We start from the raw sequence: 54,005 nt of genomic DNA, 5'->3' as shown, positions 1-54,005 counted from the left end.
GCGTTTTACCGGCGGGCGAACAGCTAGGGCTCGTCTGCACCGGCGCAAGGGCTTCCCGGCCACGCGCTGTACACTGCCGGAGTCTTCCAGAGACTTCACTCCCCCCCGGCCAGGATCGTAGATACGCCGCCCAGCGGCGCCACCCAGCACGATCCGTCGTTACTTTTACAGGAACATGGCCGATGTCACCCCTTCCCAGCCTGAGCGCCCTTGATGCGCTCGCCAAAGCCGACGGCATCGAAGTCAAGCGCCAGGAGGCCTTGCTCAAAACCGGCGCGCTGCAGACGGCCATCCTGACGAGTGAAAATTTTTCCATCATCGCGACCGATGAAAAAGGCATCATCCAGCTCTTCAACGTCGGCGCCGAGCGCATGCTGGGCTATATGGCCGCCGAGGTCGTCAACAAGATCAATCCCAGCGACATCCACGACCCGCAGGAAGTGATGGCCCGGGCGCAGGCGCTGAGCCTGGAGCTCGCCACCACCATCACGCCGGGCTTTGAAGCGCTGGCTTTCAAGGCCTCGCGCGGCATTGAAGACATTTACGAGCTGACCTATATCTGCAAGGACGGCAGCCGCTTTCCGGCCATCGTGTCCATCACCGCCTTGCGCGACGACTTCGGCACCATCATCGGCTACCTGCTGATCGGCACCGACAACTCGGTGCGCAAGCAGGTCGAAGTGGCCTTGAAGGAGGCGATGGCGGTGGCCGAAAAAGCCAACCTGGCCAAGTCGGATTTCCTGTCCAGCATGAGCCACGAGCTGCGCACGCCGCTCAGCGCCATCCTCGGCTTTGCGCAGCTGATCGAATCCGGCACGCCGCAGCCCACGCCCTCGCAAAAACGCAGCGTCGACCAGATCCTGCAGGCCGGCTGGTATTTGCTGGAGCTGATCAACGAAATCCTGGACCTGGCGCTGATCGAGTCCGGCAAGCTGTCGCTGTCGCTGGAACCTGTGTCGCTGGCTGAAGTCATGCTCGAATGCGAAACCCTGGTTGAATCGCAGGCCGGCAAGCGCGGCATCCGCGTGACCTTTCCGACATTTCCCCTGCCCTGCTTCGTCAAGGCTGACCGCACGCGGCTCAAGCAGGTGCTGGTCAACCTGCTGTCCAACGCGATCAAGTACAACACCAGCGACGGGGCGGTGACGCTCAAGTGCGTGGACATCCCGCTCCAGCGCATCCGCATCTGCGTGGAAGACACCGGCGAAGGCCTGGACCCGGCCAAGATCGCCCAGCTCTTCCAGCCCTTCAACCGCCTGGGCCAGGAGGCCAATACCGAACAAGGCACCGGCATCGGCCTGGTCATGACCAAGCGGCTGATCGAGTTGATGGGCGGCGCCATCGGCGTGGAGAGCACCGTCGGCCAGGGCAGCGTGTTCTGGATCGAGATGGACATCACCGAAGAGCGCGAGCTGCATCCGGACCAGGCGCCCCTGCCGCTTGCCCTGCAAAGCCAGGTGCCGGCAGCGCCCTACGCCCACACCCTGTTGTATGTGGAAGACAACCCGGCCAACCTGATGCTGGTGGAAGACCTCATCGCGCGCCGCTCCGACATACGGCTGCTGTCCGCCCGCGACGGTATCAGCGGCATCGCGATGGCCAAGGTCGAGCAGCCCGACGTCATCCTGATGGACATCAACCTGCCAGGCATCAGCGGCATCAAGGCCGTGCAGGTTCTGCGCGCGGACCCGCTGACGGCGCATATTCCGGTGGTGGCACTCAGCGCCAACGCCATGCCGCGCGACATTGAAAAAGGCATGGAGGCCGGATTCTTCCACTACCTGACCAAGCCCATCAAGATCCAGGCGTTCATGGAGACATTGGACCTGGCGCTGAAGTTTTCCAAAACGCGGCCCAGGCCGGCCCCCTTTCCGGAGAAGACCGCATGAACACCGAATTCGACATCCTGAACGGCAGCATCCTGATCGTGGACGACCAGCCCGTCAATGTGCAGTTGCTTGAGCAGTTGCTGGCGGGCGCCGGCTACACCCAGGTCAGTTCCACCACCAACCCGCTCGAAGTGGCCGCGCTGCACGCGGAGCATCGCTACGACCTGATCCTGCTCGACCTGAAAATGCCCGGCATGGACGGCTTCCAGGTGATGGAGGCGCTGAAGGAAGACAAGCAGGACAAATACCTCTCGGTCATCGTGCTGACCGCGGAGCCGGCCCACAAGCTGCGCGCCTTGCAGGCCGGTGCCAAGGATTTCATCAGCAAGCCGTTTGACCTGGTCGAAGTCAAGACGCGCATCCACAACGCGCTGGAAGTGCGCCTGCTGTATAAAAAACTGGAGAACTACAGCAAGCTGCTGGAGCACGCCATGCAGCAGAGCGCGGCGGAAGCCGACGAAGCGCGAAAGCGCTGAAACGCCAGGCCGCCGCAGGCCCGGGCAAGGGCAACGAAGCGATGGCCTCGCACGGCACCCTCCTGCCGTGCCTGCTGTATTCCTACATGGGAATGGGAAGCTTCCGACAAGGCGGCCAGGCCCGCCTTTCTAGCCTGGGGCTTGTCCGGAGATTTTTCATGGCAAACCCGCACGTTCCAGCGCTTCCCCCTCCTTTCATGTATTCCGGCCGCCGACAGCAGGAGCCTGCCGCATGACGGATTTCGCGCTGCCCTACTTCGACCGCGCCCAGGCCGGGCGCCTGCTGGCCGGCGCCCTGGCCCCTTATCGCGGACACCCCAACCTGCTGGTACTGGCCCTGCCGCGCGGCGGTGTGGCCGTGGGGCGCGAGGTGGCCCGCGAACTCGGCGCGCCGCTGGACATCTTCGTGGTGCGCAAACTCGGTTATCCGGGGCATGAGGAATACGCCATCGGGGCTATCGCCAGCGGCGGCGTGCGGGTGATGAACCCGCTGCCGGGCGCGGCGCCCCAGCCGCAGGCCATGGCAGCCTTGATTGCCCGGGAGGAAGCGGAACTGGTGCGGCGTGAGCAGCTGTACCGCCGGCAGCGGCCCGCTATCTCCATCATGGGCCGTACCGTCATCGTGGTGGACGACGGGCTGGCCACCGGCGCCACCCTGCAGGCGGCCGTGCTGGCGATCCGGCAGCAGCACCCGCACGCCCTAGTGGTGGCCGTGCCGGTCGGCTCCGTGCAGGGATGCCGCAGCCTGGAGGAGCAGGTTACGGACGTCGTCTGCCCGGCCCGGCCCGAAGATTTCGGCGCCGTGAGCCAGTGGTACCGGCACTTCCCCCAAGCCACGGATGAGGAAGTGCACAAGTTGCTGGACGATGCGCGCCGGGAACACGCGCTGTACGCCGCCTCCTGAGCAAGCAGCCCCGAACCGCATTCAATGAAAGTCGCGGCTGGAGGTCCCCAGCCGCCCCAGCAGCGGCGTGAGGTCTTCCAGCCGGTGCGCCACCAGGTTGCGCACCGCGCCATAACCTTTGGCGGTGCCGCTTTCCTCGCTGCGCTGCCACACGCCATAGACCGCCAGCAGGCGCGAATGCAGCAGTTCGGCGCGCTGGGCTTCGCGCAGGGATTTCCAGACGATCACGTTGACCGGGCCGGTTTCGTCTTCCAGCGTGACGAAGACGGTGCCCTTGGCGGTTTGCGGCTGCTGGCGCACGGTGACGATGCCGCAGCCGGCCACTTCTTCGCCGTCGGGCAAGGCATTGAGTTCGCTGGCGCTCAGCAGGCCCTTGCGCGCCAGCCTCTCGCGCAACAGCGCGACCGGGTGGCGCCGCAGTGTGAGGCCGGTGGCCTGGTAGTCGAACAGGATGTTCTCGCCTTCGGGCGTGTCGGGCAGGGCCAGCGGGGTTTCATGCGTGGGCACGGACTTGAGCAGGCGCGGCGCCGGCTTGATGGCCGAGGCATCCCACACCTGCTGGCGCCTGTGGCCCGACAGGCGCAGCAAGGCATCGGCGGCGGCCAGCGCGTTGATTTCGAGCGTGCCCAGCCCGGCGCGCGACACCAGGTCTTCGGTCGAGCAGAAAGGCGCTTGCGCCCGCGCCGCCACCAGGCGGGTCACGGCGTCTTCGCGCAGGCCGGACACCAGGCGCAGGCCCAGGCGCACCGCCGGCTGGGCCCCTCTGGGCAACACACCGCCCGGCTCCAGCGTGCAGTCCCAGTGGCTGTGCATCACGTCGATGGGGCGCACTTCCACTTGATGGCGAATGGCATCCTGCACCAGCTGGGACGGCGTGTAAAACCCCATGGGCTGTGAATTGACCATGGCCGCCAGGAAACAGGCCGGTTCATGGCATTTGAACCAGCAGCTCACATAGACCAGCTTGGCGAAGCTGGCGGCGTGGCTTTCGGGAAAACCGTAGTCGCCGAAGCCGAGGATCTGGCTGAAGATGCGCTCGGCGAATTCAGGGCTGTAGCCGTTCTTGACCATGGCCTGCACCAGGCGGCCGTGAAAGCGCTCCACCCCGCCCTTGCGCTTCCAGGCGGCCATGGAGCGGCGCAGGTCGTCGGCCTCGCCCGGCGTGAAGTCGGCCGCGATCATCGCGATCTGCATGACCTGCTCCTGGAAAATCGGGATGCCCAGCGTGCGCTCCAGGGCCGGGTTGAGCGCCGGGTATTCGGGAACGATTTTTTCGCCCCGCCTGAGGGCTTCGCGGTTCTTCAGGTAGGGATGGACCATGCCGCCCTGGATGGGGCCGGGCCGCACGATGGCGACCTCGACGACCAGGTCGTAGTAGCTGCGCGGTTGCAGCCGCGGCAACATGGACATCTGCGCGCGGCTCTCGATCTGGAACACGCCCACCGTGTCGGCCTCGCAGATCATGTCGTAGGTTTTCTCGTCCGGCTTGACCTGGTGCATCTCGATCCGGGTGCCGCGCGTCTGGTTCACCAGTGCCAGGCAGCGCCGTATGGCCGACAGCATGCCCAGCGCCAGCACGTCGACCTTGAGCAGGCCCATGGCCTCCAGGTCGTCCTTGTCCCACTGGATGATGCGGCGGTCCACCATGGAGGCCGGCTGCACCGGCACCAGCCGCGTGAGCTTGCCCTGCGTGAGCACAAAACCGCCCACATGCTGGCTCAGGTGGCGCGGAAAGCCGATCAGCTGCGCCGACAGGTCCAGCCACTGCAGCACTGGCCCTTCCCTGCCCGCCAGGCCGGCCTGGCGGATTTTTTCTTCCAGCACCTCGCTGCCGTCAAACCAGAAATGCTCTTTGGCGAACTGGTCTATCAGCTCGGGCTCCATCGCCAGCGCCTTGCCGACGTCGCGGATCGCGCTGCGCGGACGGTAGCTGATGATGGTGGCGGCGATGGCGGCGCGGTCGTGGCCGTACTTGCCGTAGATGTACTGGATGACCTCTTCGCGCCGCTCATGCTCGAAGTCCACGTCGATGTCGGGCGGCTCGCGGCGTTCGCGGCTGATGAAACGCTCGAACAGCAGCTTGCTTTCCGCCGGGTTGATGGCCGTGACGCCCAGGCAAAAGCACACCGCCGAATTGGCTGCCGAGCCGCGGCCCTGGCACAGGATTCCCTCTTGCCTTGCAAAGCGCACGATGTCATGCACGGTGATGAAGAACATCTCGTATTCGAGCTCTTCGATCAGCGCCAGTTCGAAGCCCAGCTGCCGGCGGATCTTGTGGGGGATGCCGCGCGGATAGCGTGTATGGGCCCCTTGCCAGGTCAGCCGCCTGAGCCAGCGCGCCGGCGTCTCGGCCGGCGGCACCATGTCGTCCCGGGGGTAGCGGTACAGGTCGCGGATCTCGTCAAGATTGAACCGGCAACGCGCCGCCACCTCCAGCGTGGCGCGTAGCAGCGCGGCCGGGTAAATGCCGGCCAGCCGCATGCGCGGGCGCAGATGCGCCTCGGCATTGGCCTGCAGCGCAAAGCCGCATTCATGCACCGGCCGGCCCAGCTTGATGGCCGTCATCACGTCGTGCAGCGGCTTGCGCGAGCGCTTGTGCATCAGCACGTTGCCGGCCGCCACCAGGCGTATGCCGGTGCGCGCCGCTACCTGCTGCAGTTGCTCGAGGCGCAGCGCGTCGTCCAGGCCCTGCTGCAGTTCCACGGCCAGCCAGGCGCCTTGGCCGAACAGCCCTACAGCCCAGGCCGCGTGCGCGCCAAGCGCCTCCCCCTCGATGGCATCGGGCAAAGGCGACAGCAAGATTTCACAATCGCCCAGGCGCGAAAAATCGGTTTCGCCGAGTGCGACACGGTAACTGCCTTTCTCGATCTCGTCGCCGGCGCGGCGCGCCTCCGTGATGAACTCGCAGAGGTTGCCCCAGCCCGCCGCGTTGCGGGGCAGTACCACCAGCCTGAAGGCATAAGCCGCCTGCACCAGGAATTCCGCCCCCGGCAGCAGTTTGAGCCCGTGCGCCCGGGCCGCCTCATGCGCCTTCACGACACCGGCGACCGAGCATTCGTCGGTGACGGCCAGCGCCTGGTAGCCCAGTTCGGAGGCCCGCTCGGCCAGTTCCTCGGCATGCGAGGCGCCGCGCTGGAAGCTGAAGTTGCTCAGCGCATGCAGCTCGGCGTAATCGGGCAGTGCGTGGACGGACATGCGTGCGGCCTCAGGCAAAAAAACCGTGCAGGTACCAGGCACGCTGCCGCGCGGCTTCGGGCGTGGCGCCCAGGCGCTCGCTGTAAACCCAGAGCAGGCCGCCCTGCTCGCTGCGGTAGATGAAGTAGTCGCGCAGCGCCCACGGTTTTTCAGACAAACCGGCGTCGCGCGCGGCCTCGCTGTCGGCCAGCAGCCATTCGGCGGCCTCCAGCCGCTGCGGCCCGGCCAGGCGGCGCAGCCGGCCCTGGTAGACCGGGTTATTGCCGGCGGTGGCCAGCTTGATCGGCTCAGGCAGCAGCCAGGCCGGGTACAGGGCTTCGGTTCTGGTCTCGGGGGACACGCCCGCCTTGGAGCGCTTGCGGCCGGGCCGCACAGGATTCAGCTGTGCGCTGATCGATGCCATCACGCCCCGGGCCGGCACCCAGCGCTGCATCAGTTCGGGCCGGTGGTCGGCGCAAGGCTGCCAGGCCTGCACCCGCGCATCGCCCAGGCGGGCGCTCAGGCGCTCGACCAGTTCCACCGCGCTGTCGCCCTGCTTGCGCGCCTCCATCAGCAGGCTGCCGGTGGCGGCGGCCGAGTCGGCCAGCAGCTCGGTGGTCAGCGATTGCAGGCTCAGGCTGTGCACCGGCGCCGGCAGTTTTTGCTGCGCCAGGTGTTCGGAGATAAGGCGCGCCACATGGCGCAGGTCTTGCGCGGGCTGGGCCGTGCGCACTTCGAGTTGGCCGGTGGGCGGCACGTCTCGGCGCTTGTCCAGGTGCCAGGTGATTTTGAGGGCGCAAATCCCGCTCTGGCGGCCCAGCAGCCAGGCATGCAGCTGCACCAGCAGCCGCTCCACACCGGCCATCAGCGCGGGGGCGTGGGTGACCAGCGCATTGAGCTCGAGTTTTTCCTCGAAGTGCCCGGGCAGTACCAGCCATTCATAGTCGTCGGGCGCGCTGCCGCGGGCGCGGTCCAGCGCCTGCAGCAACTCCGCGCCGAAGCGCCGCGCCACGCCGTCGCGCGGCAGGCGCAGCAGGTCGTCCCAGGTGCGGCAGCCTATGCGCTCGAGCACACCCAGGTGCGGGCGGGCGGCCGTCAGCGTGTGCATGGGCAACTCGGCCACACGCTTTTTCACGGCGGCGGCGCCCTCCTCCTGCAAGCGCAAACGGCCCAGCGCGATCAGCGAAGTCGCGCCCTGCGCGCGTTGCACCTCGGCCTGCAGCCCGTTCTCATCAAAGAAGACGGCCAGGCGTTGCGCCAGCAACTGCATCAGCCGCGCCAGACCGCCAAAGAGGCGCAGGCTGCCCGTCACGTCCATCAGCACCGCCTCGTCGACCAGCGCCACGCGCGGCGTCAGGCCCAGCGCCAGGCTGGCCGCCGCCCGCTGCACGGCGGCGGCGTCCAGCACTGGCCGGCCCGCGGCACCCGGCTCAGTGATGGTCGAGATGTGCAATGCGATCCAGCAGCGCATGGATGGGACTCCGGGGTGAACTGAGGGGAAGCGACACCAGCGAAGGCAGCAACAGAGGCGCCGGAACACCGGCTTCCTCGCGCTGGCGCCGCGCCCTTTCGCGGCTGGCCGCCAGCAGCGCGGCGAGCCGGGCCGGTCGGGTGTCCAACAGCAGCGGCGCGGCGAGCGGCGGGCCGCGCCGCTTGAACACATCAACCCGCAGCATGCCCGCCTCGCCGGCCACGCCCTCCACCCGAAAACGCAGCGGCGCGGGCGAGGATTCGTGCTGCGCCCGCAAGGGCCGGAAGACAAACAGCAGCTTGTGGTGCGCATGCGCCGCGATCTGCAGACGCCGCAAGTGCGCGCTGCGCGCGTCGGGCAGCCAGGCCAGCACGCAGTGCACATCGGCACATTGCAGGGCTTCGCGCGTAGCCCACAGCAGCGAAGGCGCATCGCCGGGCTTGCCCTGGATACTCAGCAGGCGCCGCATGTCCAGGGCGCGCGCGCCGAGCGCCGGGCCGAAAGGCAGCCAGGGCGCACCCACCAGCACCGCCAATTCGCGGGCCCGGGACTGCAAGGCCGCCAGGGCCGGCGCCACCAGGCCCCATTCATGCACGCCGGCCTGGGGCTGCAGCAGTTCGATCAAGGCCCCCTGCGGCCAGCCGCCGCCGGGCAGCACGGCGTCCAGCGCAGCATATCCCGTGGCGACGGTTTGCACACTCGCGCCGCCGAGTTCGCCGGCACGCCATACATGGGCGTTGGCGAAGTCCGGCAAGGCGCGGGCTGCGGGGGTTGGCGAAGGCATGGCGAGAGGGTCAAACCTGGGTAAATACTGTATTTATGTACAGTATATCGATTCGACTCCCGGCCACAAGATTTACCCTCCAAAAGGGTCGCCTAAAGGAGTCCTTGAGCAATTTGCCAGGCCAAACGCATGTCCGGAACCGGCGAGCTTTGAACCCCGGCCAGACCTACGCTTGGAATACCGGTACTTGCTACCTCACATTCCAGGAAATTTTTGATGAACAGATTGCACAACAAGCGCGCGCTGGTGACAGGCGGCACCTCGGGCATAGGCCTTGAAACGGCCAGACAGTTTCTAGCGGAAGGCGCGCGGGTCATGGTGACCGGGTCCAGCGACGAATCATTGGCCGAGGCACGCCGGCAGCTCGGCGGCGACGCCCTCTTCTCGAAAACCGACGCGGGCGATCTTCAGATGCAGGTCAAACTGGCCCAGCAGGTGCGAGACGCGTTCGGGCAGCTCGACGTGGCCTTCATCAACGCGGGCATCGGAGTTTTCATGCCGCTTGAAGCCTGGGACGAGGCGGCGTTTGACCGCTCCATGGCCGTCAACTTCAAAGGGCCCTTCTTTTTGCTGCAGGCCTTGCTGGGCACTTTTGCAAACCCGGCCTCGGTCATCCTCAACGGCTCGGTGAATGCGCACCTGGGCATGCCGGCCTCCAGCGTCTACTCGGCGACCAAGGCCGGTTTGGTTTCGCTGGCCAAAACGCTGTCCGGCGAACTGATTGCCCGCGGCATACGGCTTAACACCGTCAGCCCGGGCACCGTGACGACTCCCATCTACGGCAAGCTGGGCCTGCCGGCCGACGCGCTGCAGCAGATGAAGGACGGCTTGACGGCCGTGATCCCGCTGCACCGCTTCGGCTCACCGGTGGAGATCGCCAAGGCCGTGGTGTTCCTGGCCTCCGATGAATCGACCTATGCCGTCGGCAGCGAGTTCATCCTGGACGGCGGGCTGACCATCGCCTGATTCACCCTCCCGTGTCTCCTCAAGGTGTGCAGCGCATCCCGGGAACCACGTCCGTAATGCCCTGTAATGGCTTTACCGCTCCCGCGGCCCTAAATTGGCTTCACCCTCTTGGCAACTTGAGGGAAACTTTTTGCCAACAACCAGCGTCAATATCGTGGGCGGAACAGATCAGGAAAATGTGACGGCAGTGACCGTGGGGGCGCTACGCTGGGGAGTCAACGGCGTTCCATTCGGCAAGGTTCAGGTGGTCCCTGAGGGCTACCAGACCTTGACGGTCTACAAGACCACCCAACCGCTGCAGATATCCATCACGGTTCAGGTGCGTGATCCCGGCAACAACACCTTGAACGTGACCGTGAGCCAGGACAATATCAGCGTCGTGGATGCCTGACTTCGAATGCGGGAAGCCAGGCTCAATCGCAGGACTTGCGCCAGCCAGGCTTGTCGCGAGCAGCCGGACTTAGCGCTTGCGCAGCAGGCGGGCCACCAGCAACAGCCCTACAAGCGCAATCACCACAAAACAGACAAAGGACCAGTTGGCAATCGAGCCGCCCAGAAAGGTCCAGTCGATCTTGGTGCAGTCGCCGCTGCCCTTGAAGATCATGGGAATGGCGCGCTTGAGCGGGAAGGTCTCGATCATTCCGTAAAAATCGCGGCCGCAAGAGGCGATCTCCGGCGGGTACCACTGCAAAAAGCTCTGGCGCGCCGCGACAAATGCGCCGAAACCGGCCAGCAGCACCATCAGGCCCGAACCGGCCACCAGGAAGCCGCGACTTTTGGCGATGGCGGTCACGGCCGCCACCACCGCCACCAGCACCAGCGCGTAACGCTGCACGATGCACATGGGGCAAGGCTCCAGCCCGACGACGTGCTGCAGGTAAAGGCCAAAAGCCAGCATGGCCACACAGGCCGCGGCGACCAGCACCAGCAGGCGGCGCGGCATGGCGTCGAAATAGGTCAAAAACATCAGGGGATCCCTCTTTTTCTGGGTGGATTATGAATGGTCCAGGGGTTCGGGCGTTCGGTGGCCGATAAGTTCCCTTGCAGCATCCATGCGGGGCAAAATCTTCGCCGCCTCTTCAGCATCATTTGCCAGCACTTGTCCTACAGCAGGGGCGCCCCGGCGGGCGTAGATTTTCAGGACCGCAAACTCCCGGAGATCCATCATGATGGTGCAAAACGCCCTTGCCAGCGTCGCCGTCCGCAACCTGGCCACGTCCCTGCCCTGGTACGAAAAACTGCTGGACGCCAAAGCCAGCCGCCCCATGCCCGAAGTCGGCGAATGGCAGTTCCAGCGCGGCGGCGGCCTGCAGGTCTATGAACTGCCCGAGCGCGCCGGCGAAGGCTCGCTGACCCTGGCCGTCAACGACCTTGAGCCGGAAATCGAACACCTGGAAAAGCTGGGCATAGACACCAGCCAGAAAAGCTCCAGCGACAAGGTCCGCACGGTGATGATCACCGACCCCGACGGCAACCACATCGCGATCGCCGAGGCGCTGATGCCCGGCGTGATCCGCTGAAAACCTGCAAGCACCGGAAAGGACGGAACGATGGAAATACACCGCGGACGACTCATAGACCATGTACACCTGCGCGCCCACGACCTGGCGGCCAGCAAGCGCTTTTACCGCGCCGTACTCAAGTCACTGAACAAGGAAGGCGCCATCCAGGAAGCCGATGACCATTTCTCGGCCGACGAACTGTGGATGGACCAGGCCGACGGCTCGACCTCGCACGTTCACCTGGCCTTCCGGGCCAAGGACCATGCGGAGGTCAAAGCCTTTTACGAAGCCGCCCTGGCGGCTGGCGGTACCGACAACGGCGCGCCGGGCGAACGCAAATACCACCCGGGCTACTATGCGGCCTTTGTGCTGGACCCGGACGGCAACAACATCGAGGCGGTTTACCATGGGCCCTTCGTCGCTTCGGCCGAATCCGTGGTCATCAAGCCGGCCGAACAGCCATAGGAACAGCAATAGGAAACGAACCCGCCATGTGCCGCAACATCAAGACCTTGTTCAACTTCGAACCGCCGGCCACGGAGCTGGAAATCCGTGACGCTTCGCTGCAGTTTGTCAGAAAGCTCAGCGGGTTCAACGTGCCGTCCAAGGCCAACGAGGCCGCGTTTGAACGCGCGGTGGAAGAAGTTGCGGCCTCGGCGCGGGTCCTGATCCGCTCGCTGGTGACCAACGCCGAGCCGCGCAATCGGGAAGTCGAGGCCGAACGGGCGCGGGCCAGGTCGGCGATCAGGTTTGGCGCGAGCCAGTAGCCCGGCCCCCCTCCAAGCCGACCTCGCCTGACCGAAAGCGTTTGACGACATCAAAAGGCTGAGCTTGGCTTGCATCAGCCAAGGCGCGCAACACCCTGGTTGAAATCCCCGCCAGGCGCACCAAGGCAGCCCAGCCCTTGCAGCGTTTCTTCCACGGCAATATCTAGCGGCGTGTGCGGCTCCGCACCGAGCGTCGCCACCAGGGAGGCGTTGTCCATGCGTACCGGCGTGTTCCAGAGGTAGCGCATCCGGCGCAGCTCGCGCAGAGTTTCAACAAAGGGCGCGGCCAGCGTCACCGCCCACCAGGGAAAGGATCTGATGGACGGCCGAGGGCCACCGCGCCGTGCGACGACACGGCAGATCGCATCAACCAGCTGGCGGCCGTCGGCGTCCCACTGGCCGTTCATATGGAATGTTGCAAATGCAGGCAGAACGTCACGCCGTGCCAGCAAGGCAACCATGGTACGCGCCACATCCGGCAAATAGGCCCATTGGTGACCGACGCCAGGTTTGCCAGGCAGCTTCACACTGCGCACCGGAGCGCCGGGCCGAATCAGGCCTTGCGAGAACCAGCTGTTACCGGCACCCGGCCCGAAAAAATCCCCCGCGCGCACGATGATCACCCGGCAGCGGCTCTGGCCACTGCCGCTGGTCGCGTCCTTGAGCCGCTGCTCGAGCTGCACGCGAATCGCACCTTTGGCAGTTTGCGGGTGCTGCGGTGAATCCTCCCGGAGGCTGGGAAATGCGTCCGGTCCGTAGTTGTAGACCGTGCCGGGCAGCACGACCGTCGCGCCCTGCGCCCGGGCGGCCGCAATCGTGTTGTCCAGCATGGGCAGCACCAGCTCGCCCCAGCGACGGTAGCCGGGCGGATTGACCGCGTGGACTATCACGCCGCAGCCTTGTGCCGCAGCCATGACATCACCGGGATTCATCGCATCGCCACGAAGCCAGGTGATGCCGCCGCGTTGTTCGCCCGGCTGCGGTTCGCCACGGCGAAGCGCGCGAACCTGCCAGCCTGCCGCCTCGAGTTGCCGCGCAACTTCACCGCCGATGCCACCGGTTGCGCCCAACACCAGTGCTGTGCTTGATTTGCCTTGTTTGCTGCTCATGTCATTCCCCAAAAAAGTTGCTATGAGGAAATTCTGAGCCTCGGGGCATCAAAATGGAATTGACTAAAGCAGGGTAACGGCTATACATTTTTGTATGGAAGAAGATGCTGGCTGGGAGCTTTACCGCTCATTTTTAGGGGTGCTGCACGAGGGTTCGCTCTCAGGTGCGGCACGGTCTTTGGGGGTGGCACAGCCTACGGTCGGACGCCATGTCGCCTCACTCGAAAAGTCGCTCGGCCTGGCGCTGTTCACGCGCTCACAAACCGGTTTTGCGCCGACCGAAGCCGCGCTGGGACTGCGGCCCTTCGCCGAAGAAATGGCCAGCGCCGCAGCCGCCCTGCGCCGCGCCGCCGAGAGCCAGGGTGATGGTGTGCGCGGCACGGTGCGGGTCACGGTGAGCGAAGTCATCGGTGTTGAAGTGCTGCCACCCATCGTCGCGCAATTGCAGCGCAAGCACCCGGGCCTGACCATCGAACTGGTGCTGACCAACCGCGTGCAGGACCTGCTGCAACGCGAAGCCGACATTGCCGTGCGAATGACACAGCCCAAGCAGGACCTGTTGATCGCTCGCAGCGTGGGCGAAGTGGAACTGGGTCTCTACGCACGCCGCGATTACCTGGCCGCGCGCGGCACGCCGCAGTCATCAACCGACCTGGCCCAGCATGCGCTGATTGGGTTTGACGAAGAGACACCCTTCCTGCGTTCGGCGCGCAAAGCCTTTCCCGCATGGAAACGGACGGCGTTTGCCACACGTACCGACAGCGACCTCGCGCAACTGGCACTGATACGCGCCGGCGCCGGCATTGGCGTGTGCCAGTCAGCGCTGGCGGCGCGTGACCCCGCCCTGGTGCGGGTTCTGCCTGGCGAGTTGTCCTTCAAGCTCGAAACCTGGCTGACCATGCACGAAGACCTGCGCCACAGCCCGCGTTGCCGTGTAAGCTTCGACGCATTGGTCGAAGGTTTGCAGCAGCATATTGGTTGAAGCCGGGCAAGATTCGATCTGCATCACCAGCTGCCTGCACGCAGCCGCAATTACCCCTCCACAAACACCCTCGCCTTGCGCGGCGTCACCACCAGCATGTCGCCTTCGCGCAAGCCCATGTCCTTGAACTGCTGCGAGGGCATCTGGGCTTCGATGATGGCGTCGCCCGTGACATTGCCTTTTTGTTCGTAGCCTTCGGCGGGGATCAGTTCCAGCCGCGCGATGGGACCGATGACGATGGCGCGTTCCAGGTGCGCGACGATGCCTTCGGCGCCGGGCGCATAACGCTGCACCTCCAGGTCGTGCGGGCGCACATAGGCAAAGGCCTTGGCGTCCTGCGCGCCGGCATGCTCGGGGGAATTGAGGCGCATGCCTTCGAGCTGCACCTCGCCCTCATGGGCGCGGCCGTGGAACAGGTTGACGTCGCCCAGAAAGCCGTAGACGAAGGGGCTGGCCGGATGGTCCCAGACCTCCTGCGGCGAGCCTATCTGCTCGACCTTGCCGGCGTTCATCAGCACCACGCGGTCGGCCACCTCCAGCGCCTCTTCCTGGTCGTGGGTCACAAAAATGCTGGTGACGTGCAGGTCGTCGTGCAGGCGGCGCAACCAGCGGCGCAGCTCCTTGCGCACCTTGGCATCCAGCGCGCCGAAGGGTTCGTCGAGCAGCAGCACCTTGGGCTCCACCGCCAGCGCGCGCGCCAGGGCGATGCGCTGGCGCTGCCCGCCCGAAAGCTGCGAGGGAAAGCGGTCGGCAAGCCAGTCAAGCTGCACCAGGTTGAGCAGCGAGTGCACTTTTTCCTTGATCTGCGCCTCGCTGGGCCTGAGGCCGCGGGGCTTGACGCGCAGGCCGAAGGCCACGTTCTCGAAGACCGTCATGTGGCGGAACAGCGCGTAGTGCTGGAACACAAAACCGACCTGGCGCTCGCGCACGTGCACGTCGGTGGTGTCTTCGCCGCTGAAGAGGATGCTGCCGCGATCGGCGTTCTCCAGCCCGGCGATGATGCGCAGCAAGGTGGTCTTGCCGCAGCCCGAGGGGCCCAGCAAGGCGACCAGCTCGCCCGATTGAATGTCCAGGCTGACGTCGCCGAGCGCCTGGAAGTCGCCAAAATGTTTGCTGACGTTGCGGATTTCGATGCTCATGGTGTGTTCCTTTAGCGGGCGGCGACGCCTGCGATGGCCTGCGGGCGTTCAGGCGGCAAATCCGCTGCGGCTTTCATCTCGGCTTCGTGGCGCCATTCGGCCACCGACTTGATGACCAGCGTGACCAGCGCCAGGATGGCCAGCAGCGAAGCCACGGCGAAGGCGGCCACCGACTGGTATTCGTTGTAGAGGATTTCGACGTGCAGCGGCAGCGTGTTGGTCTGCCCGCGTATGTGGCCCGAGACCACCGACACCGCGCCGAACTCGCCCATGGCCCGCGCATTGCACAGGATCACGCCGTAGATCAGGCCCCACTTGATGTTGGGCAGCGTGACGTGCCAGAAAGTCTGCCAGCCGGTCGCGCCCAGCACGATGGCAGCCTGCTCTTCGTCGTTGCCCTGCGCCTGCATCAGCGGGATCAGTTCGCGCGCGATGAAGGGAAAGGTCACGAACACGGTGGCCAGCACAATGCCGGGCACGGCAAAGATGATCTTGAGGTCGTGCGCCAGCAGCCAGGGGCCGAACCAGCCCTGCGCCCCGAAGATCAGCACATAGATGAGGCCGGCCACCACGGGCGAGACCGAAAACGGCAGGTCGACCAGCGTCGTCAAGACCGATTTGCCGCGGAACTCATATTTGGCGATGGCCCAGGCCGCTGCCACACCAAACACAAGGTTTAGCGGCACGGCGATCACGGCGGCAATCAAGGTCAGCTTGATGGCCGACCAGGCGTCGGGTTCGCGCAGCGCGGCAAGGTAGGCGCCAAAGCCCTTGCGCAAGGCCTCGGTAAACACAGCCGCCAGCGGCAATACCAGGAACAGCAGCACAAAGAGCAGTGCTACCGTTACCAGCGTGTAGCGCACCCAGGGGGCTTCGGTGGTGCCGGCGCGGACGCGGCGATTGATGGGGGAAGCCGCACTCATGCTGGGGCTCCCGCATTACGGCGTTGCCAGGCTTGCAGGCCGTTAATCACCAGCAGCAGCACAAAGGACACCAGCAGCATCACCACGGCCACGGCGGTGGCGCCGGCATAGTCGTACTGCTCCAGCTTGCCGATGACGATGAGCGGCGTGATCTCGGAAATCATGGGCATGTTGCCGGCGATGAAGATGACCGAGCCGTATTCGCCGATCGCGCGCGCAAACGCCATGGCAAAACCGGTCAGCAAGGCCGGCGTGATGTGCGGCAGGATGACCTTGGTGAAGATCTGCAGGCGCGTGGCGCCCAGCGAGGTCGCGGCTTCTTCAAGCTCTTTTTCGGCGTCTTCGAGCACCGGCTGCACCGTGCGCACCACAAACGGCAGGCCGATGAAGATCAGCGCGATCACCACGCCGGCCGGCGTGAAGGCCAGCTTGATGCCCATGGGCTCCAGGTACTGGCCTATCCAGCCGTTGCCGGCCAGCAAGGCCGTCAACGAAATGCCGGCCACGGCCGTGGGCAGCGCAAAAGGCAGGTCGACCAGCGCATCGACGATTTTTTTGCCCGGAAACTTGTAGCGCACCAGCACCCAGGCCAGCAGCAGGCCGAACACCAGGTTGACCAGCGCCGCGATCAGCGAGGCGCCGAAAGTAAGCCGGTAAGACGCCAGCACGCGCGGCGAGGTGACGGCGGTGACGAACTGCTCCCAGCTCAGCGTGAAGGTTTTGAAGAACAGCGCCGAGATCGGGATCAGCACGATCAGGCTCAGGTACAGGACGGTATAGCCCAGCGTCAGCCGGAAACCGGGCAGCACACGCCTGGCGGCCCTTTTGCTGCCCGCAGCAACACCCGGCACCACCGCGGAAGGCGGCGCCACAGAAGACAAGGCGGTCATGGCGAGGCTTACTTGACGGTGTACAGCTTGTCGAACTGCCCGCCGTCGTTGAAGTGCACTTTTTGCGCTTCACCGAGGCTGCCGAACACTTCCTGCACCGTGAAGAGCTGCAGCGGCTTGAAGGTGCTGGCGTATTTTTTCAGCACGGCCTGCGAGCGCGGGCGCAGCGCGTGGCGCGCGGCGATCTCCTGGCCTTCTTCCGAATAGAGGTAGCTCAGGTAGGCCTTGGCGAGTTCGGCCGTGCCTTTCTTGGCCACGGTGCGCTCGACCACCGCCACCGGGTTTTCCGCCACGATGCTGATGGACGGGTAAATCGCGTCCACCTTGCCTTCGCCGAATTCCCGGTTCACCGACAGCACCTCGGACTCGAAGGTGATCAGCACGTCACCGATATTGCGCTGCAGGAACACGGTGGTCGCATCGCGCCCGCCTTTGCCCAGCACCGGCACGTTTTTGTAGAACTTGCCGACGAACTCGGCGGCCTGCGCGTCGCTCGCGCCCTTCTTCTTGGCATAACCCCAGGCGGCCAGGTAGGCGTAGCGGCCGTTGCCGCCGGTCTTGGGGTTGACCACGATGACCTGGATGCCGGGTTTGATCAGGTCGTCCCAGTCCTTGATGCCCTTGGGGTTGCCGTTGCGCACCAGGAACAGCATGGTCGAGGTGGTGGGCGAGGCATTGTCCGGGAACTTCTTCGTCCAGTCCTTGGCGACCACACCGGCATTGGCCAGGAAGTCCACGTCTGTTGAGGTGTTCATGGTGACCACGTCGGCGTCAAGCCCGTCAGCCACCGAACGCGCCACCGCGCTGGAGCCCGCATGCGACTGGTCGATCTTGACGTCCTTGCCGGTGGTTTTTTTGTAGTGGGCGATAAAGGCCGCGTTGTAGTCTTTGTAGAACTCACGCGCGACGTCATAAGAACCGTTGAGCAGCGTTTGCGTTTGCGCCAGGGAGATACCGCTCGTTGCCAGCGCCAGGGCCGCAAGTGCGATTTTGAATTTTGGGGAAGTCATGCCGTTTCCAGGGATCCGAAAGAAGAAGAGGAAGATATCTGCGGAGAAGAAAAATCAAGCCGCGGCGCCGAAAGCGAAGCGTCACCGGCCAGCGACTGCAGCAAGGCAATGCCCAGCGGCCATTCACCGTGGCCCGATTCAACGTTGATGTGCCCCGCGTCCTGCAGGCGCACAAACTCGCTGCCCCAGGCGCGGGCATACGCGCCGGCCAGGCGCACCGGACAGAAGGGATCGTTGCTGCTGGCCACCAGCACGCTGCGGTAAGGCAGCTTCTGGTAAGGCACGGGCGCGAAGTCGCTCAACACGGCGCGGCGTTCCGGATCGGCCGGTGCCACCAGCAAGGCGCCCTGGATGCGTTCGACCGCTTCAGGCGGCAGATGCGCCGTCGCGATGCAGCCCAGGCTGTGCGCGACGATCACCACCGGCTCCTTCTGCAACTGGATGGTGTTGGCGATAGACGCCACCCAGGCTTTGCGCGAAGGCGTGATCCAGTCGTCCTGCCGCACGCGCACCGCATTGCCCAGGCGTTCAGCCCACAGGCTTTGCCAGTGGCCGGGACCGGAGTCGCGCCAGCCGGGAACAATGATGAAGCGCACTTCGCGTGAATCCGTCGGCTTGATTACTTATTAGGCTGCGGTGTGATGCGCAGATAGGGCTTCACGGCTTTGAACCCTTTGGGAAAACGCTGGGCCAGTTCAGCCGGGTCCTGCAGGCTGGGCACGATGATCACGTCGTCGCCGTCCTTCCAGTTCACCGGCGTCGCCACCTTGTAGCCATCGGTCAGCTGCAGCGAGTCGATCACACGCAGGATCTCGTCAAAGTTGCGGCCCGTGCTGGCGGGATAGGTGAAGGTGGTGCGGATGGCCTTCTTCGGGTCGATGATGAACACGCTGCGCACGGTGGCCGTGGGGCCGGTGCTCAAGGCGTTCGGGTGGATCATGTCGTAGAGGCCGGCCACCTTGCGGTCGGCATCCGCCAGGATGGGAAAGTTCACCGTGGTGTTCTGCGTCTCGTTGATGTCGTTGACCCATTTGCCGTGGGATTCCAGCGGATCGACGCTGACCGCGATGGGCTTGACGTTGCGCTTGGCGAATTCACCGCTCAGCGCAGCGGTCTTGCCGAGCTCGGTAGTGCAGACGGGGGTGAAATCAGCGGGATGCGAAAACAGCACAACCCATGAGTCGCCGGCCCATTCGTGGAAGGAAATCTTGCCTGCGGTGGAGTCCTGGGTGAAGTCGGGGGCGATGTCGCCGAGTCTGAGGGTTGCCATGGTTTGCTCCTTGAGGTTGCTTGATCAAAGCATTGTGGGGAGCGGACGTTAAAACTCAAAAGAATATATTGCTCTTAATTTATTTGGATTTGTGCATAACGGAAGGTTTTGTCTTGTTCTGACGGTGCGCCCTTCTCTGAGTGCTGTTGGCCGGGGGTAGCCCGGCAGCTACTCATTTTTCTTTTGCTTCGCCAAAAGAAAAGTAAGCAAAAGAAAAGGCGACCCTGGTTGCTGCGTCCCTTCGCTTCGCTACGGGCAACCTGCGGTGCTCGGTCCAGACGGGGTCTCGCTAAACTCGCTTCGCTCAAACAACGCGATCCCTGATCCGTCTGAACCTCCGCTCCTCGGCGCATCCACAAGGGGTGGGGAAGGAATACCAATACCGAATACCTGAAGAAACAAGGACTCGCCACGGCGAGTCCTTGTTTGTATTTGTCTTCTTTATCTTCTTTGTATTTCTGTCTTCTGTTCCCGCTCCCGCTCCCGATTGCCCCGTCCTGGCTGGGCCGAGGAGCGCAGAGACAAGCGGATCAGGGCTGGCGTTGTTTGAGCCGAAGGCGAGTTTAGCCAGACCCCGCTTGGCTCGAGCACCGCAGGTTGCCCGTAGCGAAGCGTAGGGACCCAGACTGCGGGTCGCCTTTTCTTTGCTTACTTTCTTTTGGCGAAGCAAAAGAAAGTGAGTTGCTGCCGGCAACCCCGGCCAGCAACCCTCAGAGGAGAGCGCCCCGCCGGAACAAGGACAGACACAACTGGGCCTTTGAGGCCAAAACCTCAAACCAAAGAATCCCCTCTCATCCTCTCCCCCAAAAAATCCAGAAAACTCCTAACCGCCGGCACCTGCCCACGCCGCGAAGTGAACACCGCGTGCGCCACGCCGGAGGGCAGCGCCCAGTCCGGCAGCACGGGCACCAGCAACTGGGCCTGCCGCTCGGCCGCGCTCATGGAATCAGGCAAAAAGCTCATGCCTGTGCCGGCCAGCACCGCAAGCTTCAAGGTCTGCAGGTCGTCGGCGACGTAGCGCGGCTGGTGATGCAGCACGAACTCCTTGCCACCGGGGCCCAGCAGCCGCCAGGACGAGCGCCCGTCGGCCCAGGACATGGACACCGTGTCGAGCTTGAGCAGGTCTTCGGGTTTCTCGGGCCGTCCCTGGCGCTGCAGCAGGGCCGGGCTGGCCAGCAGGTGGCCGCCGCCGGAGCCCAGGTTCTTGATCACCAGGCTGCCGCTGTCCTCCAGCGTAGGGCGCACGCGCAGCGCAATGTCTATGCCCTCCTCCACCAGGTCGATGACGCGGTTGGTCACGCGCATGTCGATGCGTACCTGCGGGTACAGCTCCATATAGCGCGGCACCAGGTAGCCCACCGAGCCCTGCGCCAGCGTCACCGGGCAGGTGATGCGCAGGGTACCGCGCGGCTCGACCTGCATTTGCGCCACGGCTTCGGAAGCGGCCAGCGCCTCGTCACGCATGGTGCTGCAGTGGCGCAAATAAATTTCACCGACTTCCGTAAGCGACAGCTTGCGCGTGGTGCGCTGTAAAAGCCTTACGCCCAGCCTTGACTCCAGTTCGGCCACGCGGCGCGACAGCCGTGATTTGGGCAAGCCCAGTGCGCGGCCGGCCGCGGCAAAGCCGCCGCGCTCCACCACTTCGGCGAAATACAGCATGTCGTTGAGGTCTTGCATGGGGAGCCGTCCTTCCGTGAGCACCTGCCTGAGTTGGCTGAGTGTTGGCCTTGATGACGAATCATTGTCCTACAAGTAGAACAATCTATCGCAATTTTACCGACTTATCAATCAATCGACTCATCCGCACAATCTATCCATGGCTGCGATTCAAGGTGAATACGGCCTGAAAACCTGATTCAACAACCCTCAACAACTCTTTCAGCAAGGAATCCCATCATGAGCAAGCTTCTCCACATCGACTCCAGCATCCTGAGCGGCAATTCGGTTTCCCGCCAGCTCACCGCGCAAATCGTGGCCTCCTGGCGCGCCGGCCACCCCGGCACCGAAGTCAGCTACCTGGACCTGGCCGCCGACACGCCGCCCCACCTCTCGGCCGAATCGCTGGGCTTCCGCATGCCCGCCGACACCGCCTTTAGCGACGTGCAGAAGCGCGAAAACGCCGTGTCCGAAGCGCTGGTGAGCCAGTTCCTGGCGGCCGACGTGATCGTGGTGGGTGCACCGCTGTACAACTTCGCGATTCCCAGCCAGCTCAAGGCCTGGATCGACCGCATCGCGCAAGTCGGCCGCACCTTCAAGTACACCGAAAAAGGCCCCATGGGCCTGGCCGGCGGCAAGACCGTGATCGTGGCCTCGGCCCGCGGCGGCGTGTATTCGACCAGCGAAGCCATGACGGCCATGGAACACCAGGAGAGCTACCTGAAAGTGGTGTTCGGTTTCTTCGGCATCACCGACGTGCGTTTTGTGCGCGCCGAAGGCCTGGCCATGGGCGAAGCCGCCAAGGCCGCCGCGCTGTCCGCAGCGCAGATTGAAATCGTGACGCACACGCAAGCGCCCGCAGCAAACCAGGAAAAATCCGCCCTGGCCGCCTGAGCCTGGTGCATCGCGCACCAAACAAAGCCCGCATGTGCGGGCTTTTTTCATGGCGCTCCCAAATGCGTGCACCACATCCGCCCGGTAATTATTTAATGACGAACAAGTAGTTCACTTTGGGCCGGCGTGTCCCTACACTCAACGCTTGTCCCCGCTCACGGGCACAGGCATGAACAAGAAAGGTGAAGATGTCAGCGACTTTGGCTCCGGACGACCGCGTAAATGCGGCCGCAACAACACAGCACACCCCCTCCTCCATCGAGATCCGGCCGTTTGATGCCCCGCTGGGCGCCGAAGTGCTGGGCCTGGACCTCTCGAAACCGCTCAGCCCCGCCGATTTCAGCCGTATCCACCGTGCCCACCTGGATCACCATGTGCTGGTGTTCCGCGACCAGCGCATCACGCCGCAGCAGCATGTCGACTTCAGCCGCCGCTTCGGCCCGCTGCAAATCCACGTGCTGAAAAACTTCCAGCTGCAGAACCACCCGGAAATCCTGATCGTCTCCAACATCAAGGAAAACGGCGAGCCCATAGGCCTGGGCGACGCCGGCCACTTCTGGCACTCCGACCTTTCGTACAAGGACAAACCCAGCCTGGGTTCGCTGCTGCACGCACAAGAGCTACCCGCCGAAGGCGGCGACACCCTGTTCGCCAACCAGCACACCGCCTGGGACACCCTCCCCGCCGCGCTGAAGACGGCTGTTGAGGGCTTGCGCGCCGAACACACCTACCTCGCCAAATACGAAGAATTGCGCAGCCGCAATCCCTGGCGGCCCAAGCTCACGCAGGAGCAAGTTGAAGAGGTCAAGCCGGTGGTCCACCCCGTGGTGCGCACCCACCCCGAGAACGGCCGAAAGGCGCTGTTTGTCAGCGAGCATTTCACCACCCGCATCCTCGACATACCGGAGGATGAAAGCACCGCGCTGCTGAGCGAACTGTTCGAGCACACCTCCCGCGCCGAACTCATCTACCGCCACCAATGGCAGCCGCACGACATGGTCTTCTGGGACAACCGATCCGTCACCCACCTGGCAGCAGGCACCCCCGACCACCTGCGCCGCAAGCTCTACCGCACCACGATTGAAGGCGACACGCCGTTCTGACGACGACAAGTGGCCAAGGCCGCGAGCCCTCACCCCAACCCTCTCCCAGAGCGAGAGGGAGCAATAAGTTTTGGTATTGGCATTCGGTCCCCGCTCCCGACTGCCCCGTCCTGGCTGGGCCGAGGAGCACAGACGTAGGCGGATCAGGGATCGCGCTTGTCTGAGCGAAGCGAGTTTGCGCGAGACCCCGCCGTAGTCGAGCACCGCAGGTTGCCCGAAGCGAAGCGTAGGGACCCAGACTGCGGGTCGCCTTTTTTTGCTTACTTTTTTTGGCGAAGCAAAAAAAGTGAGTCGCATGCCGGGCGACCCCGGCCAACCGCCCTCAGCAGAGAGCGCAAAGGCCAGAGCAAGACCGGCCAAACCATTCAGGCATGCTTCTTAACCCAAACAACATAAGCATCCACCCATCCCTGCAAAAACTTCCGGCTCCCCTCACTGAGGCTGCCATCAGCCTCATAAAGCCCCTCCTTGTTATGGATGAAAGCTTCAGGCTGCCCCAGCGTGGGCACATTCAGGTAGGCCAGGATGTTGCGCAGGTGCTGCTGCGACAGCGCCGTGCCGATGGCGCCGACCGACGCGCCTATCACGCCGGCCGGCTTGCCGTCCCAGGCGCTCTGGCCGTAAGGCCGGGAGGCATGGTCGATCGCGTTCTTCAGCACGCCGGGAATCGAGCGGTTGTACTCAGGCGTGACGAACAGCAGGCCCTGCGCGGCCTTGATCTCGCCCTTGAGCCGGGTCACTTCAGCCGCCGGATTGCCGTCATCGTCCTGGTTGTAGGGCGGCAGGTCGTCGATGCGCACATGGGTGAAGCTGAAGTCCGCGGGGAATAACTTTTCCAGCGCCCTCGCGAGCTTTTTGTTGAACGAATCCTTGCGAATGCTGCCGACGACGACGGCGATCTTGTACTGGGCCATGGGCTTCTCCATTAAAAAGTGAAGGGACCATCGCGGGGCCGCGATGGGGAATCGGTTTGCGCCGGACCATTATGCGAAGCAGCGCCTGTCCAGGCTCGCGCGCAGGTGAAACACCTTGTGGGGGCGTCGGACATAGGCCCCAAATCGCCCCTCGCCTACAGCCGCCCGGACTGCGGGCCGACGGCGCCGCGGCCGGGCCTTGGCAATACTCATGGCGAAAGGGCTTGCGGCCGCGAGAAAGCCACCCACTCCGGCAGCAAGGCAAGGCGGCAAGGTGCAGCTCAAACATTTTTACGAGTTGGGGAAAAAGTCGGTCACGGCCTGGCTGGACGACTACGCCCCCAGCATGGGCGCGGCGATTTCCTATTACACGGTGTTCTCCATTGCGCCGTTGCTGCTGATCGTGATTGCCGTGGCTGGTTTTGTCTGGGGCCGCGAAGCGGTGCAAGGCGAGATCGTGGGCCAGCTCTCCGGCCTGATAGGCCGCGACGGCGCGCTGGGCATACAGGCGCTGATCGAAAGCGCGCACAAGCCGGCCAAGGGCCTGCTGGCCACGGCCGCCAGCCTCGTGGTGCTGGTGATCGGCGCAACCACCGTGTTCGCCGAACTGCAAAGCGCGCTGGACCGCGTCTGGGACGTGCCGCCCGCGCAGAAAACCAAAGGTATCTGGCGCACCCTGCGCGCGCGCCTGCTGTCGTTTGGTTTCATCCTCGGCCTGGGCTTCCTGCTGGCGGTGTCGCTGGTCATCAGCGCGGGCCTGGCCGCGCTCGGCGGCTGGATGACGGGGCTCTTCCCCGGCGTGGAAGCCCTGCTGCAAATTCTCAACAGCATGGTGTCCCTGGGGGTGGCCGTCGTGCTGTTCGCCATGATCTTCAAGCTCATGCCGCAGGCTGCCGTCGGCTGGCGCGACGTCTGGGTGGGCGCCATCGTCACGGCCGTGCTGTTTGAAATCGGCAAGGCGCTGATCGGCCTGTACATCGGCAAGAGCAGCGTGACCTCCTCCTTCGCCGCGGCTGGCTCACTGGTAGTGTTGCTGCTGTGGGTGTATTACTCGGCGCAGATCTTTTTGCTGGGGGCCGAATTCACCTGGGTGTATGCGCACGACCACGGCTCTCTGGCCGCGGATAAAAAGGCGACCAAGGCCTCAGCGGAAACCTCACCGGCCAAAGAACAAAACCGAGCATCGTAAAACCGAAATCGTTCCTGAAACTCCGACTGCCCCGAACCGGGCAGGCACTGTCAGCCGATCACCAGGCAACTGTTGAAGACCCAACAGCCAGGCCGCCTAAACCCGCCTATACCCGCCAAAACCACCGAAAAACACTCCAAATCACTGGCATGGATGCTGCGATGTTGAGCGCGTCAACCACTCACTCCTCACGCCATGACCATCACCCGCTTACTCGGCCTTGCCGCTTTGTCCTTCGGCCTTCTCGCTACCCAGGCCCATGCTGCTCCACCGCTTGAAAAAACCGACATCCGCTACCAGGGCTGGGTAGGCCAGGTCACCTGGATAGAGCTGGCCGAGGACCTCGGCTACCTCGCCCCGCTCAAAGCCAAGTGGGTGGGCAACACCATCAGCGGCCCGCAGGACATCCAGAGCGTGGTCACCGGCGACGTCGACCTGGGCGGCGCCTTCAACGGCGCGGTCGTCAAGCTGCTGGCCAAAAAAGCGCCCATCAAGGCGGTGCTGGGTTACTACGGTGTGGACGAAAACACCTGGACTGGCTACTACGTCAAGGAAGACAGCCCGATCAAGTCGGCGCGCGACCTGATCGGCAAAAAGATCGCCGTGAACACGCTGGGCGCGCACCACGAGTTCATGGTGCGCGAATACCTGGACCGCGCCAAGCTCACCGACGCAGAGGCCAAGCAGGTCACGCTGGTGGTGACGCCGCCGGTCACCGGCGAGCAGGCGCTGCGCCAGGGCCATGTGGAAGTCACCACGCTGGGCGGTGTCCTGCGCGACAAGGCGCTGGAGCGCGGCGGCATACGCCCGCTCTTCACCGACCGTGCCCTGTACGGCAACTTCACCGCGGGCAGCATCGTGCTGCACGACAAGTTCATCGCGCAGAACCCCAACACCAGCCGCCATTTGGTGTCGGCGCTGGCGCGCGCCATCGAGTGGGCGCGCAACACGCCGGCCGCCGACGTACGGGCGCGCTTCGTCAAGATCATCGAAGCCCGCAAGCGCGCCGAAAGCGCCGACAGCATCCAGTACTGGAAAAGCACCGGCGTGGCGGGAGCCGGCGGCGTGATCAAGGACACCGAGCTGCAGATCTGGATCAACTGGCTGGTCAAGGATGGGCTGCTCAAGCCCGGCCAGGTCAAGCCCGCGGACCTCTACACCAATGCCTTCAACCCCTACTTCACCAACGCCGACAAGCTGGCGTCCGCCAAATGAGCGCCGCCAAGATCCGTTTTGAAAACGTCAGCAAGGAGTTCACCGTGCGCGCGGACGACGGCGGCGCCGCAAAGCGCTTTGTCGCGGTGCATGACGTCACGCTGGACGTGAAGCCCGGCGAATTCCTGGTGCTGGTGGGGCCCAGCGGCTGCGGCAAGTCCACGCTGCTGGACCTGCTGGCCGGCCTGACGCTGCCCACCAGCGGCCGCGTGCTGATCGACGGCCGGCCCGTGACCGGCCCGGCGCGCGACCGCGGCGTGGTGTTCCAGCAGTACGCCCTCTTCCCCTGGCTCACGGCGCTGGACAACGTGGCCTTCGGGCTCGAGGTGGCGGGCGTGGGCAAGCGCGCCCGGCGCGAAAAGGCCGCGCACTACCTGGCGCTGGTCGGCCTGACCGACTTTGCCAACCGCTTTCCGCATGAGCTCTCAGGCGGCATGAAGCAGCGCGTGGCCATCGCGCGCAGTTTGGCCTATGAACCGCAGGTGCTGCTGATGGACGAACCGTTTGCCGCGCTCGACGCGCAGACGCGTGAGACGCTGCAGGAAGAACTCGTGGAAATCTGGCAGCGCACCGGCAAAACCATTGTGTTCATCACCCACGGCATCGACGAAGCGGTGGTGCTGGGCCAGCGCGTGGCGATCATGACGACGCGCCCCGGCCGCATCAAGCGCATCGTGGACATCCCCGAATCCTTGCGCGCCGGCACCGACGACGTGCGCTCGCTGCCGCTCTTCGGTGAACTGCGCCACGAGATCTGGTCGCAGCTGCATGACGAGGTCGCCTCTGCACGCCAGGAGCGCCGCGCGCGCATTGCCTCACAAGCCCAAAAGAAAGAACCCGCCCATGTCTGATATTGCCCTGAACGCGGGAGACCTTTCCGCACCTTCCGCACCTTCCACGCATGCGGAGCGACAAACGCAGCAAGCCCAAACACCACCGGCGTGGCTGCGCTTTTACCGCCAGCTCGCCAATGCCACCTGGCGTTCCGGCCTGATCGTGGCGTTGGCCCTGCTCTGGGAGCTGGCGCCCCGCCTCGGCCTGACCGACCCGACCTTCCTGCCGCCGCTCAGCGAAGTGCTGGCCGCCGGCTGGGCGCTGGCGCTGAACGGCCAGCTGTGGGAACACACCTCCATCAGCCTGGCGCGCTCGCTGGGCGGCCTGCTGCTGGCCATCGTGCTCGCCATCCCGCTGGGGCTGGCCATCGGCTGGTACCAGCGCCTGGGCAATGCCCTGAACCCGCTGATCGAACTGCTGCGCAACACCGCGCCGCTGGCCTTGCTGCCGGTGTTCCTCTTGCTGCTGGGCATTGGCGAGGTGTCCAAGCTTTCCATCGTGGTCTACGCCTGCGCCTGGCCGCTGCTGCTCAACACCATCTCGGCGGTGCGCCAGGTCGACCCGCTGCTGGTGAAGTCGGCGCGCACCATGGGCGCGTCCTCACGACAGCTGTTCCTGAAGGTGATCCTGCCGGCATCGGTCCCGACCATCTTCGTGGGCATACGCCTGGCGGCCGCCTCGGCCATGCTGGTGCTGATCGCGGCCGAGATGGTGGGCGCCAAGGCCGGGCTGGGCTACCTGATCATCTACGCCCAGTTCAGCTTCCTGATCGCCGACATGTACTTCGGGATCATCGCCATCACCGCCATCGGCGTCACCCTGAACTTCGTGCTGGAAAAGCTCGAGAGCCACTTCACGGCGTGGAAACCCCTCCAGGCCCGCAACTAAAACTCATTCTCTGATCGACAGAAAGACATTCTCATGACTCAACGCAAACTGCGCCTGGGCGCTTTCATCATGGCGACCGGCCACCACATCGCCGCCTGGCGGCACCCCGGCTCGCAGGTGAACTCGGGCGTCAACATCGACCACTACATCGAGGTGGCGCAGATCGCCGAGCGCGGCCTCTTCGACCAGGTCTTTGTGGCCGACAGCCCGGGCATGGCCTTTCACGGCGACGACGAGGCCTTCAGCCGCCAGGGCCGGGTGTCCTACTTCGAGCCGGTGACCTTGTGGGCCGCCTTGTCGGCCGTCACGAAACACGTCGGCTTTGTGGCGACGGCGTCCACCACCTATGAAGACCCCTTCCTGCTGGCGCGCAAGTTTGCTTCGCTCGACCACCTCAGCAAGGGCCGCGCCGCCTGGAACGTGGTGACCACGGGCGCCGACAACGTGTACGGCAATTTCGGCCTGGACAAGCACCCCGAGCCCGCCGTGCGCTACGAGCAGGCGCATGAGTTCATCGACGTGGTCAAGGGCCTCTGGGACAGTTTTGAAGACGACGCCTTCTTTCGCGACCCGGTGTCGGGCAAGTACTTCGACCCGGCCAAGGTGCATGCGATCAAGCATTCGGGCAAGTACTTCAAGGTCAGCGGCCCGCTGAACCTGGAGCGCCCGCCGCAGGGCTACCCCGTGATCGTGCAGGCCGGGTCTTCCGAGCCCGGCAGGGAACTGGCCGCCGCTTCGGCCGAAGCCATCTTCACCGCCTGGACCAGCCTGGCCGAAGCGCAGGCCTTTTACCGCGACGTCAAAGGCCGGCTGGCCAAATACGGCCGCCGGCCCGAGCAATTGCTGGTGCTGCCCGGCATCTCCCCGGTGGTCGGCCGCACGCAGGAAGAAGCCGACGCCAAGTGGGCCGAATTGCAGAAGCTGATCCACCCAGCAGTCGGCCTGAACACGCTGCATACCTTCTGGCCGGGCGAGGACCTGTCGAAGTGGGACCTGGACGCGCCGCCACCTTACATCCCCGAGCCGCCACCAGGCCAGAACAGTCGCGCCCACGTGGTGCTGGAGCTGGCCCGACGCGACAAGCTCACCGTGCGCCAGCTCTACGAATACCTGGCCGGCGCGCGCGGCCACTGGGTGGTGGTGGGCACGCCGCAAACCATCGCCGACAGGATGCAGGAGTGGTTTGAAAACGGTGCCGCCGACGGCTTCAATGTGATGCCGCCGGTACTGCCCGAATCATTGAACGACTTCGTCGAGCTGGTGATTCCTGAACTGCAGCGGCGCGGCCTGTTCCGCACCGAATACGAGGGCAGCACCCTGCGCGAGAACCTGGGCCTGGACCGGCCGGCCAACCAGTTCACCGTCAAAGCGCGGAAAGCCGCCTAGCCTACATACATCGTGTCCCCTGGGTGGGATTTCCAAGGCCTGCGGTTTTATGCCGCAGGCCTTTTTTTTTTGCCTTGCTTCAGGAAAATTTCAGGCTGCGACAGCCACCGGCACCGCGGCGCTCTTGCCGGCGCTGCCGGGCTGCCCCGCCTTTGCATGCACCACCGAACGCCGGCCGTCCACGCTGACCGGCACGTCGCCCGCCAAGGTCACGCGGCGCACCACGCGGTGCTGGTCGCCGTAGTCGTTGATGGCGTAGTGCTGGGTGGCGCGGTTGTCCCAGATCACGACGTCGCCTTGCGTCCAGCGCCAGCGCACGGTGTTCTCCAGGCGGATGATGTGCTCCTGCAGCACCGACAGCAGGTGCTGCGAGTCGGTGCTGGAGTAACCCACCAGCTTCTTCACGAAGTGCCCCAGCACCAGCGCGCGTTCGCGGGTCTCGGGGTGCACGCGCACCACCGGGTGCTCGGCCTCATGCAGGGTGCGCGTGAAGACCTCGCGGTAGTGTTTGGCCCCCTCATCCGAGATGTCCTTCTCCGTGCGCTGCGCGGCGTAGTCGTAATCGTTGCCGTGCACGGCCCACAGCTTGTCGGCCAGTTCGCGCAAGGCGGGCGGCAGGCCCTGGTAGGCCGCGGCGGTATTGGCCCAGACGGTATCGCCGCCCCAGGGCGGAATCACCACGCCGCGCAGCACCGAGATCTTCGGCGGCGCGACCGCGAAGGTCACGTCGGTGTGCCAGGAGTTGGCGCGGCCGCCGTGCGCAGAATCGAGTTCCAGGATGTAGCCGCTTCCCTGGCGCGAGGGCACCGTCGGGTGCGGCACCGGGTCGCCGAGCCGCTGGGCAAAGGCCTCCTGCGCGGCATCGTCCAGGTGCTGCTGGCCCCGCAGGAACAGCACCTTGTGTTTGAGCAGCGCCTGGTTGAGCGCCACAACGGTGTCGCCGGAGATGTCCGCCGACAGCCGCAGGCCGCGCACTTCCGCGCCTATGCGGCCGGCGACCGGCGTGATGTCAAGGACGGATTGGGAAGAATGGAGTTGGGTCATGGGCTGCCTTTGCGTGTGGCCGTTGCGGCCTGGGTTGAAAAGGCAGAAGAGGCAGAAGTCATGCCAGCAAAAGACGCGTGAAAGCGGCGTTTTCCAGGTGCGGAAAGGCCGGGCCTGTTGCAAACCAGACAGTGCCGGCTTGCCAACCAACACCGGGTTCATGGCGCTGGGTGAAATGCAGCAGCCGGCACGGCCATCAGGCGCTTGTTCAGTCGGCGTCCGCCGGCTCGACCGGCTCGGGAAGCTCAGGGCCGGCATCAAGCAGGCCGTGGCGTTTGAGCAGGGTCCGAAGCGCGTTGCGCGACAGGCCCAGCCGGCGCGCGGTGTGCACCTGGTTGCCGCCGCTGAACTCATACGCGGTTTTGACCAGGGTTTCCTCGACCTGGTTGAACAGGCCGGGCTGGGCCGCATGCAGGCGCTGCAGCAGGACCTCGCGTAGTAGATCGGTTTCGGGGGCCGGAGCCGCTGCCGCATCCACAGCCGGCACCGCCTCCACGGCCGGCGCGACCGGCGGCGCTCTGCCGCTACGCGAAGCGCCCGCGACCGAGCGCTGGTTCACCTGCAAGTCCACCGCCGTCAGCCTGCTGCTGGGCGCGACGATCAAGGCGTAATGCACGACGTTTTCAAGCTCGCGGATATTGCCCGGCCAGTCGTGCGCAAGCAGGGCCTGTTCGGCATCGGGTGCCAGGCTGGCGCCGGTGATGCCCAGGCGCGCCGAGTAGCTGGCCAGGAAATGTCGTGCCAGCGGCAGGATGTCGCCGGGGCGTTCATACAGCGGGCGCAGCTCCAGTGTGGCCACGCTGATGCGGTAATAAAGGTCGGCGCGGAAATGGCCGGCGGCCACCGCGTTGCGCAGGTCGACGTTGGTGGCCGCGATCAGGCGCACATCCAGCGCGATGGGCTTGCGCGAGCCCAGGCGCACCACCTGGCGCTCCTGCAGCACGCGCAGGAGCTTGACCTGCAGGGCCAGCGGCAGGTCGCCGATCTCGTCGAGAAACAGCGTACCGCCGTTGGCCGATTCAAACCAGCCCGCGCGCGCCTGCGATGCACCGGTGAAGGCGCCGCTTTCATGGCCGAACAACTCGGCATCGATCAGCGCTTCGCTGAAGGCGCCGCAGTTCACCGCCAGGAAAGGCCCACGCCGCCCGCTGCCCTGGTGGACGCGGCGCGCCAGCAACTCCTTGCCGGTGCCGGTCTCGCCGATCACCAGCACCGTGGCGTCGGTGGGCGCGACCTGCTCCACGCGCTCCAGCAAGGCCACCGAGCCGGGGTCCTCGAACACCAGCGCCTTGGCGCGTATGGACAAGGCGCCGGCGTCGGGAAGCGTCAGCAGGTGCGACATGCGCGCGCCTCAGCCGTGGTTTAGAAGCCGGCCAATACAGCGCCCTTGAACTCGGCCTGCACGAACTTGCGGATCTCTTCCGAGTGGTAGGCCTTCACGAGCTTGGCGACCCAGGGCTTGTCCTTGTCCTGCTCACGCACGGCCAGCAGGTTGACGTAAGGCGACTTGGCCTCCTCCTGCGCGATCGCGTCCTTGGGGTTCAGGCCGGCGGACAGCGCGTAGTTGGTGTTGACGGCCGAGGCGTCCAGGTCGTCAAGTGAGCGCGGCAGCTGGGCGGCATCCAGTTCAACGAACTTGAGCTTCTTGGGGTTCTCGATCACGTCCAGCGGCGTGGCCTTGAGACCGGCTTCGGGCTTGAGCTTGATCAGGCCCTTGTCCTGCAGCACCAGCAGCACACGGCCGCCGTTGGTCGGGTCGTTCGGGATGCCGAAGCGCGCGCCTTCCTTCAGCTCGGCCAGGCTCTTGACCTTCTTGGAATACAGGCCGATCGGGAAGTTGACGGTATAGCCCACGTTGACGATCTTGTAGCCGCGGTCCTTGACCTGCTGGTCGAGGAAGGGCTTGTGCTGGTAGCTGTTGGCGTCCAGGTCGCCGGCGGCGAGCGCGGCATTGGGCTGGATGTAGTCGCTGAACTCGACGATCTGGATTTTGAGGCCGTCTTTTTCGGCGATTTTTTTGACCTGCTCAAAAATCTGCGCGTGCGGGCCGGCGGTGACGCCGATCTTCAAAGGCTTGTCCTGCGCGAGCACGGCGGCGGGCAAGGATGCGGCCAGCGCGAGTGCGATGGCGGACTGGATGAGGCTGCGTTTGTTCATGGTGTTTCCTTTTGGATGAATTGAAAATGCTTGTTCTTGATCTTGTCCCCTCTCCCCCTGGGAGAGGGTTAGGGTGAGGGCCGGCGGTCGTCGCAAGCCAGGCAGCTGTTCAACCGCCGCTGGCCCCCACCCCTGCCCTCCCCCAGTGGGGGAGGGAGGAATTCAGGGAATCAACATCGCTGTTGTCTTGCCCTCTCCGAAGATGAGACGAGGGCCACCCTCATTTGTGGCTCAACCTGCGCACAGCCCAGTCGCCCAGGCTTTGCACCGCCTGCACAAACAGGATCAGCACCAGCACCACGGCCAGCATGACTTCGGGCAAAAAGCGCTGGTAGCCGTAGCGGATGCCCAGGTCGCCCAGCCCGCCGCCGCCAATCGCGCCGGCCATGGCTGAATACCCCGTCAGGCTCACAAAGGTGATGGTCAGGCCCGCGACGATGCCGGGCAGCGCCTCGGGCAGCAGCACCTTGAGCACGATTTGCCGCGTGGTCGCGCCCATGGCCTGCGCCGCCTCGATGAGCCCGTGGTCCACCTCGCGCAGCGAAGCCTCCACCAGCCGCGCGACAAAGGGCGCGGCCGCGATGGTGAGCGGCACCACGGCGGCCGCCGTGCCTATGGACGAACCCGTCAAAAACCGCGTGAGCGGAATGATGGCCACCAGCAGGATGATGAAAGGCGTGGAGCGCACGGCGTTCACCAGGCCGCCGACCACGCGGTTGGCGCCGGCATTGCGCAGCACGCCGCCCTCGTCGGTGAGCCGCAGGAACACGCCTAGCGGAATGCCGATCAGCGCGCCGACCAGGCCGGAGATGCCGACCATGACGATGGTTTCCCAGAGCGAGCTGACAAACAGCTCCAGCAGGGCCTGCGAAAAATTACTGAACATGGGCCAGCCTCCCTGTCAGATCGCCGCCGACCTCGTCGACATGCACACCAGCGCCGCGCAAATGCGCGACCGCCGCATTGAGCTGCGCCCGCGCACCGCGCGCGAACACCGCAAGCGAGCCGAAAGGCTTGCCCTGGATTTCGTCGACCTGGCCGTGCACGATGGACAGATCGATGCCGAAGCGGCGTATCACGTCCGACAGCAAGGGCCGGTCCGACTCGTCTCCGGCAAACGCCAGCCGCAGCAGCTGGCCTTCTTCGGGATGCTCGGCGCTCATCAGGGTGCGTATGCGCGCCAGCACGCTGTCCGGCAGGTCCTGCGGCACGATCTCGGCGATCAGGCTGCGCGTGGTTTCATGTTGCGGGCGCGTGAAGACGTCGATCACCGGCCCGCTTTCGACGATACGGCCGGCGTCTATCACCGCGACGCGGTCGGCCACCTGCTTGATGACCTGCATCTGGTGGGTGATCAGCACGATGGTCAGGCCGAACTCCTTGTTGATCTGGCGCAGCAGGCCCAGGATGGAGCGTGTGGTCTCCGGGTCCAGCGCCGAGGTCGCCTCGTCCGACAGCAGCACCTTGGGCCGGTTCGCCAGCGCGCGCGCAATGCCCACGCGCTGCTTTTGCCCGCCGCTGATCTGCGCCGGGTAGCGGTCCGCCAGGGCGCTCAGGCCGACCAGGTCCAGCAGCGGCTCGACACGGGCCTTGATCTCAGCGGCCGGCAAACCGGCGATTTCGAGCGGCAGGGCCACGTTGCCGTAGACCGTGCGGGACGAAAGCAAATTGAAGTGCTGGAAGACGATGCCGATGTCTCGGCGCGCCACGCGCAAGGCGTCGCCATTGAGGGCCGTCAGCTCGCGGCCTCCCACCAGGACCTGGCCAGCGGAAGGCCGGTTCAGCAGGTTGATGACCCGCACCAATGAGCTTTTGCCCGCCCCGCTGCGGCCGATGATGCCGTAGACCTCGCCCGGCTGGATGTGGAGGTCGACGCCCCTGAGCGCTTCGACCGGGCCCGTGGAGCCCTTGTAGGTCTGAAAAATACCTTTGAGTTCGATCATGAAATCCCGCTAGACCTTTGTCGCCCTCGCGCTCCTTGTGGAAGCACGGCAGCCCTTTTTGTGAACAGACAGCGAATGTAGAAGCTTGAGGCTCAAACTCAAAAGAATATTAAATAAGTTAATTAGATGAATTCAGACTATACAAATAATTACACCCGGATTTAAAGAAAATCTAGCTTTCTTATACCCGGGTGTTATAGAATTAATTCACCCGGATGAAACCATCCCTCTCCGTTCACTGTTTACCGAGCTAATTCCAATGTCATCTCCTTCCTCTCCTGAACCCTCCCCGCGCCTGGTCGCCTTCGCCGGCTTCCGGCAAGTGGCCGCCGGTGACCGCGCACAGGTCGTCAGCGCGTTGCGCAAACTGCCCCTCACCGAAGACACGCTGGTCCGCGTGTTCAACGACGCCACCGGCGAACGCATAGACCTGGACCTGCGGCCCGAGGCTGAGGCCGCGCCCTCACCCACCGCTGCCGCGCAAGCACCCGCAACGGAAGCCTCCGCCGCGCGCCCGGTCGGCCGGCCCAAGCTCGGTGTCGTGGCGCGTGAAGTCACGCTGCTGCCCCGCCACTGGGAATGGCTGGGCAGCCAGCCCGGCGGCGCCTCGGTCACCCTGCGCCGCCTGGTCGACGAATCCCGCAAGGCAAACGAAGGCCGCGTCAGCGTGCGCGCCTCGCGCGAGAACGCCTACCGTTTCATGAGCGAGATGGCCGGCGACCTGCCCGGTTTTGAAGAAGCCAGCCGCGCGCTGTTCGCCGGCGACAGGCCGAAGTTTGAACACCTGGTCGCGCCCTGGCCCGAAGACCTGCGCCTGCAGCTGGCGAAACTGGCCGCCACCAGTTGGAGCGCCGAATGAAGCCGATCGCACCCAAAGCCCTGAGCGACAGCGTGCCGATGTGGAAGACCTTCGCGGCTTTCCTCGGCCCCATGCTGCTCAGCAACATCCTGCAATCGCTCTCTGGAACGATCAACAACATCTACATCGGCCAGATGATCGGCGTGGGGGCGCTGGCGGCTGTCACCAGCTTTTTCCCCATCATGTTTTTCTTCATTGCCTTCACCATCGGGCTGGGCGCAGGCGCCTCGGTGCTGATCGGCCAGGCCTGGGGCGCGCGCGACACCGGCAAAGTCAAGGCCGTGGCCGGCACCACGCTGGCGGTGGGCGCGAGCTTCGGCCTGGCGATTGCCGTCTTTGGCGGCGCCTTCACCGCGCCGCTGCTCAAGGCCCTGGGCACGCCACCCGACATCCTGGCCGATGCCACGCTCTATGCCCGCATCATGCTGATCGCCATGCCGGGGCTGTTCGTTTTCCTGCTGTCGACCTCCATGCTGCGCGGCGTGGGCGATACGGTGAGCTCGCTCTACACACTGTGCATTTCAACCGCCTGCGCCCTGGTCGTGACGCCCGCGCTCATCCTGGGCTGGGGCGGCCTGCCGAAGCTGGGCGTCGCCAGCAGCGCGGTGGCCACCATCCTGTCCTTCCTCATCGCAACCGGCTGGCTGGCCCGCCGCCTGCACGCCATCAACAGCCCGCTGGCGCCCGATGCCGAGTTCAGGCGCCACCTGCGCGTGAACCCCGCCATCCTGAAAACCGTGCTGAGGGTCGGCGTGCCCACCGGCGTGCAGCTGATCGTCATCTCTCTTGCCGAGATCGCGCTGCTCTCGCTGGTCAACGGCTACGGCTCCAACGCCACGGCGGCCTACGGCGCGGTGAACCAGGTGGTGGCCTATGTTCAGTTTCCGGCGATTTCCATCGCCATCACCGCCTCCATCCTCGGCGCACAGGCGATAGGTGCGGGCCGCACCGACAGGCTGGGCACCATCACCCGCACGGGCCTGCAGATGAACCTGGCGCTGACCGGCGTGCTGGTCTTGCTGGGCTACCTGTTCTCGCGCCACCTGATGGGGCTTTTCATCACCAGCGAACCGGTGATCGAGCTGTCGCAAACCCTGCTGCACATCATGCTGTGGAGCAGTGTGGTCTTCGGCATGCAGGGCGTGGTCTCGGGCGTCATGCGCGCCAGCGGCACGGTGTGGGTGCCCATGGGCATTTCGATTTTTTGCATCGCGCTGGTCGAGGTGCCCGTGGCCTGGGTCATGAGTCACCGCATCGGCGTCAACGGCATCTGGATCGCCTACCCCGTCACCTTTGTCGCGATGCTGTGCCTGCAGACGGCGTATTACCGCCTGGTCTGGAAGAAACAATCGATACGTCGGCTGGTGTAAAGAAATGAGGGCCGGCGAGCCGGCCGTCAGGACCGCATGAACTGCGCATCCGGCACGGCGAACAGCCCGTCGTCGCCGGCCCTGCCGTCCAGGAACTCCCCGCCCACCCGCAGCGCCTCCGCGATCAGGCGCTTCACGGCGTCGCGCTTGTTCCTCAGGCCCGGCGATATGCCGACAAAGGAATAGACGCAATAGCTTTCCTGCCGCACCACGGCAAACTCGCCCTTCATCACAAAGGCATAACACCAGGCGGCATCCGGCTTGCCGGCCAGGGAAACCGGCAGCAGGCAGGCCTTGACGCCTTCATCAATCGCCCAGGTCTGGTGCTGGAGCTCGCTGGACGTGTCATGCCGGGACTGGGCGAACTTGCGGATGTCGCGTTTCACATCGGGTGTCCAGAACGAATCAAAAACATCCCGGGCAATGGGCTTGATCACAAATGCCATGGTGGTCTCCTCTGAGGGGCGGCTGGCTTGCGGCGGATCGGGCTTGAAGGGCTTCCGGGGATCGCCGAATGCCGGACCATATTCCATTTCCCGGCGGGGATTTCGGGCAATTGTCCGTAGATGGAAATTTGAAGTGGGATTTCGCCAAGCACATCCTGTGCCCTTTGTCACAGACTCACACAGGCTCATCCTGAAGCCTTGCTACCATGGATGCGACCAGGGATTTCTCCCCTCTCTCGTTGCCGCAGCCGGGCGCCAGCCGTCCGCGCCGCATCGACGACCCGACCACACGCATGACCCGCCGCAACGCCACCATCGACATCGCCAGGGGCCTTGGCATCATCCTGGTCGTGCTCGGGCACAACCCTATCGTGCTGCACGAAAGAGGCGAGCTCTTCCGGGTGATTTATTCCTTTCACCTGCCCCTGTTCTTTTTTCTCTCGGGCTTGTTCCTGAAGGATTCCGTGCAGTGGGGGAAGTTTGCGCTGTCACGCGCCGATGCCATTCTCAAACCCTACTTCGTCGTCCTGGTGCTGCTGGGCATCGCGGAGATGCTGCTCCCGCGCCTGATGCCGCTCGCCGCCACAACCCCGCTGGTCTATTTTTCCGGTGTTCTTTATGCCAGCGCGCCCACCATCGCGTGGACACCGCTGTGGTTTTTGCCGGATCTTTTTGTGGCGTCGCTGCTGTCCCTGGCCATCCTGCGCGCGACCCTGGCCTTGGACAAGCATCGCCCGGCCTGGCTCTGGCTGATCACTGCCGGCCTGCTGGCGACAGGCATCGTGTTCATCGACAGGTTCTGGCAAACCGGGACGACGAAGCTGTCCTTCATGGGCCTGGACCGTGTGCCGGGACTGCCGTGGAGCCTGGACCTGGGCTTCATCAGTTCGGCCTTCATGCTGTCCGGGTTCCTGCTCGCAAAGCGGGTGGCGGCCCTGCGTTTCAGCGCCATCGGGTTTCTGCTATCGGCCGTCGCGTTCGCGGCGCTGCACTGCTTTTTTGACGTGCCCATGGACCTGGGCCTCAGGGCCTACGGCAACCCCCTGATCTCCACGGCACAGGCGGCGCTGGGCATTTACCTTGTCCTGTGCGCCTCGTCGTTGCTGCAGCCGCATGCGGCGTTCCGGCGGCCGCTGGGCTACGTAGGATCAGGCAGCCTGTTCATCCTGCTGTTCCATTACGTCACCCAGGGAAGAATCTTCCTGATGCTGTCCCATGTCGGCCACAACGAGATGCTTGTCGGCGCGGCAAGCCTTGCCGCCGGGGTGGTGCTGCCCCTGATCCTGCTGGAGCTTGTGCGCCGCCAGCGGCACCTGGCGGCGCTGCTGCTGCCCTTGCGCGCCCGCCCGCCGCCCCCGCAAAACACGCCCGGCAAATTGGCATGAAGCCGGGCCTGCCTGGTTAATGTCTTATTTGCCTACTTTCCTTTTGGCGTGATCACCACGTCCACGCGGCGGTTGCGGGCCCGCCCCTCTTCGGTGGCGTTGTCGGCCACGGGCTGCGACTTGCCATAGCCCTTCACCGCCAGGCCCGCCGCCGGCACGCCTTCCTGCGACACAAAATAGTCCTTCACCGCGGCGGCCCGTTTGTCTGACAACGCCTGGTTGCTGGCCTCATTGCCGACGTTGTCGGTATGCCCGGACACCATCACCGCCGCATCCGCGAACTTCTTCACGCGATCGGCCGCCTCATGCAGCGTCTGCCGGGCTTCCGGCTTAAGCACCGCCTTGCCGGTATCGAACAGCACCGCGGAATCCAGCGCGATGGTCACCACCTTGGACGGCGTGAATTCATCGAAGTCGTAAGGGCCGTCGAATTTGGCGCGAAAGTCCACCGTCTCGCCCGACAGGTCCAGCCGCAGGATCACCGGCTGGCGTTTGTCGACCTTGCAGCTCATCACGCCGCGCTTGTCCAGGGTGGTGTTGCCCAGAGACAGCTCGCACAGCCGTTCCGAGCGCAAGGTGTACAAGCCCACCGTCAGGGCGTTGCTCATGGCGGCCGAGGTGTTTTTGCCGTCGCCCGTCACCACCAGCTCACCCGGCCCGGCATTGAAGGCGTAGTAATAGGACACCGCCTTTTTGATGCCCTCGCCCTTGATGCGGTTGCCCTTGAGGCGGGTCGGCTCGTCGATGTCGGTGGAGCCCGCGCCCGCGACAGGCTTGGCGGCGCCGGCAGCCTGGGGCGGCGGCAACTCAACCGGGCCTTCCAGCGCCACCGCGTAATCAATGGTCTCTTCGCTGAGGTCCAGCCGCAGGATGAGCGGCTGGGTTTTTTCGACCTGACAGTTGATCACGATGGTCTTGTCGGCATTGGTGTTGCCGTGTGATTCGGAGCAAAGCTTGTTGGCCTTGAGGTCATACAGCCCAAATGCCAATGCCTGCGTCGCGCCGCTCGGTGAATTCTTGGCCGTCGCCGTGAGTTTGACGGTGCCGGCGCCCGCGTTCAGCGCGTAGTAGTAGGTCAGCTTTTGCTTGATGCCGGTGCCTTTGATCTCTTTTGCCGGCAAGGGTGTGGGGTTGTCCGGGTCGGTTGACGCCGCAGGTACCGAGGCAGCGGGCGCCGCGGGTGCCGCGGCCGCAGGGGATGCGGGGCTTGCTGCAGGCGCGGGGGCTGGGGCGGCCGCGGGAGTAGCCGCAGGCTGGGGGGCCGCCTCCTTCTTGCCGCAGGCTGCGAGCGTGATGCTGATAGCTGCGGCAACGCACAGCGTTGCAAGTCCTTGGTGTTTCATGGGGCCCTCCTCAGGCGCTGATTGTGTTTGTTATGCCACTGCGTAATGTGCGGTACGGTGGTGTTTTCTGTCAATTGCCCCTCTGTTGAGGGTGGCGGGCCGGGTCTTGCACCGGCCTGCGCGCGCGCTCTCCTCTGTGCTCTCCTCTGAGGGTAGTTGGCCGGGGGTAGCCCGGCGGCTACTCACTTTTCTTTTGCTTCGCCAAAAGAAAAGTAAGCAAAAGAAAAGGCGACCCTGGTTGCTGCGTCCCTGCGCTTCGCTACGGGCAGCCTGCGGTGCTCGGTCCAGACGGGGTCTCGCTAAACTCGCTTCGCTCAAACAACGCGATCCCTGATCCGTCTGGCCCTGCGCTCCTCGGCGCATCCACAAGGGGTGGGGAGGAATACCAATACCTAAGAAACAAGGACTCGCCACGGCGAGTCCTTGTTTGTCTTGGTTTGTTCTTTGTATTTCTGTCTTCTGTTCCCGCTCCCGCTCCCGCTCCCGATTGTCCCGTCCTGGCTGGGCCGAGGAGCGCAGACGTAGGCGGATCAGGGATCGCGTTGTTTGAGCGAAGCGAGTTTAGCGAGACCCCGCCGGAGTCGAGCACCGCAGGTTGCCCGAAGCGAAGCGTAGGGACCCAGACTGCGGGTCGCCTTTCTTTTGCTTACTTTTCTTTGGCGAAGCAAAGAAAAGTGAGTCGCCGCCGGGCGACCCCGGCCAGCAACACTCAGCAAAGAGCACAGAAGCAGCGCCCCGCCGGCGCAAGACCCAACCAACATCCCTAACCCTTGATACGATGAGCCCCCACCCGCCCGAGGCGCGGCGCGGCGCCTCAAAAAGGACACCAAATGAAACTCATCGGAATGCTCGACTCCCCCTACGTCCGCCGCGTAGCCATCTCCCTGCAACTGCTGGACCTGCGCTTCGAGCACCAATCAATCTCGGTATTCAGCACCTTCGAAAAATTCCGCGCCATCAACCCGGTGGTGAAAGCCCCCTCACTGGTCTGCGACGACGGCATGGTGCTGATGGACTCCACGCTGATCATCGACTATGCCGAAGCACTGGCAGCCCAGGCACCGGCCGGCAGAAGCCTGATGCCTTCTACGCTGGCCGAGCGCCAGCAGGCGCTGCGCGTCATCGGCCTGGCCCTGGCCGCCTGCGAAAAAAGCGTGCAGATCGTCTACGAGCGCCACCTGCGTCCCGCCGAAAAACTGCACCAGCCCTGGGTGTCGCGCGTGACCGGCCAGCTACTGGCGGCCTATGGCGAGCTTGAAGCGCAGCTGCAGCGCAAACCCCTGGCCGTGGCGAACGACACCATGGGGCAGGACGGTGTCACCGTGGGCATCGCCTGGCATTTCACGCAAGCCATGCTGCCCGAGGTGGTGAATGCGGCGGACTTTCCGGCTTTGCGTGAGTTCTCGGCGCGGGCCGAGCAGTTGCCCGCGTTCGCGGCGGCGCCGCACAGCGACAAAATCTACCAAGGCGCATAGGCCGCGGCAACATGGAAACCCACAAAGTCCAGGCGCTGCTCTTCGATCTAGGCGGGGTTTTAATCGACGTTGATTTCAACCGGGTGCTTGAACACTGGCAGCCGGTTTCCCGGCTATCCCTTCAGGAACTGAAAGCCAAATTCGCGCTTGACCTGCCCTACCAGCAGCATGAGCGAGGCGAAATCACGGCAGCGGAGTACTTCGCATACCTGGCCGTCAACCTGCAGTTACAGAACAATCCGGCGCGTATCGCCGAAGGCTGGAACGCCATTTTCGGCGACGAAATCACCGAGACCATCAAGCTGGTTAAAGAAGCGCGTGCCCATATTCCGTGCTACGTTTTTTCCAACACGAACGTCACACACCAGGCCGTATGGACAGCTCGCTACCCGAGCCTGGCACAGTCATTCGAGTGCATTTTTGTGTCGTCTGAAATGGGTTGCCGCAAGCCCGAGCGACGGGCTTTTGAATACGTTGCCCAGGCGATAGGAGTCCCCCTCGACGCCATCCTGTTCTTTGATGACCACCCGGACAACGTCGAAGGCGCAAGGGCCGCCGGGCTGCAGGCAGTCCAGGTGCGGGGGCCGGCCGACGTGAAGGCGGCGCTTCAGGCGAATGGTTATGTGAAGTGAGGCGCCGGGGACGCGCCGGGTGCGGCATCTAGAATCAATCGGGATTCATCGGGGTTTTTCCAAACATGAAGTCATACCACGCAAAAACTTGCCGGCATCCGCCTGCAAACTTGCTCTTTCGCTACAACATCCAGCTCATCAAAACATCACCATGAAATTCAAACTCCTCCTGCCCGCCCTCTTTCTTGCTGCTCTTTCAGGTTGCGCCAGCTACAAACCGGTTCCGGAGGGTTACACAGGACCTGTTGCCACGGTCGCGGACAGCGGCTTCTCCGAAGACGGCAGCAAGGCCCAGCTGTTCGTGCTCAGCGACGTAGACGGTAACCGGATCGACAGCAGCATAGGCGCCACGGCCGCCGCCAGCCACGGCCGTGGGTTTTCGCTGAGCACGAGCATCATCCAGCGCCAGGTGCCGGCCAAACCCATGAAAGTCGGACTGCGCGCCACCCATACCACGGCGGCGCCCATACAGGCGATTGCGAGCCAGATGGCAGGCACCTTCTTCTCGGTCGAAGGCGTGGTGGATTTTTCTCCGCAGCCCAATGGCAAGTACGTGGTCAAAGGAGAGCTCAGGAAAGAAGGCTCTTCCGTGTGGATTGAGGATGCCGACACGCAGCGTCCCGTCACTGAGAAGATAGTCAAAAAATGAAATCCACTCCCGTTACGGGCGCAGGCAGCCATGCCAAGCCAATGCACCTGATCCTGCTAGGCGCCATACTGCTTGTCTGGGCCTCCAAGGCGCGCAGCGCGGATATGGAGCTTGTGTTGAGCCCCGAACTTCAGGCCCGTATCCTGGAGCACGTTCCGCAAGGCAAAGCGGCGAGAATCATTGAACGCTTTTCCGCCGCCCACGAAATTGACCACAAAGCCAATTTATCCAAAACATACGCGGATGAAAAAAGCATCATCACGGTGCTTGAGGATGGACTGACAGGAGTCACGGGCAGCACGGCCTTCCGGTCCTCATCAAGCAATGGGGCCGGCCGCGGTATGAGCTTGTGCGGCCTGCTACCTCTGCTGGTGGAATCCGGGAGCAATGTGGACACATCCGTAACGTCCGCGGTGCCTGCCGGCAAGGCGTTCCTGCCGTTCAGCATCAAGTCGGGCATTGACGTCAGCAGTCGCCTCAAGCTGTCCGCCTTTGAGGCGAGCATTCCGTCCATCTGCAGTCCCGCGCCCGGCAGCGAGTTTTCGTATAAAACCGAAACTGCGGTCCAATTCAAAACGTCTGGACTTTTCGGGCGTACCAACGATTTTCAACGCATCGAATCGGCAAACTGCAAAGTGGCAGCAACCAGCTCCCCCGCGTCGCAGTTGAATGCATCCTTGACCGGAGACTATTGGGCCGTATCCTGCCAGATCACGCCAAAGACGGGCGCCCCGCGCCAGGCTGATTACGCCTACTTGCCGGACGCCAGGTTTTACTTGCCTCTCTATCTGAAGGATGAGTGGCAGTCCACCAGAATCCGCTATACCGAATTTGTTTACGCCTCGCCATAGGCACGCCGGCGCCTGACCGCAAGGGTGAGCAGCGACACCATGGGGCAGGACGGTGTCACCGCGGACATCGCCTGGCATTTCACGCAAGCCATGCTGCCCGAGGTGGTGAATGCGGCGGACTTTCCGGCTTTGCGTGAGTTCTCGGCGCGGGCCGAGCAGTTGCCTGCGTTCGCGGCGGCGCCGCACAGCGACAAAACCTACCGGAATCCCTGAAAATCCGGCAACATGGCGGACACATGAAACGCCTGTTCGTCATCGCCCTTCTCTGCCTTCTGGGATGGCAGGGCTTCGTCAGGTATCAGGCGAAGCACCTGTCCGTGACAAAAGAACAGCTGCCTACCATCGCCGCTCAGCCGGCCGCCCTGTTTCCCGGCGCGCCGGCATCACCCGCGGCGGCCAGTCCGTTCAAGTGCGACGGCCGGACTTACTGCTCACAGATGACTTCATGCGCAGAGGCAACCTTTTTCCTGAAAAATTGCCCCGGTACCAAGATGGATGGGAACAACGACGGCATTCCCTGCGAGAAGCAGTGGTGCAAATAGCTGCCCACTGAAGTTACCGCAGTGGACTCGCCCGCCCCATCCCGCTAGGATGACGTATGGCCTCCGATCCCATCCCCGACCCGGAACCGAACCCCGAACTCTCCGAGGAAAAAATCAACGAGGCTCGGGATGCCTGGTGCAAAACCTACGTGCATGTCTGGGCCGACCTGTCCAAGGGCAATTACGACAAGGACGCGGTGCAGAAAGCCGCCGACGAGCACTGGCAGCGCAGCCCGCGCTCCAGTCCGGTGATGGTGGCCACGACCGAGTTCACCAAGGCCACCAAGGCGGCGCCACCGCCTGCCGGTCCTTAGAGCCGACTCCTAACCGACTTGCAACTGGTGGTCGTAACACCACATCCAGCTTTCACCAGGCTCGAAGGACTGGATCACCGCGTGTCCCGTCGCCGCATGGTGCTTGCTCGCATGCTGGTTCTTGGAATCGTCGCAGCAACCAATATGGCCACAGTGCACGCACAAGCGCAAATGCATCCAGGTGTCGCCCGTCTTGAGGCACTCCTCGCAGCCTCTTGAATTCGGTGAATGGATTTCAGCGGGGACATGGCTGCAGGGTTTGATACGCATGTGGTTTCCTTTCAGGCGGCAGCAGCGGCGCGCTCCATCGCTGCCAGGTGCTGGTGAATCATCGCGACCGCCGCGGCGCCCTCGCCTATCGCGCCGCCCACGCGCTTGACGGAGCCACTGCGCACGTCGCCCACGGCGAACAGGCCGGGGATGTTGGTTTCCAGCGGCGCGGGTTTGTAGTCGGAGTGCTTGCAGGTCACGCTCTCGCCGGTGCGCACAAAACCGTGCGCGTCTATGGCCACGCCGCAGCTGTCCAGCCAGCCGGTTTCCGGGTCGGCGCCGACGAAGAGAAACACGTTGCGCACCTCGGCGTCATGCTCGGTGCCGCGCTGGCGGTGGCGCCAGGTGACGGCGCTCAGGCCGGCGTTGCCGTCACCGTGCAGCTTGACCACCTCGGTCTGCGGCAGCAGCTCGATATTGGGCGTGGCGCCTATGCGGTCTATCAGGTAGCGCGACATGCTGGCCGCCAGGCTGGGGCCGCGCACCAGCATGTTGACCTTGGCCGCGTGCTGCGACAAAAACACCGCCGCCTGCCCGGCCGAATTGCCGCCGCCCACCAGCACCACCTCGGTCTGGCTGCACATTTTGGCTTCCAGCGCCGAGGCCCAGTACCAGACACCGCGGCCTTCGAACTCGGCCAGGCGCGGCACCTCGGGCCGGCGGTAACGCGCGCCGCTGGCCACCACCACGGTCTTGGCGCGCAGGGTCCGGCCGTCGGTCAGCTTCACATGCAGCTCGCCCTTGATGGCCTTGGCCGCGCAGTCAAGCGACTGGGCCTGCGCCGGGATCAGCATCTCCACGCCGAATTTTTGCGCCTGCACATAGGCGCGGCCGGCCAGCGCCTGGCCCGAGATGCCGGTCGGAAAGCCCAGGTAGTTCTCGATGCGCGCGCTCGCGCCGGCCTGGCCGCCGTAGGCCCTGCAATCCAGCACCATCACCTGCAGGCCTTCCGAGGCGGCATACACCGCCGTCGCCAGGCCGGCGGGCCCGCCGCCCACCACGATCACGTCGAAGAGCTCGGGGTGCTCCAGCGTGTCGACCATGCCCATGCAGCGGGCCAGCTGGTTTTCGCCAGGGTTCACCAGCACCGAGCCGTCGGGGCAGACCGCCAGCACGTCGCCCGCGGCGGCGCCGTACTGCTCCATCAGCGCGGCGGCATCGGTGTCTTGTGCGATGTCCACCACGTGATGCGGTTCGCCGTTGCGGTTCAAAAAGCTTTGCAGCCGCACCACGGCGGCCGATTGCGGCCGGCCTATCAGCACCGGGCCGCTGGCGCCGGCCTCGATCAGCGCCACGCGCCGCAGGATCAGTGCGCGCACCACGCGCTCGCCCAGGTCGGCCTCGGCAATGATCAGCGCGCGCAGCTGGCCGGGCGGCACCAGCAGGGTATCTACGTCGTCCTCGGCATGGCCGTCGACCAGCGCCGGCGCGCCCGAGAGCTGGCCGACCTCAGCCAGGAACTGGCCCGGGCCCTGCGTGACGATGGGCACCACATTGCCCAGGCCGTCGCGCTGCGTGATGGTGACCGAGCCCTTGAGCATCACAAACATGCCGGGGCCGGGCTCGCCGGCGGCGAACAGCCTGTCGCCTTTGCGGAAATGCAGCACCGTGCCGAAGCGGTGGATGCGCGCGATCTCCGCCGCGCTGAGCACGGGAAACATCTGGTGGCGCCGGCTTTCGGCCAGCGGCGGTGGTGTGGGGGTCGGGTCGTCAGCCATCAAAACTCCGTTGCGAAGGGGAACATGAGGGGATGCAATGCTTATGCCCGCATGATGCCGGATCAAGCCAGGGATTGGCGAGATGCATGGCGATTGCTACAAATTTTTTCGTACGGCGAAGCGCCCCGAGGCGCCTCAGCTATAAACAGGCATGCCCCAGGAGCCGTTCCCCACGCAAGACCCGACACCCCCACCGCCAGCCAGGCCCCTGCGCTGGGGCCGCTGGCTGGCGCTGCTGCTGTGGAGCGCCCTCGCCACCGGTGTCTACGGCGTCTACACCGACGTGATCCGGATTCCCCCGCAGCTGAACCCCTGGGCGCCGCTGGACGTGATGGCCCCGCCCGGCCTGCTGACCCGCTACAAGCTCTCGCGTGCGCGCAACGACCCGGAGCGCTGCCAGGCCGCGCTGGCGACCACGGGCATGCAGTACGACATCCTGCCCGACCGCAGCACGGGCGAGGGTTGCGGCTTCCAGAACGCGGTGCGGCTGCGCACGGCGGCGGTCCGCATGGGCGCGCCGTTTCCGCTCAGCTGCCCGATGGCGCTGAGCTTCTTCATGTGGGAAAGGCATGCGCTGCAGCCCGCGGCGCAAAAGCACATGGGCCAGCGCGTGGCCGGCATAGACCACCTGGGCAGTTATGCCTGCCGCAACGTGAACCGCGGCGAAGGCGCGCAGCCCAATGCCCCGGCCCGCGCGCGCAGCCGCCACGCCACGGCCAATGCGCTGGACATCTCAGCCTTGACCCTGGCCGACGGCCAGCGCATCACGGTGCTCAAAGACTGGGCCGGCGAAGACGCCGCCACGCCGCTCAAGCCCAAGGAAATGCTGCTGCGCGAGGCGCACGAAGGCGCCTGCAAATATTTCAAGGGTGTGCTGGGCCCGGACTACAACGCAGTACACAAAGACCACTTTCACCTCGAAACGGGCGGCTACAGCATGTGCCGCTAGAAAGGTCTTTTTACCAGCCGTATAACCGCGGCCAGGTCGCCACTTCGCCGTTCTCCCCGAGCGCATGGTACTCAGGATGCTGCGCACCCGTAGCACAGGCGTGGTTGGGCAAAATGCGCAGCTGCGTGCCAACCGGAAAGCGCGTGGCGATGTCGGTGTCGGGCGCACCTTCGCGCGAGAGAATGCCGTGCTCCTGGTTGGCGCCGCTGAGCACATAACCCGCCAGCACTTCGCCCTCGGCGTCGCAGACCTGGCCGTAGCCGAAGTCGTGGGCCTGCTTCTGCGTGCCGCGGTCGCGGCTCATGGCCATCCAGCCGGCGTCGACGATGGCCCAGCCTTTTTCCACTTGGTGGCCTATCACCGTGGTCAGCACGCTGAGCGCGATGTCGTCCGTGGCGCAGACACCGATGTTGTGCATCACCAGGTCAAAGAACACATACACGCCGGCGCGCACTTCGGTCACGCCCTCGAGCTGCGCCGCCGACAGCGCCGTCGGCGTCGAGCCCACGCTGACCACCGCGCAAGGCAGGCCGGCTTCGCGCAGGCGCTCGGCGGCCTGCACGCAGGCGGCGCGCTCCTGTTCGGCCATGGCCACCAGCGCCTCGGGCGTGTGCAGGTCGTAGCTGGAGCCGGCATGCGTGATCACGCCGCCCAGCAACATGCCGCCTTCGTGCAGCGCACGCGCCACGTCAATCAAGGCGGCCTCGCCGGGCTTGATGCCGGAGCGGTGGCCGTCGCTGTCGATCTCTATCCAGACCTCGAACTTTTCGCCGTGCTCACGGCCGAAATCGGCAATCGCCGCGGCCGAGGCCACGCTGTCGGTGATGATTTTGAGGTCACAGCCCTGGCGCCGCAGCGCCAGCGCCTGCGGCAGCTTGGCCGGCACCATGCCGACCGCATACAGGATGTCGCTGAAGCCGTCGGCATAAAACTGCGCGGCCTCCTTGAGCGTGGAAACCGTGATGCCTTGCGCGCCGGCGGCCAGCTGCGCGCGCGCCACCGGCGTGCATTTGCTGGTCTTGACGTGCGGGCGGAAGCGCACGCCCAGCGCGTTCATGCGCTGCTGCATGCGTTCGATGTTGCGCTGCATGCGCGGCAGGTCGATCACGGCGGCCGGTGTGTCCAGGGCGGCCAGGGGATGGGATTGGGTCGTGGCGGTCAAGGGAATCTCCAGAGCTTTGGTCAAAGGCTTTAAACGGGTCACCAGGGCCAGGCAATGCTCTGGCCCTTGCCGGCAAGGCGCGCGCGCTGCTCCAGCATGCGCGCGACCGTGAGGTCTTGCAAGGCGATGCCGGTCATGTCGAACACCGTGATGTCGCCGGCACCGCGCGCAAAGGCGGCCTTGCCCGACAGCACATCGCCGATTTCAGTGCAGGCGGTTTCAGGCGCCCATTGCAGCTCGCCTATGCCGCGCGACTGGGCGGCGTCGTCGACAAACACGCGTGCCCCGGCCAGCAGGCCTTCGGGCAGCTCGCGCTTGCCCTTGGTGTCGCTGCCCACCGCATTGATGTGGGTGCCGGGCTGGACGGCGGCTGCATCGAACAGCGGGCCCTTGCCGGTGGTCGCCGTGATCACCACGTCGCTTTGGGCCACGGCGGCATTCACGTCCGCCGCATGCGTGATGACGCAGGGGCCGGCAAACGCCGCTTCAAACGCGGTCTTGGGCAAGCCGTCGGCCGTGGCGTAAAACACCTGGCGCAGCCCGGGCAACTGGCGAATGGCAAAGCGCAGCTGCGCCTGCGCCTGCACGCCGGTGCCGAACACGCACACCGTGCGGCTGTCGGGCCGCGCCAGCTCCAGGCCCAGGCCGCCGGCGGCGCCCGTGCGCTCGGTGGTGACGGCGTTGCCGTCGATCAGGCAGGTCGGCCGGCCGGTGGCGGGGTCTATCAGCATGATGGTGGCCTGGTGGGCGTCGGCGCCCCTCGCGGGATTGCCGGGCCAAAAACCTGCTGCCTTGAAGCCCAATAAGGACTGCGTCCCCACGTCGCCCGACTTGATGCCGAACACGCCGCCGGTGGCCAGCCTTTCACGCACCAGGGAGAACACACGGCCCTCTCCCTGGCTGTGCAGCACAAAGGCCTCGCGCGTGGCCGCCAGCACATCGGCGGGAAGCAGCATGGCCTCGACCGCGTGTTTGTCCAGCAGCAGCAGTTGGGCATCGGCCGGCCTGCTTGCCTTGGAGGGCGGAGAACTGGCAGGATGGGGCATGGGTGGCTGCGCGCTAGGTGTCGTCATCTGGAAATATTATCCATTATCAGACAATTTGTCAAACAACCAAATCACCTCCAGACTCACGACCGCAGGAGACCCCATGCCCGCCAGCCCACACGCCCCTTGTGATGAAGGCATCATCCGCGCCCAGTCCGGCGACTGCGGCCCGACGGCGCACCCCAAGCTGGCGCTGGCCGCCACGGTGCTGGGCTCCTCCATGGCCTTTATCGACGGCTCCGTCGTCAACATCGCCCTGCCCGCCATCCAGCGCGACCTGGCCGGCGATTCGGCCTCCGGGCTCGCCGAGATGCAATGGGTCATCAATGCCTATTTGCTCCTGCTGGGCTCGCTGGTGCTGGTGGGCGGCTCACTGGGCGACCGCTTCGGCCGGCGCAAGATCTTCATCATCGGCATCGCACTGTTCACCGCCGCCTCGGTCGCCTGCGGGCTGGCGCCCGGGCCGCTCGCGCTGATCGCGGCGCGCGCGTTGCAGGGCGTGGGCGCGGCGCTGCTGGTGCCGGCCAGCCTGGCCATCATCGGCAATGTGTTCGAGGGCGAGGCACGCGGCAAGGCCATCGGCACCTGGGCCGCGTGGGCGGCGATCACCGGCGCGGCCGGGCCGGTGCTGGGCGGCTGGCTGGTCGATGCCGTGTCGTGGCGCTCCATCTTCTTTTTGAATGTGCCCATGGCCGTGGCCACCGTGTGGCTGGCCCTCTACGCCGTGCCCGACAGCCGCGACCCCGACGCGCCAAAGCAGCTCGACTGGCCCGGCGTGCTGCTGGTGGCCAGCGGCCTGGGCGGCCTGACCTACGGCCTCACGCTGGCGCCCGAGCGCGGCTGGCAGGCGGCGAGCGTGCTGGGCCCCATCGTCGGCGGCGCGGTGCTGCTGCTGGCATTCGTCTATGTGCAGGCCCGCACACGCGCGCCCATGATGCCGCTGGAGCTGTTCAAGTCGCGCGACTTTGTGGGCACCAATTTGCTCACGCTGCTGCTCTACTTCGCGCTCAGCGGCGCGCTGTTCTTTCTGCCCTTTGTGCTGATAGGCGCTTTCAAGTATTCGGCCACCGCCGCGGGCGCCACCTTGCTGCCCTTCTCCCTGCTGCTGGGTTTCCTGTCGCCGGCCACCGCCAAGTTCACCGAGCGTTTCGGCGCGCGCGCCATGCTGATGGCCGGGCCGGCCCTGGCCGCCGCGGGCTTTGCGCTGCTGGCCCTGCCGGGCGTGGGCTGGCCTTACTGGGCCGGTTTTTTCCCGGCCATGCTGGTGCTGGGCCTGGGCATGACGATTGCCGTCGCGCCGCTGACCACCACCGTCATGAACGCCGTACCCGCCACGCACGCCGGCATCGCCTCCGGCATCAACAACGCCGTCGCGCGCGTCGCCGGCCTGCTGGCCGTGGCCCTGCTGGGCGTGGTGTTTGCCGCCGCGCTGCGCGGGCCGGTGCAATCGGCCTCGCCTGAATTGCTGGTCGCGGCCTTTCGCTGGGTGGTGCTGGGCTGTGTGCTGTGCGCGCTGGGCGCCTCGGCTTGCGCGCTGCTGTTTCTGGCGCCGGCCGGGGCCAAAGGCGCGCGGCCTTAAACTTGGGGCTTCGGGTGGCCCTGCCGGGCCCGCCCCACGCGGCCCACACCGCGCCAACACCGCGTCTTCCCACCCTCCTCCACACCACCCCATGCCATTTTCTTCACTGGGTTTTTCGCCCGCGCTGCTGCCCCTGCTCCTGCGCGCCCTGGACGAAAAAGGCTATACCGCCCCCACGCCCATCCAGCAGGCCGCCATCCCGGCCGTCCTGCAAGGCCGCGACCTCGTGGCCTCGGCCCAGACCGGCTCCGGCAAGACGGCCGCGTTTACGCTGCCGCTGCTGCAGCACCTGGCCACCACGGCCGCACCCGCCGGCCACCGGCCCGTGCGCGCGCTGATCCTGGTGCCCACACGCGAGCTGGCCGCGCAGGTCGGCGAAGCCATCGTCGGTTTTGCGAAATTTTTGCCGCAGCGCATCAAGGTCGCTGTGGTATTCGGCGGTGTCTCCATCAACCCACAGATGATGAATTTGCGCGGCGGCGCCGACATCGTGATCGCCACACCGGGCCGCCTGCTTGATTTGATAGACCACAACGCGCTGACGCTGGCGGGCACCACAAGCCTGGTCCTCGACGAAGCCGACCGCCTGCTCGACCTGGGCTTTGGCGAGGAACTGAATCGCATCCTGGCCCTGCTGCCAGCCAAACGCCAGACCTTGTTCTTTTCAGCAACCTTCCCGCCCGCGATTGAAGCCCTGGCGGAAAGCCTGTTGCGCGACCCGCTGCGCATAGCCGTCGAGCCCGTGGCGCAAGCCGTTCCCGACATCACCCAGCGCGCGATAGAAGTCGACGCCCCCCGCCGCACCCAGCTGCTGCGCCACCTGGTCCAGACCCAGAAGTGGGAGCGTGTGCTGGTCTTTGTCGCCACCAAACACGCGGCCGAAATCGTCGCCGACAAGCTGCGCAAGGTAGCCATCGAAGCCGAACCCTTCCACGGCGAACTGAGCCAGGGCAAACGCACCCAGGTGCTGCAGGACTTCAAGATCAAAGCCGTGCAAGTGGTAGTCGCCACCGACGTCGCCGCACGCGGCATAGATATCGCGCAACTGCCCGTCGTCGTGAACTACGACCTGCCGCGCTCGGTCACCGACTACACCCACCGCATAGGCCGCACCGGCCGCGCAGGGGAAGCGGGTGTGGCCGTGAGTTTTGTGAGCGCGGACACCGAGGCGCATTTCAAGCTGATTGAAAAGCGGCTCGGCATCAAAGTCGCACGCGAACAGGTCGCGGGTTTTGAGCGGGTGGAGGTGGCGGCGATGAACCCGGTCGATCCCGCTGGGACGGGTGGGGTCAAGGGGAAGCGGCCTAGCAAGAAGGATAAGTTGCGGGCTGCGGCGAAATCCACAGGCAATGGATGAGGTCATAGCAAGAACTGCCGTCACCGCTTAGGAATCTTTCCAAACGCTATTCAAATGCGTTCATAGTTAAAAAGCAGGAGGGGAGCATGGTAGACAAAGGTTTTGAAGAATTCGGTAAATCAGTAGGCAAATCATTCGGTGACGTCGTTGCCGAGCGATTCTCCAACCCCCTTATTACCAGCTTTGTCGTAGCCTGGTCATTGTGGAACTACAAGTTCTTCGTAATTCTGTTTTCCAATGCGTCAATCAGAGAGACTTTCCGCCTTATCGCAGAAGTAAGATTTCCAGATACCTACGCATGGTTCTTAAACGGCTTTTTCTGGCCGCTTGTATTTACGGCAATCTATATCTTTTTCCTACCCTACCCCTCGCGGGTGGTTTATCGGTTTTGGAAAACCTCTCAGAAGCGCACCAATGACATCAAACAACAAATCGAAAATCAAGCTCTTCTAACGCTGGAAGAGTCACGAGAGCTGCGCGCACGAGAACGCGCGCTACAAGACAAGCTCAGTGCAGCTATAAACGAAACCTCCAAACTCAACGATGATCTTCGTGTTCTGGATGAACGCGCACTTAAAGCCGAGGCGGCATTCAATGAGACTAGCGCGCTCCTAAATAATCGCGCGACAGCATTAACGGCGACCGATCACGCGCTTGAGTTTGCAAACTCAAAGCTGGGGCAACCCCTATCCATTGAATTGCTTGAAGAAATCCGTAAGCAGATCGAAAAATTAAAGGCGGGTATTAAACCTTCAGAGGCAGAGGAAACCATCTCCAATATGACTACAACTGAAGACCGAAATCCTGATGGCGACGGACCGGACAACGTAGTCGCAAACCCGGCACCGTCAAGTGTGGCGTTCCCTCTTCATGTTGGTGACGTTGTTAGGAAGATGCGTGAGACTAACAGCGCCGTCTCCGCTGGATTAGGACCAAACGATCTGAGTCAAAAGGAACAGGCAATGCTTATCTCCATTGCAAGAAATGGGCCTCTTGGACGATCGCAAATAGTTGACACAGCCCCAGACAAAATTGAGAGCGCCTACATTCTTGATAGCTTGATTGCCCGAAAACTTGTTCTACGAACAGGCGCGACAAGAGCGCTCTTTCGTTATGAAGCAAGTCATGAAGGTCGGGGGTATCTGGTCAACCGAGGACTAACCCAAAGCTAGAGAATTTCGGCTTAAGCGCTTTGCCACTCAGACATCAACATTGAAGTTGAGCTTGGTGGCACTGGCTATCTCACATCAAAGATTCAGATTGCGTTTGAACAAGTGCGTCGTGTTGATCCCATGAATTCTGGGGGCACTGACATATCCAAAGGCCGCCTGACAAGAGGAACAGTAGGGTCGGTCAAGAAACGACGAAAAAATTCCTCAGGCTCAGGGGCCAAAGGCGACGGCCACCTCAACCAAGGCGAAGGGCTACAGCTCGCTTCTAGTTAGTTTGTAGGAGTGACAACGTGTAACACTCCGCCCATACTAGCCTCTGCTATTCGGTTCGATGCAGCACGCAGCCGACGACTATAGCGAAGAGGTAATCCATGAGCTTTGGCGCACTAATTGAGAGCCTAAAAGAT

Annotated in this window: 56 protein-coding genes (2 of these 56 only partly in view); 32 read left to right on the top strand and 24 right to left on the bottom strand. The window is 64.4% G+C overall.

Features of this window, described 5'->3' with window-relative positions; translation table 11 throughout:
* From AC1D0O_RS01100 to AC1D0O_RS01085, 4 genes are all read left to right on the top strand, one after another.
* Positions 1-27, top strand: partial view of a LysE family translocator gene (locus AC1D0O_RS01100; RefSeq protein WP_477651712.1) — the 3' portion only. Its footprint begins 606 nt before the window's first position; only the last 27 of its 633 coding nucleotides appear in the window; its start codon lies beyond the left edge, outside the window; the stop codon is at positions 25-27.
* A gap of 155 nt (positions 28-182) precedes the next feature.
* Positions 183-1,889, top strand: a complete 1,707-nt coding sequence (locus AC1D0O_RS01095) for a PAS domain-containing hybrid sensor histidine kinase/response regulator (protein ID WP_477651711.1) — start codon at positions 183-185, stop codon at positions 1,887-1,889.
* On the top strand, positions 1,886-2,365 hold the full coding sequence (locus tag AC1D0O_RS01090; protein ID WP_477651710.1) for a response regulator: 480 nt from the start codon (positions 1,886-1,888) through the stop codon (positions 2,363-2,365). The genes AC1D0O_RS01095 and AC1D0O_RS01090 overlap by 4 nt, the downstream gene beginning before the upstream one ends.
* Positions 2,366-2,597: 232 nt before the next feature.
* On the top strand, positions 2,598-3,269 hold the full coding sequence (locus tag AC1D0O_RS01085; RefSeq protein ID WP_477651709.1) for a phosphoribosyltransferase: 672 nt from the start codon (positions 2,598-2,600) through the stop codon (positions 3,267-3,269).
* Between the two features lie 21 nt (positions 3,270-3,290).
* On the opposite strand, the gene AC1D0O_RS01080 is transcribed toward AC1D0O_RS01085, so the two are convergent.
* From AC1D0O_RS01080 to imuA, 3 genes are read right to left on the bottom strand one after another with little or no spacing between them, the layout of a single operon-like run.
* A complete protein-coding gene (locus AC1D0O_RS01080; protein ID WP_477651708.1) occupies positions 3,291-6,464 on the bottom strand; it encodes an error-prone DNA polymerase in 3,174 nt (1,057 codons plus the stop codon).
* A 10-nt stretch (positions 6,465-6,474) separates the two neighbouring features.
* Complete coding sequence (locus tag AC1D0O_RS01075) at positions 6,475-7,914, bottom strand: Y-family DNA polymerase (protein ID WP_477651707.1); 1,440 nt, start codon at positions 7,912-7,914, stop codon at positions 6,475-6,477.
* Positions 7,874-8,698 (bottom strand): translesion DNA synthesis-associated protein ImuA, encoded by an 825-nt coding sequence (gene imuA / locus AC1D0O_RS01070; protein WP_477651706.1) that lies wholly within the window; start codon positions 8,696-8,698, stop codon positions 7,874-7,876. Before imuA ends, AC1D0O_RS01075 begins: the two co-directional genes overlap by 41 nt.
* A 216-nt stretch (positions 8,699-8,914) precedes the next feature.
* Here imuA and AC1D0O_RS01065 point away from each other — a divergent pair, with 216 nt between their 5' ends.
* Both AC1D0O_RS01065 and AC1D0O_RS01060 read left to right on the top strand, forming a co-directional pair.
* The gene (locus tag AC1D0O_RS01065) at positions 8,915-9,664 is read left to right on the top strand and encodes an SDR family oxidoreductase (RefSeq protein ID WP_477651705.1); all 750 of its coding nucleotides are present in this window, start codon (positions 8,915-8,917) and stop codon (positions 9,662-9,664) included.
* A gap of 130 nt (positions 9,665-9,794) precedes the next feature.
* Complete coding sequence (locus AC1D0O_RS01060; protein WP_477651704.1) at positions 9,795-10,055, top strand: hypothetical protein; 261 nt, start codon at positions 9,795-9,797, stop codon at positions 10,053-10,055.
* A 69-nt stretch (positions 10,056-10,124) separates the two neighbouring features.
* Here AC1D0O_RS01060 and AC1D0O_RS01055 read toward each other — a convergent pair whose 3' ends face one another.
* On the bottom strand, positions 10,125-10,631 hold the full coding sequence (locus tag AC1D0O_RS01055) for a disulfide bond formation protein B (protein ID WP_477651703.1): 507 nt from the start codon (positions 10,629-10,631) through the stop codon (positions 10,125-10,127).
* A gap of 199 nt (positions 10,632-10,830) precedes the next feature.
* On the opposite strand from AC1D0O_RS01055, the gene AC1D0O_RS01050 reads away from it, so the two are divergent.
* The 3 genes from AC1D0O_RS01050 to AC1D0O_RS01040 are packed head-to-tail and all read left to right on the top strand — an operon-like array spanning position 10,831 to position 11,933.
* Positions 10,831-11,184, top strand: coding sequence for a VOC family protein (locus tag AC1D0O_RS01050; protein ID WP_477651702.1), 354 nt, complete (start codon positions 10,831-10,833; stop codon positions 11,182-11,184).
* A gap of 30 nt (positions 11,185-11,214) precedes the next feature.
* Complete coding sequence (locus AC1D0O_RS01045; RefSeq protein ID WP_477651701.1) at positions 11,215-11,631, top strand: VOC family protein; 417 nt, start codon at positions 11,215-11,217, stop codon at positions 11,629-11,631.
* Positions 11,632-11,657: 26 nt separating this feature from the next.
* Positions 11,658-11,933, top strand: coding sequence for a DUF2277 domain-containing protein (locus tag AC1D0O_RS01040; protein ID WP_477651700.1), 276 nt, complete (start codon positions 11,658-11,660; stop codon positions 11,931-11,933).
* A 74-nt stretch (positions 11,934-12,007) separates the two neighbouring features.
* Here the strand turns inward: AC1D0O_RS01040 and AC1D0O_RS01035 are convergent, their stop codons facing one another.
* Complete coding sequence (locus AC1D0O_RS01035) at positions 12,008-13,042, bottom strand: NAD-dependent epimerase/dehydratase family protein (protein WP_477651699.1); 1,035 nt, start codon at positions 13,040-13,042, stop codon at positions 12,008-12,010.
* Between the two features lie 94 nt (positions 13,043-13,136).
* Between AC1D0O_RS01035 and AC1D0O_RS01030 the strand changes: the two genes are divergently transcribed.
* Positions 13,137-14,024, top strand: coding sequence for a LysR family transcriptional regulator (locus AC1D0O_RS01030; RefSeq protein WP_477651698.1), 888 nt, complete (start codon positions 13,137-13,139; stop codon positions 14,022-14,024).
* Between the two features lie 50 nt (positions 14,025-14,074).
* On the opposite strand, the gene AC1D0O_RS01025 is transcribed toward AC1D0O_RS01030, so the two are convergent.
* The 7 genes from AC1D0O_RS01025 to AC1D0O_RS00995 form a co-directional block, all read right to left on the bottom strand.
* Complete coding sequence (locus AC1D0O_RS01025) at positions 14,075-15,163, bottom strand: sulfate/molybdate ABC transporter ATP-binding protein (protein WP_477651697.1); 1,089 nt, start codon at positions 15,161-15,163, stop codon at positions 14,075-14,077.
* Positions 15,164-15,174: 11 nt separating this feature from the next.
* Positions 15,175-16,086 (bottom strand): sulfate ABC transporter permease subunit CysW, encoded by a 912-nt coding sequence (gene cysW, locus AC1D0O_RS01020; protein ID WP_477651696.1) that lies wholly within the window; start codon positions 16,084-16,086, stop codon positions 15,175-15,177.
* Positions 16,083-16,976, bottom strand: coding sequence for a sulfate ABC transporter permease subunit CysT (cysT, locus tag AC1D0O_RS01015; RefSeq protein ID WP_477651695.1), 894 nt, complete (start codon positions 16,974-16,976; stop codon positions 16,083-16,085). The genes cysW and cysT overlap by 4 nt, the downstream gene beginning before the upstream one ends.
* An 8-nt stretch (positions 16,977-16,984) precedes the next feature.
* A complete protein-coding gene (locus AC1D0O_RS01010) occupies positions 16,985-17,986 on the bottom strand; it encodes a sulfate ABC transporter substrate-binding protein (RefSeq protein ID WP_477651694.1) in 1,002 nt (333 codons plus the stop codon).
* Positions 17,983-18,582, bottom strand: a complete 600-nt coding sequence (locus tag AC1D0O_RS01005) for an RBBP9/YdeN family alpha/beta hydrolase (protein WP_477651693.1) — start codon at positions 18,580-18,582, stop codon at positions 17,983-17,985. Before AC1D0O_RS01005 ends, AC1D0O_RS01010 begins: the two co-directional genes overlap by 4 nt.
* 23 nt (positions 18,583-18,605) lie before the next feature.
* Complete coding sequence (locus tag AC1D0O_RS01000; RefSeq protein WP_477651692.1) at positions 18,606-19,256, bottom strand: peroxiredoxin; 651 nt, start codon at positions 19,254-19,256, stop codon at positions 18,606-18,608.
* Between the two features lie 771 nt (positions 19,257-20,027).
* Positions 20,028-20,933, bottom strand: a complete 906-nt coding sequence (locus tag AC1D0O_RS00995) for a LysR substrate-binding domain-containing protein (protein ID WP_477651691.1) — start codon at positions 20,931-20,933, stop codon at positions 20,028-20,030.
* 219 nt (positions 20,934-21,152) lie between these two features.
* On the opposite strand from AC1D0O_RS00995, the gene AC1D0O_RS00990 reads away from it, so the two are divergent.
* Both AC1D0O_RS00990 and AC1D0O_RS00985 read left to right on the top strand, forming a co-directional pair.
* Positions 21,153-21,806: an FMN-dependent NADH-azoreductase gene (locus AC1D0O_RS00990; RefSeq protein ID WP_477651690.1), complete on the top strand. Its 654-nt coding sequence runs from the start codon at positions 21,153-21,155 to the stop codon at positions 21,804-21,806.
* A gap of 188 nt (positions 21,807-21,994) precedes the next feature.
* Positions 21,995-22,909, top strand: a complete 915-nt coding sequence (locus AC1D0O_RS00985; RefSeq protein WP_477651689.1) for a TauD/TfdA dioxygenase family protein — start codon at positions 21,995-21,997, stop codon at positions 22,907-22,909.
* A gap of 365 nt (positions 22,910-23,274) precedes the next feature.
* Here AC1D0O_RS00985 and AC1D0O_RS00980 read toward each other — a convergent pair whose 3' ends face one another.
* Positions 23,275-23,823 (bottom strand): NADPH-dependent FMN reductase, encoded by a 549-nt coding sequence (locus AC1D0O_RS00980; protein WP_477651688.1) that lies wholly within the window; start codon positions 23,821-23,823, stop codon positions 23,275-23,277.
* A gap of 211 nt (positions 23,824-24,034) precedes the next feature.
* On the opposite strand from AC1D0O_RS00980, the gene AC1D0O_RS00975 reads away from it, so the two are divergent.
* The 5 genes from AC1D0O_RS00975 (at position 24,035) to AC1D0O_RS00955 (ending at position 29,335) form a co-directional block, all read left to right on the top strand.
* On the top strand, positions 24,035-25,012 hold the full coding sequence (locus AC1D0O_RS00975) for a YihY/virulence factor BrkB family protein (protein ID WP_477651687.1): 978 nt from the start codon (positions 24,035-24,037) through the stop codon (positions 25,010-25,012).
* A gap of 195 nt (positions 25,013-25,207) precedes the next feature.
* A complete protein-coding gene (locus tag AC1D0O_RS00970) occupies positions 25,208-26,227 on the top strand; it encodes an ABC transporter substrate-binding protein (protein ID WP_477651686.1) in 1,020 nt (339 codons plus the stop codon).
* Complete coding sequence (locus AC1D0O_RS00965) at positions 26,224-27,078, top strand: ABC transporter ATP-binding protein (protein ID WP_477651685.1); 855 nt, start codon at positions 26,224-26,226, stop codon at positions 27,076-27,078. Before AC1D0O_RS00970 ends, AC1D0O_RS00965 begins: the two co-directional genes overlap by 4 nt.
* Positions 27,071-27,949: an ABC transporter permease gene (locus tag AC1D0O_RS00960; RefSeq protein WP_477651684.1), complete on the top strand. Its 879-nt coding sequence runs from the start codon at positions 27,071-27,073 to the stop codon at positions 27,947-27,949. Before AC1D0O_RS00965 ends, AC1D0O_RS00960 begins: the two co-directional genes overlap by 8 nt.
* A 33-nt stretch (positions 27,950-27,982) precedes the next feature.
* Complete coding sequence (locus AC1D0O_RS00955) at positions 27,983-29,335, top strand: LLM class flavin-dependent oxidoreductase (protein WP_477651683.1); 1,353 nt, start codon at positions 27,983-27,985, stop codon at positions 29,333-29,335.
* Between the two features lie 90 nt (positions 29,336-29,425).
* Here the strand turns inward: AC1D0O_RS00955 and AC1D0O_RS00950 are convergent, their stop codons facing one another.
* From AC1D0O_RS00950 to AC1D0O_RS00930, 5 genes are all read right to left on the bottom strand, one after another.
* Positions 29,426-30,379, bottom strand: coding sequence for a TauD/TfdA dioxygenase family protein (locus AC1D0O_RS00950; RefSeq protein ID WP_477651682.1), 954 nt, complete (start codon positions 30,377-30,379; stop codon positions 29,426-29,428).
* A gap of 208 nt (positions 30,380-30,587) precedes the next feature.
* Positions 30,588-31,721: a sigma-54 interaction domain-containing protein gene (locus tag AC1D0O_RS00945; RefSeq protein ID WP_477651681.1), complete on the bottom strand. Its 1,134-nt coding sequence runs from the start codon at positions 31,719-31,721 to the stop codon at positions 30,588-30,590.
* Between the two features lie 20 nt (positions 31,722-31,741).
* Positions 31,742-32,536 (bottom strand): MetQ/NlpA family ABC transporter substrate-binding protein, encoded by a 795-nt coding sequence (locus AC1D0O_RS00940; RefSeq protein WP_477651680.1) that lies wholly within the window; start codon positions 32,534-32,536, stop codon positions 31,742-31,744.
* A 220-nt stretch (positions 32,537-32,756) separates the two neighbouring features.
* A complete protein-coding gene (locus AC1D0O_RS00935; RefSeq protein WP_477651679.1) occupies positions 32,757-33,422 on the bottom strand; it encodes a methionine ABC transporter permease in 666 nt (221 codons plus the stop codon).
* Entirely contained in the window at positions 33,412-34,479 is a 1,068-nt protein-coding gene (locus tag AC1D0O_RS00930; RefSeq protein ID WP_477651678.1) for a methionine ABC transporter ATP-binding protein, read from the bottom strand. Before AC1D0O_RS00930 ends, AC1D0O_RS00935 begins: the two co-directional genes overlap by 11 nt.
* 259 nt (positions 34,480-34,738) lie before the next feature.
* Between AC1D0O_RS00930 and AC1D0O_RS00925 the strand changes: the two genes are divergently transcribed.
* Together AC1D0O_RS00925 and AC1D0O_RS00920 are read left to right on the top strand one after the other, a co-directional pair.
* Positions 34,739-35,338 (top strand): DUF2239 family protein, encoded by a 600-nt coding sequence (locus AC1D0O_RS00925; RefSeq protein WP_477651677.1) that lies wholly within the window; start codon positions 34,739-34,741, stop codon positions 35,336-35,338.
* Entirely contained in the window at positions 35,335-36,708 is a 1,374-nt protein-coding gene (locus AC1D0O_RS00920; RefSeq protein ID WP_477651676.1) for an MATE family efflux transporter, read from the top strand. Before AC1D0O_RS00925 ends, AC1D0O_RS00920 begins: the two co-directional genes overlap by 4 nt.
* Before the next feature lie 26 nt (positions 36,709-36,734).
* Here the strand turns inward: AC1D0O_RS00920 and AC1D0O_RS00915 are convergent, their stop codons facing one another.
* Positions 36,735-37,154, bottom strand: coding sequence for a hypothetical protein (locus tag AC1D0O_RS00915; RefSeq protein WP_477651675.1), 420 nt, complete (start codon positions 37,152-37,154; stop codon positions 36,735-36,737).
* 206 nt (positions 37,155-37,360) lie between these two features.
* Between AC1D0O_RS00915 and AC1D0O_RS00910 the strand changes: the two genes are divergently transcribed.
* On the top strand, positions 37,361-38,539 hold the full coding sequence (locus AC1D0O_RS00910; RefSeq protein WP_477651674.1) for an acyltransferase family protein: 1,179 nt from the start codon (positions 37,361-37,363) through the stop codon (positions 38,537-38,539).
* A gap of 32 nt (positions 38,540-38,571) precedes the next feature.
* Here the strand turns inward: AC1D0O_RS00910 and AC1D0O_RS00905 are convergent, their stop codons facing one another.
* Positions 38,572-39,882 carry an OmpA family protein gene (locus AC1D0O_RS00905; RefSeq protein ID WP_477651673.1) on the bottom strand — a complete coding sequence of 437 codons (1,311 nt, stop codon included), beginning with the start codon at positions 39,880-39,882 and terminating at the stop codon, positions 38,572-38,574.
* A gap of 830 nt (positions 39,883-40,712) precedes the next feature.
* Between AC1D0O_RS00905 and AC1D0O_RS00900 the strand changes: the two genes are divergently transcribed.
* The 7 genes from AC1D0O_RS00900 (at position 40,713) to AC1D0O_RS00870 (ending at position 44,345) form a co-directional block, all read left to right on the top strand.
* A complete protein-coding gene (locus tag AC1D0O_RS00900; protein WP_477651672.1) occupies positions 40,713-41,357 on the top strand; it encodes a glutathione S-transferase in 645 nt (214 codons plus the stop codon).
* Between the two features lie 11 nt (positions 41,358-41,368).
* A complete protein-coding gene (locus AC1D0O_RS00895; RefSeq protein WP_477651671.1) occupies positions 41,369-41,989 on the top strand; it encodes an HAD-IA family hydrolase in 621 nt (206 codons plus the stop codon).
* A 151-nt stretch (positions 41,990-42,140) separates the two neighbouring features.
* Complete coding sequence (locus AC1D0O_RS00890; RefSeq protein WP_477651670.1) at positions 42,141-42,638, top strand: hypothetical protein; 498 nt, start codon at positions 42,141-42,143, stop codon at positions 42,636-42,638.
* Positions 42,635-43,489, top strand: a complete 855-nt coding sequence (locus AC1D0O_RS00885) for a hypothetical protein (protein ID WP_477651669.1) — start codon at positions 42,635-42,637, stop codon at positions 43,487-43,489. The genes AC1D0O_RS00890 and AC1D0O_RS00885 overlap by 4 nt, the downstream gene beginning before the upstream one ends.
* A gap of 24 nt (positions 43,490-43,513) precedes the next feature.
* On the top strand, positions 43,514-43,702 hold the full coding sequence (locus AC1D0O_RS00880; RefSeq protein WP_477651668.1) for a glutathione S-transferase family protein: 189 nt from the start codon (positions 43,514-43,516) through the stop codon (positions 43,700-43,702).
* A gap of 23 nt (positions 43,703-43,725) precedes the next feature.
* On the top strand, positions 43,726-44,031 hold the full coding sequence (locus AC1D0O_RS00875) for an excalibur calcium-binding domain-containing protein (protein ID WP_477651667.1): 306 nt from the start codon (positions 43,726-43,728) through the stop codon (positions 44,029-44,031).
* 56 nt (positions 44,032-44,087) lie between these two features.
* Positions 44,088-44,345 (top strand): hypothetical protein, encoded by a 258-nt coding sequence (locus tag AC1D0O_RS00870; protein WP_477651666.1) that lies wholly within the window; start codon positions 44,088-44,090, stop codon positions 44,343-44,345.
* A 9-nt stretch (positions 44,346-44,354) separates the two neighbouring features.
* Here the strand turns inward: AC1D0O_RS00870 and AC1D0O_RS00865 are convergent, their stop codons facing one another.
* Together AC1D0O_RS00865 and AC1D0O_RS00860 are read right to left on the bottom strand one after the other, a co-directional pair.
* Positions 44,355-44,615 (bottom strand): UBP-type zinc finger domain-containing protein, encoded by a 261-nt coding sequence (locus AC1D0O_RS00865; RefSeq protein ID WP_477651665.1) that lies wholly within the window; start codon positions 44,613-44,615, stop codon positions 44,355-44,357.
* A gap of 11 nt (positions 44,616-44,626) precedes the next feature.
* Complete coding sequence (locus tag AC1D0O_RS00860; protein ID WP_477651664.1) at positions 44,627-46,333, bottom strand: FAD-dependent oxidoreductase; 1,707 nt, start codon at positions 46,331-46,333, stop codon at positions 44,627-44,629.
* Positions 46,334-46,484: 151 nt separating this feature from the next.
* Here AC1D0O_RS00860 and AC1D0O_RS00855 point away from each other — a divergent pair, with 151 nt between their 5' ends.
* Positions 46,485-47,282, top strand: a complete 798-nt coding sequence (locus AC1D0O_RS00855; RefSeq protein WP_477651663.1) for an extensin-like domain-containing protein — start codon at positions 46,485-46,487, stop codon at positions 47,280-47,282.
* A 10-nt stretch (positions 47,283-47,292) separates the two neighbouring features.
* Here the strand turns inward: AC1D0O_RS00855 and AC1D0O_RS00850 are convergent, their stop codons facing one another.
* Together AC1D0O_RS00850 and AC1D0O_RS00845 are read right to left on the bottom strand one after the other, a co-directional pair.
* Positions 47,293-48,444 carry a DSD1 family PLP-dependent enzyme gene (locus AC1D0O_RS00850; RefSeq protein ID WP_477651662.1) on the bottom strand — a complete coding sequence of 384 codons (1,152 nt, stop codon included), beginning with the start codon at positions 48,442-48,444 and terminating at the stop codon, positions 47,293-47,295.
* Positions 48,445-48,482: 38 nt separating this feature from the next.
* A complete protein-coding gene (locus tag AC1D0O_RS00845) occupies positions 48,483-49,490 on the bottom strand; it encodes an ornithine cyclodeaminase family protein (protein ID WP_477651661.1) in 1,008 nt (335 codons plus the stop codon).
* A 103-nt stretch (positions 49,491-49,593) separates the two neighbouring features.
* Here AC1D0O_RS00845 and AC1D0O_RS00840 point away from each other — a divergent pair, with 103 nt between their 5' ends.
* From AC1D0O_RS00840 to AC1D0O_RS00825, 4 genes are all read left to right on the top strand, one after another.
* Positions 49,594-51,069, top strand: coding sequence for a DHA2 family efflux MFS transporter permease subunit (locus AC1D0O_RS00840; RefSeq protein WP_477651660.1), 1,476 nt, complete (start codon positions 49,594-49,596; stop codon positions 51,067-51,069).
* A gap of 91 nt (positions 51,070-51,160) precedes the next feature.
* Positions 51,161-52,426, top strand: a complete 1,266-nt coding sequence (locus AC1D0O_RS00835; protein WP_477651659.1) for a DEAD/DEAH box helicase — start codon at positions 51,161-51,163, stop codon at positions 52,424-52,426.
* Positions 52,427-52,512: 86 nt separating this feature from the next.
* Positions 52,513-53,598: a hypothetical protein gene (locus AC1D0O_RS00830; RefSeq protein ID WP_477651658.1), complete on the top strand. Its 1,086-nt coding sequence runs from the start codon at positions 52,513-52,515 to the stop codon at positions 53,596-53,598.
* Between the two features lie 371 nt (positions 53,599-53,969).
* A protein-coding gene (locus tag AC1D0O_RS00825) for a hypothetical protein (protein WP_477651657.1) crosses the window boundary here: on the top strand, positions 53,970-54,005 show its 5' portion. The gene runs 768 nt beyond the window's last position; only the first 36 of its 804 coding nucleotides appear in the window; its start codon is at positions 53,970-53,972; its stop codon lies beyond the right edge, outside the window.

This window comes from Polaromonas sp. P1_F2, from assembly GCF_056405735.1.
The sequence above is the reverse complement of the archived record's forward strand: the minus strand, read 5'-3'. Positions and strand labels throughout refer to the sequence as shown.

Bases quoted from the DNA above. Each gene is read 5' to 3' on its own strand.
- AC1D0O_RS01095 (WP_477651711.1), top strand. From the start codon at position 183: ATGTCACCCCTTCCCAGCCTGAGCGCCCTTGATGCGCTCGCCAAAGCC.
- AC1D0O_RS01090 (WP_477651710.1), top strand. From the start codon at position 1,886: ATGAACACCGAATTCGACATCCTGAACGGCAGCATCCTGATCGTGGAC.
- AC1D0O_RS01085 (WP_477651709.1), top strand. From the start codon at position 2,598: ATGACGGATTTCGCGCTGCCCTACTTCGACCGCGCCCAGGCCGGGCGC.
- AC1D0O_RS01080 (WP_477651708.1), bottom strand. From the start codon at position 6,464: ATGTCCGTCCACGCACTGCCCGATTACGCCGAGCTGCATGCGCTGAGC.
- AC1D0O_RS01075 (WP_477651707.1), bottom strand. From the start codon at position 7,914: ATGCGCTGCTGGATCGCATTGCACATCTCGACCATCACTGAGCCGGGT.
- imuA (WP_477651706.1), bottom strand. From the start codon at position 8,698: ATGCCTTCGCCAACCCCCGCAGCCCGCGCCTTGCCGGACTTCGCCAAC.
- AC1D0O_RS01065 (WP_477651705.1), top strand. From the start codon at position 8,915: ATGAACAGATTGCACAACAAGCGCGCGCTGGTGACAGGCGGCACCTCG.
- AC1D0O_RS01055 (WP_477651703.1), bottom strand. From the start codon at position 10,631: ATGTTTTTGACCTATTTCGACGCCATGCCGCGCCGCCTGCTGGTGCTG.
- AC1D0O_RS01050 (WP_477651702.1), top strand. From the start codon at position 10,831: ATGATGGTGCAAAACGCCCTTGCCAGCGTCGCCGTCCGCAACCTGGCC.
- AC1D0O_RS01045 (WP_477651701.1), top strand. From the start codon at position 11,215: ATGGAAATACACCGCGGACGACTCATAGACCATGTACACCTGCGCGCC.
- AC1D0O_RS01040 (WP_477651700.1), top strand. From the start codon at position 11,658: ATGTGCCGCAACATCAAGACCTTGTTCAACTTCGAACCGCCGGCCACG.
- AC1D0O_RS01035 (WP_477651699.1), bottom strand. From the start codon at position 13,042: ATGAGCAGCAAACAAGGCAAATCAAGCACAGCACTGGTGTTGGGCGCA.
- AC1D0O_RS01030 (WP_477651698.1), top strand. From the start codon at position 13,137: ATGGAAGAAGATGCTGGCTGGGAGCTTTACCGCTCATTTTTAGGGGTG.
- AC1D0O_RS01025 (WP_477651697.1), bottom strand. From the start codon at position 15,163: ATGAGCATCGAAATCCGCAACGTCAGCAAACATTTTGGCGACTTCCAG.
- cysW (WP_477651696.1), bottom strand. From the start codon at position 16,086: ATGAGTGCGGCTTCCCCCATCAATCGCCGCGTCCGCGCCGGCACCACC.
- cysT (WP_477651695.1), bottom strand. From the start codon at position 16,976: ATGACCGCCTTGTCTTCTGTGGCGCCGCCTTCCGCGGTGGTGCCGGGT.
- AC1D0O_RS01010 (WP_477651694.1), bottom strand. From the start codon at position 17,986: ATGACTTCCCCAAAATTCAAAATCGCACTTGCGGCCCTGGCGCTGGCA.
- AC1D0O_RS01000 (WP_477651692.1), bottom strand. From the start codon at position 19,256: ATGGCAACCCTCAGACTCGGCGACATCGCCCCCGACTTCACCCAGGAC.
- AC1D0O_RS00995 (WP_477651691.1), bottom strand. From the start codon at position 20,933: ATGCAAGACCTCAACGACATGCTGTATTTCGCCGAAGTGGTGGAGCGC.
- AC1D0O_RS00990 (WP_477651690.1), top strand. From the start codon at position 21,153: ATGAGCAAGCTTCTCCACATCGACTCCAGCATCCTGAGCGGCAATTCG.
- AC1D0O_RS00985 (WP_477651689.1), top strand. From the start codon at position 21,995: ATGTCAGCGACTTTGGCTCCGGACGACCGCGTAAATGCGGCCGCAACA.
- AC1D0O_RS00980 (WP_477651688.1), bottom strand. From the start codon at position 23,823: ATGGCCCAGTACAAGATCGCCGTCGTCGTCGGCAGCATTCGCAAGGAT.
- AC1D0O_RS00975 (WP_477651687.1), top strand. From the start codon at position 24,035: ATGGCGAAAGGGCTTGCGGCCGCGAGAAAGCCACCCACTCCGGCAGCA.
- AC1D0O_RS00970 (WP_477651686.1), top strand. From the start codon at position 25,208: ATGACCATCACCCGCTTACTCGGCCTTGCCGCTTTGTCCTTCGGCCTT.
- AC1D0O_RS00965 (WP_477651685.1), top strand. From the start codon at position 26,224: ATGAGCGCCGCCAAGATCCGTTTTGAAAACGTCAGCAAGGAGTTCACC.
- AC1D0O_RS00960 (WP_477651684.1), top strand. From the start codon at position 27,071: ATGTCTGATATTGCCCTGAACGCGGGAGACCTTTCCGCACCTTCCGCA.
- AC1D0O_RS00955 (WP_477651683.1), top strand. From the start codon at position 27,983: ATGACTCAACGCAAACTGCGCCTGGGCGCTTTCATCATGGCGACCGGC.
- AC1D0O_RS00950 (WP_477651682.1), bottom strand. From the start codon at position 30,379: ATGACCCAACTCCATTCTTCCCAATCCGTCCTTGACATCACGCCGGTC.
- AC1D0O_RS00945 (WP_477651681.1), bottom strand. From the start codon at position 31,721: ATGTCGCACCTGCTGACGCTTCCCGACGCCGGCGCCTTGTCCATACGC.
- AC1D0O_RS00940 (WP_477651680.1), bottom strand. From the start codon at position 32,536: ATGAACAAACGCAGCCTCATCCAGTCCGCCATCGCACTCGCGCTGGCC.
- AC1D0O_RS00935 (WP_477651679.1), bottom strand. From the start codon at position 33,422: ATGTTCAGTAATTTTTCGCAGGCCCTGCTGGAGCTGTTTGTCAGCTCG.
- AC1D0O_RS00930 (WP_477651678.1), bottom strand. From the start codon at position 34,479: ATGATCGAACTCAAAGGTATTTTTCAGACCTACAAGGGCTCCACGGGC.
- AC1D0O_RS00925 (WP_477651677.1), top strand. From the start codon at position 34,739: ATGTCATCTCCTTCCTCTCCTGAACCCTCCCCGCGCCTGGTCGCCTTC.
- AC1D0O_RS00920 (WP_477651676.1), top strand. From the start codon at position 35,335: ATGAAGCCGATCGCACCCAAAGCCCTGAGCGACAGCGTGCCGATGTGG.
- AC1D0O_RS00915 (WP_477651675.1), bottom strand. From the start codon at position 37,154: ATGGCATTTGTGATCAAGCCCATTGCCCGGGATGTTTTTGATTCGTTC.
- AC1D0O_RS00910 (WP_477651674.1), top strand. From the start codon at position 37,361: ATGGATGCGACCAGGGATTTCTCCCCTCTCTCGTTGCCGCAGCCGGGC.
- AC1D0O_RS00905 (WP_477651673.1), bottom strand. From the start codon at position 39,882: ATGAAACACCAAGGACTTGCAACGCTGTGCGTTGCCGCAGCTATCAGC.
- AC1D0O_RS00900 (WP_477651672.1), top strand. From the start codon at position 40,713: ATGAAACTCATCGGAATGCTCGACTCCCCCTACGTCCGCCGCGTAGCC.
- AC1D0O_RS00895 (WP_477651671.1), top strand. From the start codon at position 41,369: ATGGAAACCCACAAAGTCCAGGCGCTGCTCTTCGATCTAGGCGGGGTT.
- AC1D0O_RS00890 (WP_477651670.1), top strand. From the start codon at position 42,141: ATGAAATTCAAACTCCTCCTGCCCGCCCTCTTTCTTGCTGCTCTTTCA.
- AC1D0O_RS00885 (WP_477651669.1), top strand. From the start codon at position 42,635: ATGAAATCCACTCCCGTTACGGGCGCAGGCAGCCATGCCAAGCCAATG.
- AC1D0O_RS00875 (WP_477651667.1), top strand. From the start codon at position 43,726: ATGAAACGCCTGTTCGTCATCGCCCTTCTCTGCCTTCTGGGATGGCAG.
- AC1D0O_RS00870 (WP_477651666.1), top strand. From the start codon at position 44,088: ATGGCCTCCGATCCCATCCCCGACCCGGAACCGAACCCCGAACTCTCC.
- AC1D0O_RS00865 (WP_477651665.1), bottom strand. From the start codon at position 44,615: ATGCGTATCAAACCCTGCAGCCATGTCCCCGCTGAAATCCATTCACCG.
- AC1D0O_RS00860 (WP_477651664.1), bottom strand. From the start codon at position 46,333: ATGGCTGACGACCCGACCCCCACACCACCGCCGCTGGCCGAAAGCCGG.
- AC1D0O_RS00855 (WP_477651663.1), top strand. From the start codon at position 46,485: ATGCCCCAGGAGCCGTTCCCCACGCAAGACCCGACACCCCCACCGCCA.
- AC1D0O_RS00845 (WP_477651661.1), bottom strand. From the start codon at position 49,490: ATGCCCCATCCTGCCAGTTCTCCGCCCTCCAAGGCAAGCAGGCCGGCC.
- AC1D0O_RS00840 (WP_477651660.1), top strand. From the start codon at position 49,594: ATGCCCGCCAGCCCACACGCCCCTTGTGATGAAGGCATCATCCGCGCC.
- AC1D0O_RS00835 (WP_477651659.1), top strand. From the start codon at position 51,161: ATGCCATTTTCTTCACTGGGTTTTTCGCCCGCGCTGCTGCCCCTGCTC.
- AC1D0O_RS00830 (WP_477651658.1), top strand. From the start codon at position 52,513: ATGGTAGACAAAGGTTTTGAAGAATTCGGTAAATCAGTAGGCAAATCA.